This window comes from Rhizobium lentis (assembly GCF_014200175.1).
Lineage (GTDB): Bacteria > Pseudomonadota > Alphaproteobacteria > Rhizobiales > Rhizobiaceae > Rhizobium > Rhizobium mulingense.
Map to the genome: position 1 here is coordinate 224631 of NZ_JACHBD010000006.1, position 56511 is coordinate 281141.

Consider the following 56511-nt stretch of genomic DNA (forward strand, 5'->3'; position numbering starts at 1 on the left):
CATTGCCGGCACGATAATGACAGCGCCGCTCACCTCCTCTGCCTGCAGCGCGCGGGCGAGATCGAAGAGCGCGATCGGTCCCTCGTACTCGTCGCCGTGATTACCGCCGGTCAGGAGCGCCGTCGGTCCCTTGCCGTTCCTGACCACCGTTATCGGAACCATCACCGAGCCCCAGGCGGAATCGTCGCGGCTGTAAGGCAGCCTCAGGAAACCGTGCTGGACGCCTTCGGCGGCGAAATCCACCGTCGCGCTGATCGGCGACGGCCGCAAGCCAGTCTCTGTCATGACAGCCTCAATCCTTGACCATCAGTTTGCGCGGCACGTTGGCGAGGCATTCGACACCGCTCTCGGTGATGAGGATGCTCTCCGTCGTTTCGAACCCCATGTCCTCGAGCCAGAGGCCGGTCATGAAATGGAAGGTCATGCCGGGCTTCAACTCGGTCCGATCGCCCGGCCGCAGGCTCATGGTGCGCTCGCCCCAGTCCGGCGGATAGGAAAGCCCGATCGGGTAACCCGTGCGGTTGTCCTTGACGATCCCGTATCTCTTCAGCACCGCGAAGAAGGCATTGGCGATATCCTCGCAGCTATTGCCGGGTCTGGCGACCGCAAGACCGGCTTCCATGCCTTCCAATGTCGCCTTTTCGGCATCGAGAAAGGCCTGCGTCGGCTTGCCGAGGAAGACGGTCCGCGACAGCGGCAGATGATAGCGATTGTAGCAGCCGGCAATCTCGAAGAAGGTGCCCTCCCCCTTCTTCAGCGGCCGATCATCCCAGGTCAGATGCGGTGCGGATGCTTCGACGCCGGACGGGAGCAGCGGCACGATGGCCGGATAGTCGCCGCCGATGCCGTCGACGCCGCGGGTGCCTGCATCATAGATTTCCGCCACCAGATCGCACTTGCGCATGCCGACTTCGATCTTGTCGAAGATGCGGGCATGCATGGCTTCGACGATGCGGGCGGCATTGCGCATGTACTTGATCTCGGTCTCGCTCTTGACCGCGCGCTGCCAGTTGACCAGCGCGGTCGCATCGGTGAAACGCGCATTCGGCAGATGCTTCTGCAGCGCGGCGAAGGCTGCGGCGGAGAACCAGTAATTGTCCATTTCGACGCCGATCGTCAGCTTGCCGAAGCCGCGTTCCGTCAGGATGCCGGAGAGGTAATCCATCGGGTGGCGCTCGGTCGACTGCACGTAGTGATCGGGATAGCCGACGATGTGGTCGTGGCTGAGATAGGCAGTGAGCTTGGCGCCGTTGGCGTCCTGGCCGCGGCCGAACCAGATCGGCTCGCCCTGCGGCGGCACGATCACCGCCTGATGCACGTAGAAGGACCAGCCGTCATAGCCGGTCAGCCAGGCCATATTCGAGGGATCGCTGACAATAAGCAGGTCGACTCCCTTCGCCTCCATGGCACGCCGTGTCTTTTCCAGGCGCTCGGCATATTCGCCGAGCGAGAACTTCAGATGGGGCTGGGTCATATCTCTTCCCTTCTTGTCCGGCGCCGCGCCGGTCAGCTTTCGAATGTGGTGCCGGCATTCGCCGCGCCGGCGCGGGCAAAAGCGAGCGTGGCGATGGCGGTGTCCTGAATGCCGGTTCCCGTGAGGTCGGCGATGGTGATCTGCTCGTCGCCCGTCCTGCCCGGCATTCGCCCTGCGACGATCCGGCCGAGTTCGGCGAAATCGGCATCCCTTTCGACGAGGCCCGCTTCGATCGCATGGTGAAGCTCACCCAGCCGGCGCGTCTGCTTCAGGCTGTCGGCGACATAGAGGCCGGCGCCGGCGATGGCCGCGGGATCGATCTCGTTCTTGTGCTCGGCATCCGATCCCATGGCCGTCAGATGCTGCCCGGGTCCGAGCCAGCCGGCTCCAATAATCGGTTTTTCCGCGGGCGTGGTGGTCACCACGATATCGGCGCCGGACATTGCTTCCCGCGGGTCGGATATCGCGTTGACGGGAAAGCCGAGCCTTGCCGCCAGTTCTGCAGCCACGCCCTTAGCCTTGGCCGCATCCCGCGCCCATATCCTGGCGTCACGGATCGGCCGCACTAGCGTCAGCGCTTCCAGCTGCAGCCGCGCCTGCATGCCGGCGCCGAAGATTGCCGCCACGCTGGAATTTTGCCGCGACAGATGTTTTGCCGCGACGGCGCCGGCCGCGGCGGTGCGCACGTCGGTGAGATAGCCGTTGTCGAGAAGCAGCGCCTGCACCAGGCCGGTCCGGCTCGACAGCAGCACCATCATGCCGTTGGTGCTCGGCAGACCGATTTTTGGATTGTCGAAGAAGCCGGGGCTGATCTTGATCGCGAAACCCTCGATGCCGGGAATGTAGGCGGTCTTCACATCGACCTCGCCCCGATACTCCGGAATGTCGAGTCGCAGGATCGGCGGCATGGCGACCGCCTTCGTCGCAAGCGCGGCGAAGGCCTGCTCGACGCAAGCGACCGCGTCTGGATCGAGCCCGACGATCTCTCGCAATTCCGCTTCCGTCAGAATAATCATGCAGTATCCTCCGCGAACGCCACATCCTCGCCATTGATCACGCGGCGGTGCTGTTCCATGTCGACATTCCGACCCGAAAGGATCCCAACGACCGGGCCGCCGGTGCGGATCTTTCCGGCCAGCAGCGCTGCGATGCCGACTGCGCCCGCCCCCTCGACGACCTCGCCCTCGCAGGCATAGGCATGGCGCATGCCGGCGGCGATCTCCGTCTCTGTCAGCAGGACGACGCCGTCGAGAAGTTCGCGGCACATGGCGAAGGTCACGCGATTGTCGAGGCCGATCCCGCCGCCGAGCGAGTCGGCGAGGCTCCTCATCTCCTCGACCTGCACCGGCCCTCCGGCATCGAGGCTCGCCTTCATCGCCGCGCCCCGTTCCATCGACAGGCCGATCACCTTGGTTTTGGGATTGACGCCCTTGACCGCGGCGGCGACGCCCGCCGCAAGGCCGCCGCCCGAAAGCGGCACCAGCACCGTTGCCACCTCAGGCAAGGCGTCGGCGATTTCGAGCCCGAGCGTTCCCTGCCCGGCGACGACGTCAGGATGGTCGAAAGGCGGGATCATCATCAGCCCCTCCTCCCGCACCAGCCGGTCGACTTCCTGCTGCGCCTCGTCCTGTGATCGGCCGACGATGCGCACATCGGCGCCGAGACGGCGGATTTCCGCAACCTTGTTCTCCGGCACCAGCCGCGACATGCAGATCGTCGCGACTGCGCCTTGCGCCTTCGCGGCGTGGGCAAGCGCCCGGCCGTGATTTCCGGTGGAGGCGGCGACGACGCCGCGTGCGCGTTCTGCCGGTGACAATGACAGCACCGCATTGGTCGCCCCGCGTAGCTTGAAGCTGCCCGTCGTCTGATGATGTTCGAGCTTCAGCCAGACCGGAACGCCGGCAATCTCGGCAAGCGATGCCGACAGCACCATCGGTGTTTCGACGACCCGGCCGGCGATCCGCCGCGCCGCTGCGCGAATATCCTCCAGCGAAACCGGCAAGGTGCTCACCATGATCTCAGCCTTCCCCATAGGGCATGGTCATCAGCCGGCCGAACTCGGGCCGCACCCGATCTTCGCCGCAAAGCCTCAGGCAGGCCCAGGCGGTTGCGAGATTGCTGGTCACCACCGGCTTGCCGGTCTCGCCTTCGATGCGGGCGGCGACCTGTGCGGCGCGCAGAGCCGTGCAGGAGATGAATAGCGCGTCGGACCGCGGCGCCAGCGCCTCACGCGCGAAGACGGCGATCTCATCCGGCGCAATCCGAGCCATCTCGCGATCGTCGCTCAGGCCGAGGCAGGTGAAGCGGTCGATCGCAAAGCCGAGAGCTGCGAAATAATCCGCCATCGGCCGGCTGGTCTCGATCGTATAAGGCGTCAGCACCGAAATCCGGCGGGCGCCGAGCGCCTTCAGGCCCTTCATCGCCGCCGCCGTCGGCGTCACCACTGAAGCGCCCGGCTTAGCAGCGTGGATCGCCGCTTCGATATTGCGGTCGCCAATGACGACCGAGGCGGAGGTGCAGGAATACATGATCGCATCCAGCGCCTCATCCGGCAGGATCAGCCCGGCGCCTTCCGTCAAAGACGGCTGCATTTTCAGAAGGTTTTCCGGCGTGACCGGATTGGCATAATGGATGCGGCTGACATAGACGCCGATGCGGTCGCTGGCGACCATGCGCCGGAAGTCGACTTCGCTCGTGTGATCAGTCGCCAGAATGACGAGGCCGATGCGCTTTTCGAGCGGCCGGTCATCCAGCCGTGGCCGCCGGCCGGCGGGGATGATTTCGATTCCAGAGGTCATGTCAGTCATCCATCCTGGCGTAACGCTCCTCAAGCCAGCGCAAGCCTACGACCGAGATCAGGCTGATGACGAGGAAGAAGGCGCCAACGAGCGTCATCGGTTCGATGTAGCGATAGTTGCTGTTGGCGATGCTCTTGGCCTGGTTCATCAACTCGAGCACAGTGATCGCCGAAAGCAGCGGCGTTTCCTTGAACATGGCAATGAAATAATTGGCGAGCGCCGGGATCATCGGCGGAATGGCTTGCGGCAGGACCACGTGAATCCAGGTCTGGCGCGTCGTCAGATTGGTAGCCCTGGCCGCCTCCCATTGTCCGCGCGAGACGTTCTCGATGCCGGCGCGATAGACCTCGGCGGTATAGGTCGCGTAGTGAATCCCCATGCCTATGACGCCGGCGGTTAGCGGCGACAGCCGAATGCCGATATCCGGCAGCACATAGAAGATGAAATAGAGCTGCACCAGCAGCGGCGTACCGCGAATGAATTCGGAGACGAAACCGACCGTGCGTGAGACGGCGGCGACCGGGGATCGCCGCGCAATGGCAAGCGCCAGACCGACCACCATCGCGACAGCGGCGCCGAGGATGGTGGCTAGAATAGTGATCTTGAACCCCTCGAGAAGGGTCGGCATGATCTGCCAGACGAAGTCCCAATCCCATTCCATCCGGTCAGGCCCTTATGCCGTCGACGCCACGCGCCATCCGCCGCTCGAGCCAGCGCATTGCCGTCGAAATCGCGAGGGCCATGAAAAAATATAGAATGAGGATCGTCGCGAAGGGCACCAGCGTATTGCCGGTCTGCGCCCGCACCACCTGCGCCTGAAACGTCATGTCCGTCAGCGAGATCAGCGACACCACGGCCGTACCCTTCAAAAGCTCGATCGCATTGTTGCAGAAGGTCGGCAGCATCAGCGGCAACGCCTGCGGCAAGATGACATGGCGCATGCGCTGGTATCGCGAGAGGTTGAGCGCGATGCAGGCTTCCGACTGTTCGCGCCCGACCGCCTTGACGGCGCCACGCACCACCTCCGCGCCATAGGCGCCGACATTCAGGCCGAGCGCCAGCACGCCCGCCTGCAGCGGCGTCAAGGTCAATCCCGCGAAGGGCAGGACGAAATAGACCCAGAAGAGCTGGACGAAGATTGAGGTGCCGCGAAAGAATTCGATATAGGCGGTCGCCAGAGCCCGGACGGCAAAAAAACGCGACAGGCGGCCGAGGCCGGCCAGGAAAGCCATGACGAGCGCCAGCGCCGAGCCCATGATCGTCAGTTCGAGCGTCACCAAGGCGCCTTGAAGGATCAGTGTCAGATAGCCGGACCACACCGACATCGGTAGCTCACTTCTCTGGAGATGGTGCGAAGGGCAACCGGCCATGGCGGGAGCATGGCCGGTTGCTTACATCAGGTCACTTGGCTGCGGCGCAGAGCTTTTCGCGGCTCGTCGACATCGCCGCCTTGGCCGAGAAGCCGTAAGGTTCGATTATCTTGGCGAATTCGCCCGATTCCTTCAGCTTCTTCAGCTCGACGTCGAAGGCATCGCGAAGCGCAACGTCCTGCTTGCGGAAGGCGGCGCCGTCGCAATAGACCGGTGCATTGACGACGGGCGCGACGGTTTCGAGGTTTGGATCGTTCGCCTTGGTCAACAGGTCGTGGATCGACAGGACCGGCAGCGAATAGACGTCGATGCGGCCGTCCTGCAGCATCTTGATGCCGCTCTGCCCGTCCGGAACCACGATAACGCGGTCACGCGGCACGCCGGCTTCCAGCGCCAGCTTCTCTTCCGTGCCGCCGCCCGGCGCGCCGATCTTGGCGTTCGGGTTGTCGGCGATATCCTTGTAGCTGTTCAGCTTCAGCGGGTTGCCCTTCTTGAGGGCAAAGGCTTCAGCGTCGCACAGGATCGGTTCGGAATAGGCGACGGCATTGCAGCGTTCGGGCTTCATGAAGAGGCCCGCCGTAATCGCGTCATGGCGGCCGGCCTGCAGGCCGGGGATCATCGCGCCGTATTCCGAGATCGAGGCGACCACTTCCTTGACGCCGAGCTTTTCGAAGATCACGCGCGCCACATCGGGGGCGGCGCCCGAAACCTTGCCATCGGCGCCGACGGCGGTGAATGGCGGCTCGTTGGCGATGGCGATGCGGGCAAAACCCTGTTCCTTCAGCTGTTCGAGCTTGTCATCGGCGGCGGATACCGAAGCGGCCGCCGTAACCAGAAGCACCGACAGGCTGACGGCGCTCAAAACATATCCTGCTTTCATCGTTCCCAACTCCTCTGGCTTTTCTCTTTGCGTTTTGTTCTTTGCGGGCAATGTCTGAGGTCAGACGCGGTGCCCAGCCGCGATGATCTTGCGCAGGAAGGTCTGCGTCCTTTCCTGCGTCGGATTGCGGAAGATGTCGCCGGGCCTGCCTTCCTCGACGATCCTGCCGCGATCGAAGAACAGCACGCGGTCGGCAAAGTCGTGGGCAAAGCCCATTTCGTGGGTGACGAGAAGCATCGTCATATCGGTCTCGGAAGCGAGCTTCCGCATGACGTTCAGCACCTCCTCGACCAGCTCCGGGTCGAGTGCCGAGGTCACCTCGTCGAACAGCATGATCTTCGGCGACAGCGCCAGCGCCCTGGCAATGGCGACGCGCTGCTTCTGCCCGCCGGAAAGCTGCGCCGGCACACTTTTCGCCTTGTCGGCTAGGCCGACCATATCGAGAAGCTCCATCGCCCGCTTCTCGGCTTGCGGCCGCTTGATTCCCTTGGTCAGCATCGGCGCCAGCGTCACGTTATCGAGGACGCATTTATGCGGGAACAGGTTGAAGTGCTGGAAGACCATGCCGATCTTTTCCCGCATGCGATGCAGGTGCCGCTCATCGGCCGCCACCAGCCCGCTGCCACCAGGCATGTGGTAGAGCTGCTCGCCGTCGACCTCGATATGGCCGCCGCTGATCGTCTCCAGCGTCATCAGGATGCGCAGGATCGTCGTCTTGCCGGAGCCTGAAGGCCCGATCAGCGCCAGCTTCTCGCCCGGCATAACATTCATCGACAGACCGTCGAGCACGGTCAGCGGACCGTATCTCTTAACGATGTTGTCGATGCGGATGATGGGCGCAGGCATTCATGTCTCTCCTTGTTGAGACAAGCAATAACCTAACGATGACGGTCCACGAAAATCATGTCAATTCGTAAAATAATATCATGACAATTATTCTGCGCTGCCGACAAATGCAGCGCCGGCGTCAAATCGCGAGCAGCAGCTCTTCCGGATTTCCCTGCGCCAGCGAGGCGACAATCCCAAGTCCGGTTCGCAGCTCGCCTTCCGTCGTCGAGCCGAGCGATATGCGCACCGCTGGCGTCCAGCCATGATCGGTGGTGTGGAAGGATTTGCCCGGCGCAATCGCCACGCCGCGCAGCCTTGCCTGCGACACGAAACCATCCTCCGTATGGCTGCCGGACAGCGGCAGCCATACATGCAGGCTTTGCGGGTGCGTTCGATAGGACAGGCCGGCCAGCATCTCCGCCGCGATCGCATGGCGTCCGACAAGGGCGCGGCGCTGCCAGTTGACGAGTTCCATCGCCGTGCCATCGCTGACCCAGCGACTAGCGATCTCGGCCATGGCAGGCGTCGCCATCCAGCTGGAGACGAGATGCCGGTTGGCGACGGCGGCAACATAGCGGTCGGGCGCGACAAGGTAGCCGATCCTGAGGCCGGGAACGGTAATCTTCGTAAAGCTCGTGACGTAAAGCGTGCGCTCCGGCGCAACGGCCGCCATCGGCGGCGCCCGGTCCTCGATCATCGGCCCGAGAATATCGTTTTCGATGATCGCTATGTCATGCTTGGCGGCGACGGCGGCTAGCGCCCGCCGGCGCTCCGCGCTCATCAGCGCCGCCATCGGATTGATCACCGACGGCTGCAGGAAAATCGCCCGGATCGGCCCCGTTCGACAGGCCTCGTCCAGCGCTTCGGGAATCATCCCCTCCTCGTCGATTGCCAACCCTTCGAGGTGCAGGCCGAGATAGCCGCAGAGCGGCACTAGCGTATGATGGCTGATCGCCTCGGTGGCAATGGTCGAACCGGGCGGGGCGACACTCATCAGCGCCACCGTCATGCCCGAGGTCGCACCATTCGTCAGGCTGACGTTCAGCGGCGATACGTCGAGCCCGCAGCGCGCCAGCCATTCCCTGGCAACGACGCGATGGCGGGGAAAAACCATATTCGGCCGGAACGACAGGGCCGAGCTGGACGGCAGATTCTCGGAGAGCCAGCCAAAGGCTTGGCGCAGTCTTTCCAGATGGATCTGCTCGCACACCGGTTTCAGGATCGAAAGATCGATTACCTCCCCCAGTCGTTCCGGCAGATAAGGCGGCTCCGGCTCGCGCGGCCGCGTCTGCACGAAGCTGCCGCGTCCGATCTCACCCGATATCAGCCCCCGGCGGCTCAGCTCGTCATAGGCACGGCTCACCGTCTGCACGGAAAGATGCAAATCATCCGCCAGCTTGCGATGCGGCGGCAATTGCGTGCCGTCAGAGAGCTTGCCGTCGGTGATCGCATTGGCGATCTGCTCGGCGAGCGAGAGATAGGCAGGCCGACGGAGTTGCGAGGGATCAGGGCGCCAATTTGTCATGATTTCAACACTGCTGAAAATCAGTTCAATTGACAATGCCAAAATGCGCTTCCATTGTCTTTTCGCCGCGTTTGAAATGATTTCTTTCTGAAGAAAGCGCCATGAAGCTCGACGCCATCGACTTGCGCATCCTCGACGCCGTCCAGCACGACGGCCGCATCACCAAGCTGGCGCTGGCCGAAAAGGCCGGGCTGTCGCCGACGCCGTGCTGGATGCGGCTGCGCAAGCTCGAAAAGGCAGGGATCATTACCGGCTACCACGCCCGAATCGCCCCGCGGCGCATTGCGCCGGTGGCCAGCGTGATGATGGAAGTAACGCTCGCCAATCATCGCCAGGCCGATTTCGAGCGCTTCGAGCGCGCCGTTGCCGCAACCCCCGAGATCGTCGCCTGCTGGTCGGTCGGCGGCGGCGTCGACTATATCCTGAAAATCATGGCGGCCGATATCGACGCCTATCAGCGGCTGGTCGACGGTCTTCTCGACCGCGAACTCGGCATCGACCGCTACTTCACCTACATCGTCACCAAGACGGTGAAGGAGGACACAGTCCTTCCGGTCTCTTCCTTCTCCGCCTCCGGGGAAGAACAGACTGTCTCGTAGACACTCTGTCTAGCAGACGGCCGTCCTTTAGACCGTCTGTCTCTTTCCGCCTTCGGTAAAGGACAATCTCTCGTCGGCTCTTGTGGAAGACTTCACGTCACCGCAACGAGGAGATTGGACATGACCGCCGTTTTTGCCCGCCCCGACCATCATGATGCGCTGTCACGGCTTGCCGACCGTCATCTCCTACGCGATCTCGCCTATGTCGGCGGCCGGTGGATCGCGGGGGCGACAGGCAAAAGCTTCGCTGTTGCCGATCCGGCCTCGTCAGCAACGCTGGCCTGGGTTGCGAGCCTCGATGCGGAGGAGACGGCAATGGCCATCGATGCGGCGTCGCAGGCCTTTGCCGCTTGGCGCGCGATGCTGCCGCAGCACCGCGCGGCCATCCTGCGGGAATGGCACGCGTTGATGCTCGCCGCCAGGGAAGATCTGGCGCTGATCATGACGCTCGAACAGGGCAAGCCGCTTGCAGAAGCGCGTGGTGAGATCGACTACGCCGCCTCCTTCATCGAGTGGTATGCCGAAGAAGGCAAGCGGCTGAACGCCGAAAGCGTCACCAGCCATCTGGCCGGAGCGGAAATGATCGTGCGGCGCGAGGCGCTTGGGGTCGTCGGCGTCGTCACACCCTGGAATTTCCCTTCCGCCATGCTCACCCGCAAGGCGGGCGCAGCACTTGCCGCAGGCTGCACGGTCGTTGCCCACCCTTCTTCGGAGACGCCACTTTCGGCCCTCGCGCTTGCCGAACTCGGCGAACGGGCCGGCATTCCCGCTGGCGTCTTCAACGTGGTCACCGGCCATGCCGCAACGATCGTCGGACGGATGTGCAGCGATAGCCGCCTGCGCGCCATGAGCTTCACCGGTTCGACCGAGGTTGGCCGCCTGATCGCCGCCCAGTGCGCGCCGACCATGAAGCGGCTGGTAATGGAACTCGGCGGGCACGCGCCGCTGATTGTCTTCGACGATGCCGATGTCGCGAAAGCCGTCGAGATCGCCGTCGGCGCCAAGTTTGCGACATCGGGCCAGGATTGCCTTGCCGCCAACCGCATTTTCGTCCAGCGGCGCATTGCCGATGCCTTCACCACGGCTTTTGCCGCGCGCATCGGCGCGCTGAAGGTCGGCGCAGGCATCGAGGCTGACAGCGAAATCGGGCCACTGATGCATGAACGCGCCGTCGTCAAGATCGAGGACCAGGTCGCTGACGCGTTGGCGCGTGGCGCCCGGCTCGTTGCCGGCGGCAGCCGCCATAGGGCCGGCCCGCTCTTCTATCAGCCGACGCTTTTGACGGATGTTCCGGCGGATGCGCTGATCATGCGGGAGGAGACTTTCGGGCCTGTGGCCGCACTTGCCACTTTCGATACGGAGGAAGAGGTCGTCGCCCGTGCCAACGATACCGAATATGGCCTGGTTGCCTATGTCGTCACCGAGAATGGCGCCCGCCAGATGCGCCTCGGCCGCACGCTGGAATACGGCATGGTGGCGATCAATCGCGTGAAGATCACCGGCGGTCCCATCCCCTTCGGCGGCTGGAAGCAATCCGGCTTGGGCCGCGAGGGCTCACGCCACGGGCTCGAGGCCTTCACCGAGCTCAAATACCTCTGCATCGACACCGCCGCCTGAGCACCCAATTTCAAGAAGAGGACAGGACATGCTCGACAAAAGCAACGAACTCACCGCCTGGGACCGCGATCACTTCTTTCACCCCTCCACCCATATGGGCATGCACGCGCGCGGCGAGACGCCGACGCGTGTCGTCGCCGAAGGGGAAGGCGTCTACATCACCGATACGAGCGGCCGCAAAAGCCTCGATGCCTTTGCCGGGCTCTATTGCGTCAATGTCGGCTACGGCCGCCAGAAGATCACTGACGCGATCGCCGAACAGGCGAAGAACCTCGCCTATTATCACGCCTATGTCGGCCACGGTACGGAAGCCTCGATTACGCTGTCGAAGATGATCATCGACCGCGCGCCCGCCGGCATGAGCCGTGTCTATTTCGGCCTCTCGGGCTCGGACGCCAACGAGACCAACATCAAGCTCATCTGGTACTACAACAACATCCTCGGCCGCCCCGACAAGAAGAAGATCATCTCGCGCTGGCGTGGTTATCACGGCTCCGGCGTCATGACCGGCAGCCTCACCGGTCTTGCACTCTTCCACAATGCCTTCGACCTGCCGCGCGCGCCTATTCTTCATACCGAGGCGCCCTATTATTTCCGCCGCCCCGACCGGTCGATGGATGAGGAGCAGTTCTCGCAATATTGCGCCGACAGACTGGAGGAGATGATCCTCGCCGAAGGCCCCGAGACCATCGCTGCCTTCATCGGCGAACCGATCCTCGGCACCGGCGGCATCGTACCGCCGCCGCAAGGTTATTGGCAGAAGATCCAGGCCGTGCTCGACAAATACGACATCCTGCTCGTCGCCGACGAGGTCGTCACTGGCTTCGGTCGTCTCGGCACGATGTTCGGTTCGGATCACTACGGCATGAAGCCGGACCTGATCACCATCGCCAAGGGCCTGACCTCCGCCTATGCCCCGCTTTCCGGCAGCATCGTTTCGAGCAAGATGTGGCAGGTGCTGGTGCAGGGTTCCGATGAATTGGGAGCGATCGGCCACGGCTGGACCTATTCCGCCCATCCGATCTGCGCCGCCGCCGGCATCGCCAACCTCGAACTGATCGACGAAATGGAGATCGTCGAAAATGCCGGCACGACCGGCGCCTATTTCCGCTCGGAACTGGAGAAGGCGGTGGGCGGCCATCGCAACGTTGGCGACGTCCGGGGCGACGGCCTGATGGCTGCGGTCGAGTTCGTCGAGGACAGGGATGATCGGATATTTTTCGATCCCGGCCGCAAGATCGGCCCGCAGGTCGCCTCTGCCCTTCTCGAACGCGGCGTCATCGGCCGCGCCATGCCACAGGGCGACATCCTCGGCTTTGCGCCGCCGCTCTGCCTAACGCGTCAGGAGGCGGACATTGTCGTCAAGGCGACAGCGGACGCGATCGAAAGCGCCTTCAAGAACATCTGAGGAGAAGCCGCATGACGATCCCGGAAAAGATGGCAGCCGTTTTGCTCACCGGCCATGGCGGATTGGAGAAGCTCGTCTACGACCGAAACGTGCCCGTGCCGGCGCCGGCGGAGGGCGAGGTGCTGATCCGCGTCACCGCCTGCGGCATGAACAATACCGACGTTTGGGTCCGTGAGGGCGCCTATGGCACCGAGGACGACCCCTCCGCAATCTCGACCTGGCGCAGGCAGGGCAATACGCTGACATTTCCACGCATTCAGGGCACCGATACGGTCGGCCATATCGTCAGCGTCGGCGCTGGCGTCGATCCCGTCCGCATCGGCGAGCGCGTCATGGTCGACTTCTCGATCTATAATCGCGACGACGATAGCCTCGCCGACATCGATTACATGGGTCATGGCCGTGACGGCGGCTACGCCGAATATATGGTGCTGCCGGCCGAAAACGCCCATGTCGTTTCAACCGATCTGACCGATGTCGAGCTTGCCACCTTCTGCTGCGCCTATCTGACCGGCGAGCGCATGCTGGAGCGGGCGCGGCTTGCCGCCGGCGAACGCGTCCTCGTCACCGGCGCCTCGGGCGGCGTCGGCTCGGCGATCATCCAGCTTGCGCGCGCCCGCGGCGCCATCCCGATCGCCGTCGCCGGTCCCGGCAAGGAGGCGGCGATGCTCGAGATCGGCGCCGAAGCTGTGGTGACCCGCGGCAAGGGCGATCTGGTCGAAGCCGTCCATTCCGCCAGCTGCGGACAACCGATCGATGTCGTCGCCGACCTCGTCGGCGGGCCGCTGTTCAACGATCTCCTGAAGATCCTGCATCCCGAGGGCCGTTACACGACGGCCGGCGCGATCGCCGGGCCCGTCGTCCAGCTCGACCTGAGGACCATGTATCTGAAGCAGCTGGAACTGCATGGATCGAGCCAGGGAAGCCGCGCCGACTTCCGCCGGCTGGTCGGCTACATCGAAAGCCGGAAGATCCGGCCTCTCGTCGGCGGTGTCTATCCGCTGTCTGAATTCCATCGCGCCCAGACCGAGTTCATGGCGAAGAATTTCGTGGGCAAATTGGTCGTGGTGCCGGACCCAGGATAAGGCGAGATTTCGATCGTGCCGCTGGCGAACCTTATCGGCGCGTCGCCGTTATACGCCCATGAACAATCGTCGCGATCACATCGGCCATTCGTTGAACCAGGCGATCTGGCGCGTCTCCGCGGCCTTGAAGGAAGCGAAACCGCCGGTCACGCCAGAAGGTCTCTGATGCCGGCTGCCAAGGCGACATACCTCACCGCTGCTGAACTCGAAAAGATTCGTCGTGCTGTGGGCATTGCACGGCTGATGGACACCGCAGTCCGACTGCCTTTCATCGGCGTACGGATCGGCGCCGATTCGGTGCTCGGCCTCCTCCCCGGCATCGGCGACGTTGCCACGTCGCTCATCGGCCTTTACATCCTCAATGAGGCCCGGCGTCTCGGCGTTCCCAACCACAAGCTCGCACGCATGGCCGTCAATCTCGGCATCGATGCGGCCGGCGGGACGGTTCCGCTGGTCGGTGATCTCTTCGACGTCTATTTCAAATCGCATCGCCGCAACGTCGGTATCATCCTCGAACATTTCGGCATCAGCGAAGACGAGCTGAACCGGAAAATCTGAGAACCCTCGTCTTCACCGGCAGCTCGGATGAGAACATGCAGCCGGCGCCTCAAGCCGAAACTTCGGTCAGGGCGCCCGCCGTCTTCACGGCGTGATCGAGTACGAATTGCAGCTTGGCCGCGTGGGCAAAACCCGGCTCATCCGGCTGCCCTTTTTGCACCGCTTTTGCAAATCGCTGGAAATTGGTGATAACCGGTTCGACCTCGATCTTGCGCCAGATTGCCTTGTCGGCATCGGCGCCTTCGCAGACCCTGAGGGTCGAACCTTCAGGCGTATGCACCACCTCCAGCGCGCCCTTGTCTCCATGCAGGCGCAGGCGCAATTCGTTCAGATGGCCGGTTGCCCAGCGCGTCGCATGAATGACGCCGGCCGCACCGTTTTCGAGCTCTGCCATCATCAGAAAACTGTCATTGGCATCGAGCTCATACTCGCCGATCCGGTTCCCGGGACTCTTGTCGAACACCTTGAGATGCGATGCCGCCGCCTTGACGTCGCTTCCGGCGGCAAAGACCGCGAAGTCGAGAATGTGGATACCGACGTCGCCCAGCACGCCATTGGAGCCGTGCTTCGTCGACAGCCGCCAAAGCCATTGCGACTCCTTGGTCCAGTCGCCCCAGGCCTTCGAGACTAGCCAGCTCTGCAGATAGGATGCTTCGAAGTGACGGATGGCGCCGAGGCGGCCGTCCAGCACCATCTTGCGCGCTGCCTGCAACGGCGCCACGTTCCGATAGGTAAGGTTGACCATCGTGACCTTGCCGGATGCCGCGGCGGCATCGGCCATTTCCTTGGCTTCGCGGTAGTTGACCGCCAGCGGCTTCTCGCAGAGGACATGCTTGCCCGCGGCGAGTAACTTCATCGTCGTGGAATAGTGCGCGCGATCCGGCGTGACATTGGTGACGGCGTCAAATTCTCCCCAGGCAAGGGCGTCATCGAGCGACGTGAACGTCAGCGGGATAGTATGCCTGAGCGCGAAGGCCCGCAGCCGAACCTCATCCGTATCGACAGCGGCAACAATTTTGACGCCGGCGATTTCCGAAAAATGCATGGCATGGGTATTTGCCCATCCTCCGGTACCGAGAATGATCAAGCGCATTCTTTTGTCCTCATCGTTATCCATCAAAGCGTGAGCGGCCGCGCGATCATCACGGCGTCTTGCGGGGCCAAACGGCCCCTGCCCACGGCATCTCATCTGTTATCGGTAACCGGCTTCGCCGGCCTGGTGCAGTCTCGGGCCGCGTTCGACGATCGGCTCCAGCGCCTTTTCTACCGGCACATTTGGAGCATCAGTAATGCCGGTCAACGCCGCTTCAGGGTTATAGGCCCACTTGACGCCGTTGATCAGCACCGTCTGGACGGTGGCGTCGTGATAGGTCGGATAGGTCTCGTGGCCGGGGCGGAAATAGAAGATGTTGCCGGCGCCGCGGCGCCAGGTCAGGCCCGAGCGGAACACCTCGCCGCCCTGGAACCAGGAGATGAACACCGTTTCCAGCGGCTCCGGCACCGAGAACTGCTCGCCGTACATTTCCTCGTTCTCCAGCTCGAAATGCTCGCCGATGCCGGCGGCGATCGGATGGCGCGGATTGATCGTCCACAGCCGCTCGCGCTCGCCCGCCTCGCGCCATTTCAGTGCACAGGGCGTGCCCATCAGCCGCTTGAATATCTTCGAGAAATGGCCGGAATGCAGCACCAGCAGGCCCATGCCCTCCCAGACGCGCTTGGCGACGCGTTCGACGACGACGTCGGAGACCGCACCGTGATCCTTGTGGCCCCACCAGGTCAGCACATCGGTTTCGGCAAGCCGGGCTTCGCTGAGGCCATGTTCCGGTTCCTGCAGCGTCGCCGTCGTCGCCGAGATGGCGGGATCGGCATTCAGCGCATTGGCGATCGTCGTATGCATGCCCTCGGGATAGATGCCGCGAACGATCTCATTGGTGGTCTCGTGAATATTTTCACCCCACACAATGGTGCGAATGGTCATGTCATTCTCTCCTTGTCATAAAACGGATCGAGTCTTGGGAGGAACATCGATCCTGGGAAGGTCAGGCAGCCTGCATGGATTGACGCTCGAGCGCCCGGCCCGAACGATCGAAGCGGTGGACGTGGCCGCCAAGCGGGGCAAGGCCAAGCGTCTGGCCCGGCTCGTGGCGGGAAACCCCGGCCTCCCGCACGATGAGCGGCTCGTCCGTTCCGATGTCCACATAGACGAAGCTATCGGAGCCAAGGATTTCCGAGTGGACGACAGTGCCGCTCCAAACCGGCGACTCGGCCGTGATACGAATATGCTCGGCGCGCACTCCTATCGTATGGCTGCCATAGGGCTGGGCCAGTTCGCCCGACAGAAAGTTCATTTTCGGCGAGCCGATGAAGCCGGCCACGAAGAGCGAATTCGGGCTTTCGTAAAGCTCCAGCGGCGTGCCGATCTGCTCGATGACGCCGTCCCTCAACACGCAAATCCGATCGGCGAGCGTCATGGCCTCGACCTGATCATGCGTCACATAAATCATCGTCGTATTGTGCATGCTGCGATGAAGCTTGGCGATTTCCAGCCTCGTCGCGACTCGCAGCGCCGCATCGAGGTTGGACAGCGGCTCGTCAAAGAGAAAGACTTTCGGATTGCGGACGATCGCCCGGCCGATCGCGACGCGCTGACGCTGGCCACCGGAAAGCTGTCGCGGTAGGCGGTCCAAGTAGGCTGAGAGCTGCAGCATGCCGGCCGCCTGCTCCACGCGCTCGCGGCATTCATCTCTGTTGCTCCCGGAAAGCTTCATGCCGAAAGCCATATTGTCGAACACCGTCATATGCGGGTAGAGCGCGTATGACTGGAACACCATGGCGATCCCTCGCTTCGACGGCGCGTGGCGGTTCACCGTCTCGCTATCGAAGGAAAGCGTCCCTGAGGTGATGTCCTCGAGGCCGGAGATAAGCCGGAGCAGCGTGGACTTGCCGCATCCCGACGGCCCCACGAACACCATGAACTCGCCGCGGCGGATGTCCATCGTTACGCCCTTGATGACCTCGAAGGCGCCGAAGCTCTTGCGGATATTTTCCAGTTGGATCTCTGCCATGTCTTACTCCCTCAACCCTTGACGCCGCCGGCGGTCAGCCCGGAAATGATCCGGCGCTGGAATATCAAAACAAGCACCACAACCGGCACGGTGACGATCACCGACGCCGCCATGATGTTGCCCCAGGGGATCTCGAATTCGCTGTTGCCCGAAAGCAGGGCGATGGCGACCGGGACGGTACGCTGTGTATCCGACGACGTGAAGGTCAGCGCAAAAAGGAACTCGTTCCACGCGGTAATGAAGGCGAGCAGCCCTGTTGTCACCAGTGCCGGCCACATCAGCGGCATGAAAACCTGGGTGACGATGACCCATGGCGAGGCGCCATCGACGATCGCCGCCTCCTCGATCTCGATCGGTAATTCACGCATGAAGGTCGTCAGCACCCAGACGGTGAACGGAAGCGTGAAGATCATGTAGGAAAAAATCAGCGCGAAGGGCGTATTGAAGATGCCGATCCAGCGAATGAGCTCGAAGAGGCCGGCAAGGACGGCAATCTGGGGAAACATCGACACTGAGAGGATGGTCAGCATCAACAGCGCCCGCCCGCGGAAATGCACCCGAGCCAGAGCGAAGGACGCGGTGATCGAAAGCAACAGCGACGCTGAAACCACGACACAGGCGATCATTGCGGAATTCGCGAGGCTACGGACGAAACCGCCCTGACCCATCACGGAGGTATAGTTGCCGAACGAGATCGAGGTCGGCCAGTAATCGACCTGGAAAAGGGCCGTGCCAGTCTTCAGGCTCGTGAGGATCGCATAGTAAAACGGAAAGACCGCAATGACGACGATGATCGTGACGAGCAGGTAGAAGAGCGTATTCTTGGTGATCGACAGCAGCATCAGCGTTCCTCCCCGCCGAGCCTGACGCGGCCGAGCCAGATATAAAGGATGGTGACGGAGGCAATGATCAGGAAAAGCACCGTCGAGGCGGTCGCGCCGTAGGCGAACTTGTCGAAGTCGAACAGGTTCTCGCGCGCCATGACGGACATGGTCTTCGTCTGAGCATTGTTCGGCGTCAGCACATAGATCAGATCGAAGATGCGCATCGCGTCCAGCATCCGGAAGATCACGGCAACCATGATGGCGGGGCGGATCAGCGGCAGAGTCAGGCGCCAGAAAACCTTGATTGGATTGACGCCGTCGATCTTGGCGGCCTCGTAGATATCGCCCGGAACCATCTGCAGTCCGGCAAGGATCAGAAGCGCCATGAAGGGCGTCGTCTTCCAGACGTCGACGATCAGCACCGCGACCATCGCTGTCTCAGGATTGGCGGTCCAGGCGATCTTCTCGGTGATAAGGCCGAAGCCGAGCAGGATGTCGTTCAGAATGCCGAACTGGTCATTGAGCATCCAGGCCCACATTTTGGCCGAGACGATCGTTGGGATCGCCCAGGGAATGAGGATTGCGGCTCGAACAATGCCGCGCCCGACGAACCGTGCGTTTAGCACCAGCGCGACGATCAATCCGAGCACGGTCTCGATCGTAACCGAAAGCACGGTGAACTTGGCCGTGTTCCACACGGCTTTCCACCACACCGGATCGGCCAGCAGCCCGCGATAGACGGTCTTTCCGCTCTTCAGCGTCACCCACGATAGATAATTGTCAAAGCCGACGAAGCGAGCGTTGCCGAGATCGTTGAGCGATGCATTCGTGAAGCTGAAATAGATCGTTCTGAACAGCGGCCAGCCGGCGACGATCGCCAGGATCAGCAGCGTCGGCGCCAGAAACAGCCAAGCCGATCGAATGCGCTCGGATCGCAGCTCGGTAGAGGCTCTGAGAGTGGAAACCCTTGGTGCAACTGCTTGCGGAACTACGATTTCAGTCATGAAACGCCTCTCCCCCGTTGGCTCGTCCGAAACCGGGCCGGCGACTTCACAGCCGCCGGCCGGAATCTCACCAGGCGTCGCCCTTGAGGGTGGTCAGGTCGGCTTCGAGAAGCTCGAGGTTCTCGGCGGCCGAGCCGCTGCCGGACAGCGTGTTGTGCACGGCCGTCCAGAACTTCGAAGACACCTCGTTGTACTTCACCTTGGCCGTCGCCGAAGGACGCGGCACCGCGTCCTGGAAGATCGGTTTCCAGTTCGGCATGAAGGGCTGTGCGGCGGCAACATCCTTGTCATCATAAAGGTCGGTCAATGTCGGCAAATTGGACAGCTCGACGGCACGCGCCTTCTGAACCTCTTTCGATGCCATGAATTTTACGAGCGCGATGGCCGCGTCCTGCTTTTCGGAATATTTCGAAACCGCAAGGTTCCAGCCGCCAAGCGTCGAGGACGGCTTGTCGCCGGCGGCCGCGACCGGCAGTGTCATGACGTCGAACTTGCCCCTCACGGCGCTGTCGGCGCCATTGCCGAGGGAATAGGCATAGGGCCAATTGCGCATGAAGACGGCGTTGCCGGTCTGCCAGACGCCGCGCGATTCCTCTTCCTGATAGGCGAGCACGCCGGGCGGTGAGATCGTGCCGATCCAGCTCTTGGCGCGGTCAAGCGCTGCTGCCGCCTTCTCGTTGTTGATCGAGATCGTCCCGTCCGGCTCGACGATCTGGCCGCCGCCCGACGACTTCACCCATTCCAGCGCGTTGCAGGTCAGCCCTTCATAGGAATTGCCCTGGAAGACGTAGCCCCAGATGTCCTTCTGTCCGGCCTGGCGTTCCTTGTCCTGAACCTCTTTGGCGGTTGCGGCCATCTCGTCCCAGGTCTTCGGCGGCTGCTTCCCGTATTTCTCCAGCAGGTCCTTTCGGTAAAACAGCGCCGGCGCGTCGGTAAACAACGGCAGCGCCACCAGCCGGCCATTGACCGTCTGCGAGGCAATGATCGACGGGAAAAACTGGCCGGCCACATCCTTGGTGGCCTCCTTGAGATCGATGAACTGATCGGCAAGCTGCGGCGCCCAGATGACGTCGGTCTGATAGACGTCGATGTCCTTGTTTCCAGCGGCGAGCCACAGGCGATATTGAGAGAACTGCTCGCTGCTCGAGGACGGCATCGTTACGAGCTTGACCTGATTGCCGGTCTCCTTCTCGAAAATTGCGAGTTGCTTGTTGAGGAATTCGACGTTTTTCCCCGTCGTGTTGGCGGCAAACGAAATCTCGGCGGCACGGATCGGGCCGGCGACTGCGATGGCGACTGCGAGCGCGGAAACACCTAATGCAAACTGTTTCATGATCTCCTCCCAGAAATTGAAATCGATTTGGCTCGCAGAACATTGCAGAAGGCCTTGGCCGCGTCAATACGCCAATTGGACACTTTTCAGTTGCAGATTGCGCAACTTTTAACACCATATACACTTCAAAAGGAAACTTATGGCCTTTGCACGCGATGCCTTTAACTGCCAAATTTGAAATCGATTTCAATCATACGTGAATTGGGTATTTGCCCGTTGCGTACCGCCAACACATCGTCCATTGATTGCCCAGATAAAGAAGACACCGATGAAACTTCGTGAATTCGCAAAGCAGCTTGGGCTTTCTCCGACGACGGTCAGCCGTGCGCTCAGCGGCTACCCGGAGGTGAGCGAAGCCACGCGCGCCCGGGTTGCAAGCGAAGCAATGCGGCTCGGCTATCGTCCCGACATCAATGCCGTGCGCCTGAAGACCGGACGAGCCGGAGCGATAGGCGTGATGATGGGACGTTCGGGAGAAATTCATTTCGCTGAATTCGTGTCGGGAATGGCGCAGCGCCTGGAAACGGCCGATACGGATATTCTCATCACACCCATCACCGCACACAATGATGACGACGAGATCCAGGCCTATCGACGCCTGGTCGAAAGCCGCCGGGTGGATGCAGTGATCATTCATTCGCCACGCCCCCAGGATCCTCGAATCGAGATGCTGAACAGCCTCGGCGTGCCTTTCCTGGTTCACGGCCGCTCGGAGACCGAGCACGTTCATGCCTGGCTCGACATCGATAATGAAGGTGCCGTGCGCAGGTCCACCGAACACCTGCTCGATCTCGGGCACCGCCGCATCGCCATGATCAACGGCCTCAGGGGCAAAACCTATTCGATCCACCGCGAACAGGGTTTTCGGATTGCCCATCAGGAGCGCGGGCTCATCGCCGATCCCAACATGATGGTCTGCGATAAATTCTCCGACGAGAGCGGCTTTCGCCATGCCCGCTCCTTCCTTGAGAGAGCGAACGCGCCGACCGCCATCGTCGCCGGTTCCACGATGACGGCGCTCGGCGTTTACCGCGCCATCCGCTCGCTTGGGATGACGGTCGGGCGGGACGTCTCCGTCATCGCCCATGACGACGTCTTCCCTTATCTGACGGCCGAAAATATGGTGCCGTCACTCTCGACAACGCGATCTTCCATGCGTGCTGCGGGCACACGTTGCGCCGAGCTGACGCTGCAGCTTATTGCGGGGCGCGCCGCCGACGAGATCCACGAATTATGGCCGGTCGAGCTGATCCTGCGAGAAAGCACTGCGGCCCCGCGCTGACAGATGCGGAACCCGCTTCGGCGGGAGATGGCAACGCGCGCGGCACCTCTCGCACCAGATCCGCGAACAAGCCGGCAATTAGAGTAAGGGTTGCCGGACGGGCCAACCGACTGCGTTGTCGCCGAAGTCCATTAGCCGGCATTTCGCCTTACCCCGCCATTGGCCCTGAAGAGCGCCATCAGCATCGGGCCGATCGCAAATTCACCTCTCTCGGTCCTGCGGGTGAGATCGCGGAGATAACCGCCGGGCGAGTTGATGTGGCCTCCCCGTTCCAGGATGCAGGCGATCACCGTGGCGGCATTCTCCGGCCCCATGCCGGCGCAGGCTTCCTCATAAGCCGAGGGGCTGACGCCGAGCATTGAGCGCACGACGACGGCGGCCGACATCAGGTCGCGCCAATTTCCGATGGTTCCGCCGGGACCGTAGTCAAGAATGGCGGGGCAGGCCTGCAGGACAAGGCCGAGCGGGAAGGATTGCAGGCTGTGGCCGGCGACAGGATTGGCTGCACCCGGCATCCTGCCACCCGCTCGGGCGTAAGGCCTCGGCGGTTTCAGCCTTTGCTCATCTGACGGCTCGGCCATCCCGTCATTGGTTGTCACTGCCTTTTCGCCCTGCTTCGTGTCGAAGCTTGGTTCAAGTTCATAAACGGAGTCGGGGTTTGAATTCTGTTTGTGACGCTCAATTTGAGACTCATTGGCGTCTATTTTTTCTCTTTTAATGTGCCTTTCCAGAAGGTTGACGGCTTCGTCGCGCAGCAGCTCCATCTCGTCGAGCAATGCGGCCAGCTCTTCGATGCCGGCCACCCGCGGAATTCTGGCGACAAGATCGCGAAACATCATCGTCATCTGCTCCCAGTCGCCGGGTACCGCTTCGTCGATGGCCGCCGAAATCAGCTTGGAGATATCGCGCCGGCAGATCGTCAAGCGTTCTCTCGTCGCCCGGAGCAGCTCCCGGTCGGCGATCGCCTGGGCCGCGAGGCTTTCAATTTCGACTGCGCGGGCGAGAAGCGGCGCGACACTGAAACCGAAGGCCTCGCCGATCGCCCCTGCCCTGTCGCGGCGGGCGTAGCGCTTTCCATTCGGGCTGTCCTTACGCAGGATCAGGCCGGCCTCGACCAAGACGGCGAGGTGACGTCGCAGCGTCGCCGGCGTCATGCCGCGGGCGCGCAGCGAAAGCTGGGCATTCGAGGGAAAGACGATCAGGCCTTTCTCCTCGGAAATTTCATCGTCGGGATAGAAGGTCAGCAGCGCATCGAGCACCGTCAGCGCCCGATCGGTCACGCCGAGCGCCGGCCGCGCCTCGCAGATCGCCCGAAACAGCTTCCACTTGCTGCGCTTCATCCCCGGCTCGATCGTCTCGGCCAACTGCTGGCTTGCCAGCATGCCAAGCGACATCGGCCGCCGCCCAAAGGGCGTCGTCACATATCCACTCTCCATTTGCCTTCACCTTCGTTCAGGCAAAAGAAAACCATCCACCAATTTGGTGCCTAAGACGCTTGACTGTGATTCGTGGAAATGCGATTCTCGATGTGCTTAAGATCTGAGAAGGGCTTCCACGACGGCGTCGTTGGGGGCCTTTTTCTTTTGCGCGCTACGCTCCTCTGTGCTTTTTGAACTCCTGGAACAGGCCTTGCAGCCTTTCCTGGACGAATTGATCGAAACCGGGCGCGATCTTGCCGTCGAAGACGAAAGTAGCGCCGGATGCTGTCTTCTTGATCATCACAGGCACGCCGCTGACTTCGGATTTGACCGCCGCCGGCCTTGGCGCCGCGGTCTTCTTCGTCGCCAAAGCGAATGCCTGGTGAAACCGCTCGTCGCTCGAAATTTTGCGCGCGTCGTCCGCGGACAACTCGGCGATGATCTTGCCGATATCGGCGCCTTCGAGCCACTCTCCGAGCTCCAGCCACCGCCGGCGACCGATATCGGGTGCAGCGCCAATGGCGTTTATCAGCTCCAAGGGCACCTGCCGCATGACGATCAGCATTCTCGACAGCGCCGCCTTATCCACGCTGAGAGCGGCCATGATAGTGTCGCGTCCGAAGCCGCGTTCCTCGAGCCGCCACGCGAAGAGCGCGCGCTCGATATAGGAAAGATTGGTCCGGGCGCTGTTTTCCTGTCCCTGGCTGACGACCAGCTGGCCGTCGGTGAGATCGCGAACCACCGCACGCACGCGGATGCCGATCTCTTTGGCGGCTGCCAGGCGGCGATGGCCGTAGGCAACCTGATAGCGCCCCTTTGTCTCGGGATGCGGACGCACCAGGATCGGAACCTGCTGCCCATGTTCGCGGATCTGCTCGACAAGCTCGGCCAGCTCGGCCGCGTCGATCGCCAGGCGGTCGCTGACGAAGGAGGCCTCGATCAGGCCGGGATCAAGCTCGACGATCGTCTGGCCCGCCGCAAGCTGCCGTTCCAGCTCGCTCGCCCGTTCCATTTTCTCGGTGATGTTGCCGAGCGTCTTGGTAATGCCGCCGACCGGCGCGCCGACACGCTCCTGCGGCACGAAGCCAGCGATCGGACGATTGTCGCGTGGCGCAATCGATTCCACCCTTGCCGGGCTCGGAGCGGAGATTTCGATGAGATTCTTGCGCGCCATTTCTATCTCCTTCCCCAGGTGGAGCGAATATGCGCTTCGATCTCACCATTCACGAGGTTCAGCGACTCCAGCGCCCGGTCATAGGTTCCGCGCGTGAATTGCGACCGCTCGACCTCATAGAGGGTCTGCTTGGTGACGCCGGCGTCGGCGACGGCCGTCGACTTCACCATGGCGTTATGCAGCATGCGATTGCCGAAGATCGCCCGCATGAAGCCGGTCATCTGGCTCTGCGGTCCGTCATTCGGCTCGAACCGCGTCACCAGATAGCGCATCCAGTCGTAGCTGGTGCGCCCGCCGGCCTTTTCGACGACCGACATCAGCTCGCTCGTCATCGTCAGGAACTGCGACATCGACATGACGTCGAGCATCTGCGGGTGGACCGTGATCAAAACGGAAGTTGCGGCGCAGAGCGCCGACATCGTCAGGAATCCCAGCTGTGGCGGGCAGTCGATGACGACGACATCATAAAGGCTTTCTATTTCCGTCAACACCTCGCCGATACGGGCGAAGAACATCGTCTCCGCCGTCCCCGACGCCATTGCCTTCGGCGTCTCGTGCTCGAATTCCATCAATTCGAGGTTTCCCGGAATGAGATGCAGATTGGGCGTGTAGGTTGCGCGCACGATATCGGCGATCGGGCGTGGTGCCTCGTATCGGATCGCCCCGTAAATCGTCTCGCCTTCACCGACGTCGAACTCCGGCTGATGGCCGAACAAGGCGGACAAGGACGCCTGCGGATCAAGATCGACGGCAAGCACGCGATAGCCGCGGAGTGCCATGAACTGCGCCAGATGTGCCGCCGTGGTGGTCTTGCCAGAGCCGCCCTTGAAATTCATGACGGAGACGATCTGGAGCTTTTCGCCTGGCCTGCGGGCCGGCACATATTTCGGCGTTCCGTTTCGCTCGTCGAGAACTCGGCGGATCCGGTCCATGTCGATTGCGCTGTAAAGCCGACGTCCGTTTGCGAGCGGATCGGGCCCGTGGCCATCCGCAGCGACCTGCCTGAGATAACCTTCGCCAATGCCGATGAAGGCTGCGGCTTCCGCAGGCGAGAAGGTCCTGATCGTCTTCTGGGAAAGCGGCGGAAAGATTTTCGCCTGATGCTGCTGAAGTTGATAGGACAACTCCTTCGCATCTGTTGCCAGAAGCGACGGGAGATGCTCTTGATCGTCTTGAAGAGCAAGACTCGGCTGCATGATCGATTTCCCAAGTAACTGCGCAATTTTGAACGAAAGCGCTTCAGTTGCGCAGTTACTATATGCCGCGATTCGTGACCGAATTACAAACGCTTAACCAAACCACACGCCGAGGCATGCGAGACGGTGTCGGAAACCCGGCAGTTTCGCAGATCAAACTGCGGGTGATTCGCGCCCGCCCCAGGTTCGGACAAGCAAGGCCTTCACTTTCATTACGCACATGAAATTCATAATATTTTTGCGACCCTGCGGACGGAGACGGAAAGGGCCAACGTGACTATAGCCTATCGACTTTCAGGGTGTTGCTGCCGTTGATCACCAGGAGCCCGTCGGAACCATTGTCCGGTTCGAATATGCTCACCCTCTCCGCCTTTCCGTTTTCGGAAGCGGCATCGGGCAGCGTCACCGTCAGGCCGCCAATATCGGCGGGCGCGGCAAACCAGCGGCAGGAGAAGAGGTAAGGAAGCCAAGGAAAAGGCCCAGGGACAAGGTGACCTTCGGTACTTGCTGCCTCGAGCTGGGCTATCGACCAGTCTGCCCATTCCTGGTCGTCCGTCACGAGATCCAGAAGAACATTGGTATCGATAAGCGTCACGGTTCGCCGCGCGTCAAAGCCATGATGGCATCTGTATCGAGGCTTTTCCGACATGGCCGCGCAGCCTCTCGAAGCGGCTGGCCGCGCGTTTCTTGTCGGCGCGCACGAGAACCACGCTGACATCGGCAGCGCGATGAAAATCGACCTTGCTGCCGGGAACGATGCCGAGCATGTCCCGGACCGGCTTCGGAATGGTTACCTGCCCCTTCGCGGTAACGGTCGTGGCCATTCTGGTACCTTTGTAATACTCTCTTTTCGAAGGGTATTACCTCAAGCCAGCCGTTAGGCGGCCATCGATTGGAAGAGCCAGTCGGAGAGGGTCTGGCTCGCCGTGCGGGCACCAGCACCGGGAAGCAGTACATCGCCGGTCAATTCGACGTCGAAATAGCAAACAGCTGGATCGGTCGTCACCGGCCGTTGGTCTTCGTTCGCGGCGAGATATATCCGCGCGATTTCGTCGATGCCGAACTGTTCCGGGCCGCCGATCTCGACAATATCGCCGACGGGAGTTCCCGCTGCCAGTTCCATCAGAAACGCGGCTACGTCACCGGCCGCGACCGGCCTCATCGCCGCCGGCGGCAACCGAAGGACGTCGCCATCGGCACCGATATCGATCAATCCGTTGATGAATTCGTAAAACTGCGTCGAGCGGAGGATCGTATAGGGTCGGCCAGAAGCACGGATGAGATTTTCCTGCACCATTTTGGCGCGGAAATAATCGCTTTCGACGAGGTAGGGCGTGCCGACGACGGAGAGAGCGATATAATGCCTGACGTTGGCTCCGGCCGCAGCGGCGAGCAGGTTCTTCGTCGATGTCCTGAAGAAATCGAACGCCGAACTGTCGCCGAATGATGCGGCATTGGTGACGTCGATGACGATTTCGTTTCCCGCCATCGCCGCTTCGAGGCCCCTGCCCGTCACCGTATCGACGCCAAGCGATAAGGATGCGGCCGTGACATCGTGGTCCGCCCGGTGCAACTTCGCCGTGAGCTGCGTTCCGACAACGCCGCTTGCTCCCGCTACCATGATTTTCATATCGGCACCCTCTCTAATCTCTGCCCAATGCCGGCGGTTGGGCCGACAATGACCGTAAAGTTAGAGACCTTCCATCATGCCTGAGGTCCGGCGTCCTGGCCTTTGAGCATAGGGGAGCCAGCCTCCGGTATAGGGTGCGCCATCTGATAAAGCGGACTCCCGCATCCCTCTTCGCTCCCAAAGCCGGCTACATGCCCGCGCAATGCATGGGTTTCCATGAGTTGCGGTTGTGGTGGGGCAGGATTACGGTTCGAACATGAGCTCGCCGGCCCCAAAATCAAAAACAACCACCGCAAATGCTGACGGCCCCCCGTTATTTCCGTCCGGCAGGAGCAGCTAATGATGAGCGTCTGGTCGCACCGTCCCAAGCTTTTGCATCTGGGCTTTTTTGTTGCGGCTTATGTGCTTGCCTGCGGCTTTGCTCAATCTCTTGCGATCGTGCCTGGAACCGGCATTTCCATCTGGCCGGCGAGCGGACTTTTCATCGCGACGCTTATTCTTAGCTCCGGCTACAGCTGGCCGTGGTGGGTGCTGGGCGGCTGCCTGGCGGAGATGTTCAGCAATGTCCTTTGGTTTCACAGCCCACCAGTCGCCGCCTTCCTGATTTATGTCGGCAACGCGCTGGAAGCGCTGGTGGGAGCCTGGCTCGTGAACCGCGTCCTGACACGGCCGGTGCGCCTGGAAAGCCTGCAGGAAGTCCTTGCTTTCGTCGCGCTGGGCGCCGGGGTTGCCCCGATCGTCAGCGCGACTGTGGGAAGTGCTACACTTGCCTGGTTCAGCATCCTGTCGCAATCTTTCGTGACGGCATGGCCTCTGTGGTGGATCGGCGATGCTACCGGCGTCCTCATCGTGGCGCCGCTGGTGCTGGTCGTGCTCCACAACTGGCGGGGCAGACCACAACTTTCGACCACACAGTGGATGGAAGCCTGCGTTCTCGGGCTTATCTTCCTCGCCGTTGCCGCTCTTTCGCTGAGCGGCTACCTTCCCTTCGCTTATATTATCATGCCGCCGCTTCTATGGGCCGCGGTCCGCTTCGAGTTCAAGGGCGCGGCGGTGTCGCTGGTGCTGCTGGCGCTGATAACGGCAATCTTCACGATAACGGGCGCCAGCCAATTCGCCGGCGAGCCGGGGGCCCAGAAACACAAGCAGATCATGCTGCAGCTTTTTCTGGCCATCTCGGCGCTTTCAGCGCTCATTGTCGCCGCCATATCCCGCCAGCATCAGCTGGCAGCGCTTTCGCTGCGCCAAAGCGTGGAGGCATTGCGCGAACGGGAACGCGAGCTCTCACAGCTCGTCGACATGGTGCCGAGCCACGTCTGGCGACTGACGCCCGAGGGCGAGCCGACCTTCTTCAACAAGCGCATGGTCGATTTCCTCGGCCTTGACGTGACCGACTCCGATAGGCCGGATATGAGCCGACTGGAAGCAGTGCTTCTGGCCATCGTTCATCCCGACGATGCAGCCGAGTTCAGAGCAGCGCTCAGCCATTGCCTCGTCACCGGCGAGACCTTCGCCACGCGCTATCGGCTGCGCCGGGCCGACGGCGTTTATCGTTGGATGTCGAGCCGCGCCGAGCCGCTGCGAGATCAGATGGGCAATGTCCTCCAGTGGTATGGGCTTTGCCACGACATCGACGATCAGGTCCATGCCGAAGAGGCGCTCCGGCAAAGCGAACGGCAGCTTCAACAGATGATCGATGCCGTTCCGGTCCGCGTGTGGAGCGTCGAGCCCACCGGCGGCTCGATCTACTTCAACAAGCGCTACCAGGATCATTTTCGCACCGTCATTGCCGATTTCGACGCTGTCGGCGAGCCGAGCATCGAAGATCTGCTGCAGCGGTTGATCCATCCCGAGGATGCACCCGACGTTCAGCGCACGCTGCGGAACTGCTTCGAAACCGGCGGCGGCACCGCGATGCGGTTTCGCTGGCGCGAACAGGACGGCGTCTACCGCTGGGCCGAGTGCAGGGTGGAGCCGCGGCGTGACGACGATGGAAAGGTCGTGCAGTGGTACGGCGTTTCTCTCGATATCGACGAAGAGGTGCGGGCGCTGGAGGCCCTGCGCGAGCGCGAGCGCGAGCTGTCGCAGCTCGTGGACATGGTCCCGGCCCAGATCAGACGGCTGACACCGACAGGCGAGCCCGTCTTCTTCAACAAGCGCCTGATCGACTTCTTCGGCCTCGACGTCGGCGACATGGATCAGCCGGGCGTGAGCCGGCTGTCGGTCGTCATTCATACCCTGGTTCATCCCGATGATGCGCCGAGGCTGCTTCAGACGGTTCACCGCTCTCTCGTCAGCGGCGATCCCTTCTCGATCAAATACCGCATGCGCCGCTTCGACGGAGCCTATCGCTGGGTCGACGGGCGCGCCGAGCCGCTGCGGGACCAGAACGGCACGATCACGCAATGGTACGTCATTTCGGTCGATATCGACGATGAGATGCGTGCGCAGGAGGCGTTGCGCGAGCGCGAGCGCGAGCTCTCGCAACTGGTGGACATGGTTCCGAGCCTGCTCTGGCGCCTTGATCCGGACGGCACACCGACCTTCTTCAACCAGCGCCTGATCGATTTTCTCGGTCTCGACATTGTCGATATGGACACGCCCGGTGTCAGCCGGCTTGCAGCCCTCATCCAGGCCGCCGTCCATCCTGAGGATGCCGCCGGCCTTACCGAAGCACTCCACCATTCCATCGCCACCGGCGAACGCTTCTCCAAGCAGTATCGCCTGCGGCGCGTAGATGGCGTCTATCGCTGGGTCAGAGGCAGCGCCGAGCCGCTGAGGGACGAGAACGGGCGGATCATTCAATGGTACGGCCTGACGCATGACATCGACGATCAATTGCGCATCGAGGAGGAGCTGCGCGAGAGGGAGCGTTCGCTCTGGCAGATCGTCGAAACCCTGCCGGCAATGATCGATTGCGCGGCGCCCGACGGAGAACCGGTATACCGCAACCCTCAGCTGCGCGACTTCCTCGGTTATAAGCTGGAAGAACTGGACGGCACGGGAAAGACGAGGTTGGAAGGCACGCTCGACGCCGGCGTTCATCCCGACGACGTGGCGAGCGTCAAATTGGACTATGCCCATTCATTGCGCACCGGCGAGCCCTATGCGCGCCGGCATCGTTTGCGGCGGTTCGACGGTGAATATCGCTGGGTCGAGACACGCGCTGCGCCGATGCGCAATGCCGAGGGCGTCATCGTCCAGTGGAATGTCATCTGCCTCGATATCGACGGAGAAGTTCGGGCGGAGGAAGATCTGCGTCAAGCGCGAGAGGGCCTTGCGCGGGCGAGCCAAGTGGCGAGCCTTGCCGAGCTTTCGGCCTCCATCGCCCATGAGGTGAACCAGCCGCTCGCCGCGGTCGTCGCAAACTCGCATGCCTGCCAGCGCTGGCTGATGGCCGACCCTCCGAATATGGAGCGGGCGCAGAGGACGGTCGAACGCATCATCCGCGATGCCAACTCGGCGGCGGAGGTCGTTAGCCGTATACGCGCCCTGTTCAAACAATCGGCAGACAGAAGGGTTCATACGGCGATTTCGGGAGTCATCAGCGAGGCGCGCAACCTGATGTCGGACGAAGCGGTGCGCCGGCGCGCCCGGATAGAGGTCGCGGTCGATGGCAACCTTCCGCTCATCGCCGTCGATCGCATCCAGATCCAGCAGGTTCTGATCAATCTCATCCGCAACGGCATCGAGGCGATGGACGCCATTGCCGGCGACAAGGTGATCGAGATGCGCGTGCACCATGTGGGCAATGCCATCCAGACCGAAATCAGCGATCGCGGCCAGGGGGTCGAGTTTCCCGAGAAGATGTTCGAGCCGTTCTTCACGACTAAGGAACACGGCATGGGTATGGGTCTGGCGATCTGCCGCTCGATCGTCGAGCTGCATGGCGGACGATTGTGGGCAGAGAAGAACAACCCGCGCGGAGCAACGTTGATCTTCACCTTGCCGATAGAAACGAAGGCGGCGTCATGACGCCCGATGACCACATCGTCTTCATCGTCGACGACGATGAACGCATCCGCGAAGCGCTCGGCGAGCTGCTGGACTCGCACGGCATGCGCGCCGTTGCCTTTGAATCGGCCGGGGACTATGTGAGGGCAGACAAGCCCGATGTGCCCGCCTGCCTCATCCTCGATATCGAGCTCCCCGACATCAACGGCCTCGATCTGCAGAGGCAGATCGCCGACAGGGACCATCCGCCGATCGTCTTCATTACCGGGCATGGCGACATTCCCTCCTCGGTGCGCGCGATCAAGCATGGCGCAGTGGATTTTCTGACCAAACCGTTCAGTGACGCTGACCTCTTGAAGGCAATCCATGCGGCACTTGCCGAGGATCGGAAAAAGCGATCGGGACGCGCCGAGCTCGACATGCTGAAACGACACTATCTCGACCTGACGCCGCGCGAGCGCGAGGTGCTGCCGCTCGTGGTCAGCGGTCTTCTCAACAAGCAGGCGGCAGCCGAACTCGGGATCAGCGAAGTCACCCTGCAGATCCATCGAAGAAATGTGATGCAGAAAATGGCGGCGGCCTCGCTCGCCGATCTCGTGCGGATTGCAGAGAAACTGGAAATACCGATTACCCACTCGCGCCGGGTGGGGGGGAATTGAACATGAACGAGACAAGACATGTCGTCGCAATTGTCGATGACGATCCAAGACTGCTGGAATCGATGGGCGACCTTCTGGAATCGGCCGGTTACGTGGCCCGCGGTTTCCCGTCGGCGGGCTCGCTGCTCGTCAGCGGGCTGTCCGACCTCGACCTGCTCATCACCGATATTGGAATGCCTGGCATCGACGGATTCGAGCTTCGTGACCTGGTGAGAAAATCGCGTCCCGAGTTGCCGGTGTTCCTGATCACGGGCCGCCACGAGATCGCCGATCAAGGCCGCGCTCAGGGAGGCGGCGGATTCTTCCGCAAGCCCTTCGATGCGCAGGCCCTGCTGACGGCAATCGCCAATGCTTTACGTCAATCGAGAGATGGAGGGTGACATGAGAGTTGACCAGCCGTTGCTGCGGAGATCGGCGCCGTTATCATTGCAGTGCAGATATCAAGAGGACCAGCCGCTCGTCATTATCGTCGATGACGACGCATCGGTACGCGAGGCCTTGTCCGAGCTGATCTTGTCGGCGGGTTTTCAGCCGGTCTGTTTTGCCTCGACCCGAGAATTGCTTGACGCCGACATATTGGAAAACCCCGGCTGCCTGATCCTCGATGTGCGCATGCCGGGGGCAAGCGGCCTTCACCTGCAAAGCCATCTGGCCGAGAACGGCATTTCCAAGCCGATCATTTTTCTGACCGGCCACGGCGACATTCCGATGACCGTCCAGGCAATGAAGGCCGGTGCTGTGGATTTTCTCACAAAACCGGTGCGGGATCAAACGCTGCTCGACGCCGTCACTGCGGCCATTGCGATGGATGCCGAACGACGGGCCGAAACCGCAATCGCCAAGCGCAATGTCAAACGCCTGGAGACGTTGACACAGCGCGAGCGCGAAGTTCTGCACGAAGTGGCACGCGGACGCCTTAACAAGCAGATCGCCTTCGATCTCGGCATCAGCGAAGTGACGGTCAAGCTGCATCGAAGCAATGTGATGCACAAGATGGAGGCTGCCTCGATCGGTGAACTGATCCGGGCCTGGGAAACGCTGCCGGCACAAATGCGGCAGGCCGGCTCGCGTTAGCTTTTTTACCTGACGCTTTCCAATGACGAAGAATACCGGCCACGCACGCGAGCTTCCTGTCCATTTAATGCGCGCCGTATCCGATTCGCGTTGAAAAAGACGACGCGACGCCGACAATGGCTTTCGGCTTCGCACCCATGCGTTATCTCTAAATTAAGCTCAAGGATATGATCTCATATCCGGTTTGATTCCATAAGGAGATCCCGCCTGAACAATCGATCGTCAACCACGCCTTCCCCAGAAGCCAGCGCCTTCGACATCGAAGCAACCTTCTTGTCGGCCATGGGGAACGCCAAACGGCTCCACATTCTGCATCTGTTGACCGTGGGAGAAGTGTCGGTGACCGTCCTAGCCGATGAAGTGGGATTGAGCCAATCTTCGACTTCCCAGCATCTGGCAATTCTTCGAGAACACGGACTAGTGCAGACGCGAAGGGCTGCCCAGACGATCTATTATTCCCTTCAATCCGACACGGCGAGGACAATGCTCGACACGCTCGCCGATATCTTCGGATCGCGCCGTCACTCCCCGGGAGAACGCGTCCGAGCCGGGCAGCTGACGAAATGACCATGTTGTTCTTGCCGCTTAATCCCTGATGAACGTTTGATGTACGCCTCCTAGACCAGGGTGTGGTTATGCCTCCATTGCGAATGGAGATAATGGACTACATCAGCAACGGAAGGGTCAGGAGAAGGCGATCATGGACGTCTATGAGGCAGTCACAAGCCGACGGTCGGTGCGTGGTTTCAAAGACAAGCCTGTGGCGAAGGAGACACTCGAGCGCGTGCTGTCCGCCGCGGCTTGGTCGCCGTCAGGATCGAACATCCAGCCGTGGAACACTTACGTGATGACCGGCGCGTCGCTGGCCGAGCTCAAGACATCCGCCATCGAGCGCGTGGCTCACGGCGACCCCTGGGACAAGCGGCAGTACGAGATGTATCCGCCTATGCTCAAGTCCCCGTACGGAGAGCGCCGATCTGCCTTCGGCAGGGAGCGCTACAGTTCGCTCGGCATTAGCCGCGAGGACTGGGAGGCGCGCCAGCGGGCAGCAATCGCCAACTGGAACTGCTTCGGCGCGCCCGCCGCCCTGTTCTGCTACATCGACCGTGACCTGGGCCCACCCCAATGGGCCGACGTCGGCATGTATCTGCAGACCGTCATGCTGCTGCTGCGCGCCGAAGGACTGCACAGTTGCCCGCAAATGGCATGGTCACAGGTTCGCGAAACGGTTGCGGAAGCCTTGTCACCGCCGGACGGGCTCATCCTGTTCTGCGGCATGTCGATCGGATACGAGGATCCCGCAGTCGGTTTTGCCCGGACGGGCCGCGCGCCCCTCGCCGAGACGGTCACTTTCGTCGACGATTAATACCTGCGCTCAAGGAACAAGAGACCCCTTCCATGCTTCCTGCGTATGATGGTCCTTTATCATGCGCAATATTGGAGAACGCCATGACCACGCATAAAGTCGGTTATCTCATCGGCAGCCTCGCCAAGGGCTCGATTAACCGCAAGCTCGCCAAGGCGCTGGTGCGGCTCGCCCCGCCGGAACTTGAAATGTCGGAGATATCCTTCAGGGATCTGCCGCTCTACAGCTACGACTATGACGCCGACTATCCTCCGGCCGGCAAAGCATTCAAGGCGGCAATCGCGGCCGTCGACGCCGTGTTGTTCGTCACGCCCGAATACAATCGATCCATACCCGGCGGACTGAAAAACGCCATCGACTGGGCAAGTCGCCCCTACGGCACCAACTCGTTCAGGCGCAAGCCGTCAGCGGTCATCGGCACTTCGCCGGGCGCGATCGGCACCGCAGTCGCCCAGCAGAATTTGCGCAGCGTGCTCAGTTTCTGCAACTCGCCCCAGATGAATGCTCCGGAAGCCTACATCCAGTTCACACCGGGGCTGATCACCGATGACGGCGAGGTCACGAACGAGGCTACGGCGGATTTCCTTCGCAAGTTCATGCAGGACTTCCATATCTTCATCGCAAGGGTTCGCTCGGTGTTGCCGAAAGATGCTTAGAGCATAAAGAACCTGGCCGCTCCATGCGGCAGCGGCCAGTTTCGGATTTCTTGAGCGACCTCTTCAAGCGAAGGCGTAAGAGCCGTCAGGCCGCTTCGGCACCCGCCGTTGCCAGTGGATGTAGCCTTCTTCTTCCATCGCCTTCTCGTCCATTTCGACGCCCCAGCCGGGCCGGTCGGGACGTAGCTCGAGATAGCCGTCCTTCGGCAGATAGGGATCGACGACGTAGCGGGTCTCTCCCTGGCGTTTCTCGACATCGAGCCCGCCATAAACATAGGCCTGGCCCTTCGGCAGCCGGTATTCGAGGATGCGGAAATTCTGCGCGGCGGCCGAGAAATGCACATTGACCGCGGTTGCCAGCGGCCCCATCGGATTGTGTGGCGCGACGCCGACGAAGAAAGCTTCGGCGAGCGTGGCGATGCGGCGCATCTCGCTGATGCCGCCGACAACGCAGATATCCGGCTGGATGAGATCGGCGCCCTTGACCTGCAGCAGACGCAGGAATTCGTTTCTGTTGTAGAGCGACTCGCCGGTCGCAAGCGTGCAGTTGAGACCCTGTTTCAAGTCACCCCAGGCCTCGATATTCTCCGGGCGCAGCGGCTCCTCGAAAAACAGCGGGTCGTAGGGCGCCAGCGCATTGCCGAGCTGGCGGGCAGCGATCGGCTCGAAAATCTTGGCATGCGCATCGAAGGCGATCTCGTACTCGTCATTGACCGCCTCGCGAAGCGAGCGGAAATAATCCGCAGAGGCTTTCACGACATTGCCCCAGCGATGCGCGTGCATATCGATCCGCCAGGGGCTGAGCTTGAAGGCGGTGAAACCCCATTCTTCCTTCAGGCGGTCGAATTCCTCACGCGCGGCCGGCGCATCGGGCGCGGTATAGACCCCGGCATAGACCTTGATGCGGTCACGCACCTCGCCGCCGAGCAGCTTGTAAACCGGCACGTTCGCCGCCTTGGCCGCCAGATCCCACAGGCAGTGATCGAGCGCCGAGATCGCCGCAAGGCCGAGTGCGCCCGGCGGGAAGCGGCTCTGCTGGATCAGCAGGTTGACCAGATATTCGACGCGCGTCGGATCCTGGCCGGAGAGAAATCCATAGAGATAATCGAGCAGCGGCGGCAGCGCCTTGTCGGGGCCGTGATTGTAGCATTCGCCCCAGCCGGTCAGCCCGTCATCGGTATCGAGCGCGACGATCACGCGCGGACGGTCCTTATCGCGGGTCATGAAAACCCGCATGCGGTCGATCTTCATCATTCTGTCCTTCTAGCGATTGAAATAGCTGCGGCGCGCCACGCGCGTCTGCACGTAGACATGCTCGTTATCGGTTCCGGGATTGTAGGCACCGGCGGCCTGTGGCACCGAGACATTGCCGCCGCTGGGGAAGCGGGCGACGAATTCCTCATCGATATCGCAGCCCAGCCCCGGACCATCGGGAACGGCAATCAAGCCGTCAACCTGCTGCGGATGCGGCAAGATCGTCTGGCGGCGGCCGTCCCAATCGTCGTCGAGCCGCTCCAGGATGAGCGCGTTCGGAATGGCAGCCAGCAGATGCAGGGCGGCATATTCCGCCACCGGCCCAAGCGAGCCGGAATGCGGCGCCATTTGGATATGGTGGGCTTCGGCCATGGCCGCGATCTTCTTCATCTGCGTGATACCGCCTGCCCGGCCGGTATCCGGCTGGATCACGTCGACCAGCTCTTTCTCGATCAGCTCGCGTTCGCCGAAGATGGTTGCCGAGCGCTCGCCGGTCGCAAGCGGCACGTGAGCGGCGTCGCGGATGCGGCGGTAGCCGTCGAAATTCTCCGGCGCGATCGGATCTTCCACCCACATCAGCTCATAGGGTTCGAGCGCCCGCACCAGCCGGCAGGCATCGCCGGGCGTCAGCCAAGGCGGTCCATGCAGATCGATGGCAATGTCCATATCGTCGCCGACCGCATCGCGGAGTGCGGCGACCTTGCGTACGGGGTCGGCCACCCCGCCGCACTTGATTGCCTTGATGCCGCGCTCTTTGAGCGCAAGCGCGCGCTCGGGCGTATTGGCATGGGAATAGATCGGAATCCGATCCCGCACCTTGCCGCCGAGCAGCATCCAGACAGGCACGCCGAGCGCCTTACCCTTGATGTCCCAGAGGGCCATGTCGATGCCGGTCATAGCGCCGCCTCCGACCGTTCCCAGCATACCATGGCCCATCATCGTGATATGCATCTTCTGCCACAGCCGTTCGATATGGGCCGGATCTTCGCCGATGAGCAACGGCGCAAGGTCATGGATCGCCGTCTCGACGACGCGCGGCCAACCTGAGCACTCGCCGATGCCGGTGATGCCGTCATCGGTATCGATCTTCAGAAAGAGCCAGTTCCGGGTGCCGCCGAACTGCTTGGAGGTGCGATCGCCGGAACGCTGGTCGGACGCCCAGTTCGAGGGATCGGGCTGGCCGACATGCATGAGAAACGTGCGGATTCCGGTGATTTTCATCTCTGAGAACTTCCATTCTTCAGACTGTCGGGCTTCAGATGATCTGGCGCGACGTAGCGGAAACGTCTCGAATGATCGCGATCGCGCGGGTCAGGGCGCGGGATCGCCGAGATGAGCGCCTGTGTGTAGGCATGCTCGGGTGTGCGGCAGACCTTCTCCGCATCCCCGACTTCCACGAGCTGGCCTTTGTACATGACGCCCACCCGGTCGCACATGTAGCGGATGACGCCGATGTCATGGCTGATGAAGATATAGGCGAGGCCAAGTTCGTCCTGCAGGCGCATCAGGAGATCGAGAACCTGCGAGCGCACGGAGACGTCGAGCGCCGAGGTCGCCTCATCGGCAACGATGACACGCGGATTGAGCGTGATGGCGCGGGCAATGCCGATGCGCTGGCGCTGGCCGCCGGAGAAGGCATGCGGATAGCGTTCGCGCGCCCTCGGATCGAGGCCGACTTGCTCCATGAGATGGCAAACGCGCTCCTCCAGCGCCCGCCCCTTTGCAACGCCGTTGACCAGCAACGGCTCGCCAATGATCTGGGAAACGGTCATGCGCGGGTTGAGGGAGCCGAACGGATCCTGAAACACCATGCGCAATTCGCGCCGTGCGGCGGCGAGCGTCTGGCCCTTTGCCGTTGCCAGATCGATGACCTCGCCGCCGGTGCGGCGGTAGAGGATTTCGCCGGCCGTCGGATCGAGCAGCCGCATGATCGAGCGGCCCATCGTCGTCTTGCCGGATCCGCTTTCGCCGACAATGCCGAGCGTCTCGCCCGGCAGAAGCGAAATGGAAACATCGTCCAGCGCTTTCAAATCACCGAAATTCATCGACAGATTTCGCAGCTCGAGAATTGGCGCCGCCGTCCTGTCGAGCGGCGCGCGCGCCAGCCGGATTTCGGCCTTCTGCTCAAGCTTCAGCACCGAACCGATCAGCATGCGGGTATAGTCGTCTTTCGGCGCATGGAAGATCTGCTCGACCGGCGCATATTCCTTGGCGACGCCGTTGTGCATCACGAGCACATCGTCGGCGATCTGCGCCACGACGCCCATGTCATGCGTGATGAAGAGAACGGCCATGCCGTTGGCCTTCTGCAGCCGGGCGATCAAGTCGAGGATTTCGGCCTGGGTCGTCACGTCGAGGGCCGTGGTCGGCTCGTCGGCGATCAGCAGCTGCGGTTTGCAGGCAAGCGCCATGGCAATCATCGCACGCTGACGCATGCCGCCGGAATATTGGAAAGCGTAGCGATCCAGCGCTTTTTCCGGAAAGGGAATCTCGACCTGCTTCAGCAGCGATATGGCCTCCGCCCGCGCCTCCGCCTTGGTCATCCGGGTGTGCAGACGAAGCGCCTCGACAATCTGGTTGCCGACTGTGTGGATCGGCGACAATGACGACATCGGCTCCTGGAAGATCATGGCGATGTCACGGCCGCGGATCGCCCGGATCTGGCGTCCCCGCGGATTGAGACTGGTCAGATCGGTCGAGCCGCCGTGGCGATCGTTCAGGACGATCGATCCGGCAGCAATACGACCGGGCGCATCGACGATCTGCAGGATCGAACGGGCCGTCACCGACTTGCCGGATCCGCTCTCGCCGACCACACAGAGCGTCTTGCCCGGTTCGATCGAGAAAGACAGATCGTTGACGGCGCGAAAGACGCCGGTACGCAACGGGAACTCGACCGTAAGATTTTTCACCTGGAGCAGCGGCTTGCTGGCAAGGGATACGATATCGGTCATGCCGGCCTCATTTGTTGTAGGGATCGGCCGCATCGCGCAGACCGTCGCCGAGAAGGTTGAGCGCCATCACGGCGACCACGACGGCACAGCCCGGCATGAAGAGCCAGGGTGCGGTGGCGATCGAGCGAATGTTCTGGGCCTCGCGCAGCAGCACGCCCCAGGAGATGGTCGGGGGCTGCAGCCCGAGCCCCAGGAAAGACAGCGAGGTTTCGGCAAGGATCATCGCCGGCACCGCGAGCGTGATCGACGCGATGATATGGCTGGCAAAGCTCGGCAGCATGTGACGAAAAATAATGCGTCTTTCGCGCACGCCGTCGAGCCTGGCGGCGGCGACGAATTCTTCCGTGCGCAAAGACAGGAAGCGGCCGCGAACCACACGGGCGAGCTGTGCCCAGCCGGTCAGCGACAGGATGACCGTGATCATCATATATTGCAGCGTCGCCGGCCAGTCCTGCGGCAAGGCCGCGGCCATGGCGAGCCAGATCGGGATCGTCGGCAGGGACAGCACGAAATCGATCACGCGCTGCATGAAGAAATCGATGCGGCCGCCGTAATATCCCGAGATGCCGCCGATCACGATGCCGAGCATCAACGACAGGAAGACGCCGACGAGACCGATCGACAGCGAAACCTGCGAACCCTGCACCGTTCGGCTGAAGACATCGCGCCCAAGCCGGTCGGCGCCGAAGAGAAGCAGCGGCGTGGCCTTGTCGGGCGAAGCGATCAGATGGATGTTTGACTTGAAGAGCCCGAATACGGAATATTCGTAGCCGCGCCCGAAGAACTGGACGTCGACACGCTTCGTCGTGTCTTCCTTGAAGACGGCCGCTAAGGTTTCCGGATCACGGGTCAGCTTCATTGGATAATAATGCGGGCCGAAGGAGAACCCGTTCTGAGTATCAATCAGATGCAATCTCTGCGGCGGGTGAAAGGTCGCCCGCGCATTTTGCAGGTTCGGATCGTTGATGGCAAAGAAGCCGGGCACCAAGGCAACGATATACATCAGCACGGTGACGACAAGCGCCACCATCGCCAGCCGATGCCGGCGGAATGCCCACCAGATCAGCTGCCATTGCGAAGCGACAGCGGCGCGATCCGGCTGAATAGTTGTGACGGTGATGTCAGCCATATCGGGTTCCTATTCCAACCGGATGCGGGGATCGACCAGCGCAAGGAGTATGTCGCTGATCAGGGAGCCTATCAGCGTCAGCGCGCAGATCAGCAGAACGAAGGCGCCGGCGAGATACATGTCCTGAGCCATCAGCGCCTGCAGGAGCAGAGGCGCTGCCGTTGGCAGGTTGAGTACGATGGCCACGACGACCGAGCCGGAAATGAGATTGGGCAGCAGCCAGGCGATCGTCGAGATGAACGGATTGAGTGCGATCATCAGAGGATATTTCATCAACAGCCGGAACTCCGAAAGCCCCTTTGCCCGCGCCGTCGTCACGTAGGGCTTAGGCAATTCGTCGAGCATGTTCGCGCGCATGACGCGGATGAGGCTGGCGGTCGAGGAGACGGCAAGGATAATGACGGGAAGCCAGAGATGCGAGAAGAGGTCGCCCATCTTGGCGAAGCTCCAGGCCGCATTCTCATATTCAGGCGAAAACAGCCCGCCGACATCCTGGCCGAATTCGACCGCTGCGATATACATCAGCACCAGCGCCAGCAGGAAGGACGGAACGGCCAGGCCGAAGAAGGTGAAGGCGGTGAAGAAATAGTCGCCGATCGAATATTTGCGCACGGCCGAAAAGACGCCGATCGGCAGCGCGATCGCCCAGGTGGCGATCAATGTCGCCAGAGCCAGAACAAGGGTCAGCGCCATGCGCTCCCAGATCAGGTCGGAGACCGGCTGCTGCCATTCGAAGGAGATGCCGAAATCACCGCGGGAGAGGATGCCCCACATCCATTTGAAATATTGGATGAGCATCGGATCATCGAGGCCGAAGCGCTCACGCAATTGCGCCGCCGTGTTCTGGTCGACGATCTCGTTGGAGGCTGCCAGCGTCGCGATATAGGTGGTGACATAGTCGCCCGGCGGCAGCTGGATCAGCACGAAAGCGAGGAAACTGACGGCAAAAAGCGATGGAATCATCCACAGCAAGCGTTTGGCGATAAAGACCAGCATGAGGCGCCTCTTGCATTGAACGCCGCCCTCAGGCCCTGTCGGCTCTCAGCGCCGGCGAGGCATCTTTGAAGGCGAACCGAAGAAAAAGCGCCGTACCGACGATACGGCGCTCGATCAAGATCAGCTCGTGAAGGTGAATTGCTGCGGCATCGCAGGCCCCGGATTGGGCCAGGACCAGCTGTCCGGCTCCTTCTCGGGAACATTGCGCAGATTGTTGCGGATGATGCCGAAGCCGCCGACGGCAAGGCAGAGGCCGACGGTCTCGAATTCCTCCGCCGCGATATCGAAGATCTGCTTCATGATCGCGCCGCGCTTGTCAAGATCGGCCGTCGAACGCGCCTCGTCGAACAGCTTCATGCGCTTCTTCTGGCTTTCCGGCGGTTCCTCGCCGCGCGCACCGTTGGACGTGTACCAGAGCGTCCAAGGAATGGCGTAGCGCGAGCCCTGCGGATGGAAGGCGAAAAAGTCACGCGGGTCGAGCATCGGATCGAGACCGCCAGGACCCGGCCACACCGCCGCATCATGGGCATTGTCGTCGCCGCGGGTGTAATAGAGCGCCCGCTCGATCGTGTTGACCTTCATGTCGATACCGATCTGAGCCCAATGCGTCTTGACCAGTTCCAGCGCATCGACGAGGTCGGGATAGAGCGTCGGAATGACGTCGATCGAGAAGAATACCTTCTGGCCGTCGGGCCGGAGGCGGAAACCGTCGCCGCCCTTCTTGTAGCCGGCCTCATCGAGCATCGCGCCGGCCTTGTCGGCGTCATATTCGGTGAACTGGCGCGCATATTTCTCGTTGAACCAGGGATGGGTCGGACGCGGCCCGGCCTGGTAGGGTTCGCTCTGTCCGAAATAGACGATGTCGATCAGTTCCGGCCGATTGATGCCGATCGACAGCGCTTGCCGGAACGACTTGTCGGCAAACATCTTGCGCATGGCAGGATCTTTGTGGGTGATGTTGAAGTAGATCTGGCACTGTTGCGCGGCTGACGGCACGAGCGTCAGGAGGCGGTAGTCGCCCTTCTCCATATTCTGCGACAGCGTCGGCTTGTTGGCGAGCACGCTGATGTGGCGCTCCTGGATGTCGATCTTGCCGGAGATGACGTTCAGCATCAGCGATTCGACGTCCTGCGAAATGCCGAAGTTGACCTCGTCGATATAGGGAAGCTGGTTGCCTGCGGTATCGACCTGCCAGAAATAGGGGTTGCGGGTCATGACGACGCGGGTCGCCCCCCCGACATAGGGCTCCTTGACGACCCAGGGATCAAGCGTCGGCTTGTCGACATTGCCCCAGCGCGTCGGAATTTCGATGTCGCCGCAGCGGCTGCGGAACAGTTCCGTCCAGCTGGTGACACCCGCCTTCTTCACATCGGCCTCGATGTTGGGATTATATTTCGGCAGGAACTGGCTGCAGTAATGCTTCGGAAATAGCGTCGGGTGCTGGCCGAGCGGCGTGGCAAGATTTTCCAGATAAAGCGCGTTGGCCGCTGCAAAGGTGAACTTCACCGTGTAATCGTCGATCTTCTCGACGGTGACCGGCTTGCCGGCGACGGCAAGCTGCGCCGGCGTGGCGCTGTAGAGCTCGGTATTCTTGACGCAGTCTTCGATCGCGAAAACGATGTCATCGGCGGTGAAGGGATGACCGTCGGACCAGCGCACGCCTTCGATGAGATGGAAGGTGAATTGCGTCGCGTCGTCGCTGACCTCCCAGCGTTCGGCCAGGTTCGGCTGGACGGCGGTGAATTCCAGGTTCCAGCGCACGAGGCTCTGGTTGCCGACCATGCGCAGGATGCCGTTATGGTCCGATGAACCGCGCAGGCCGCGCCGCAGCGAACCGCCATAGGTGCCGACCTTTTCGAACGGCGTCACCACCATCGGCTTTTTCGGCAATCGCTCGGGGAGCGGCGGCAGTTTTCCGTCCTTGACGAGCTGCGCCAATGCCGGCGCTTCACCTCCCGGGGCAGCCAAAGCGCGACCGGTGACAGACAACGCTGCGACGCCGGCCATACCGCCAAGCACGGCGCGGCGGGTGACACCGCGCGACAGAATTTCATTGGGCATCCACTTCCTCCCTGTTTAGACCGGCGCAGCTCTTGTACCGGCTGGTGCGGCGGTCTCCCAACCTGCCGCTTCACGCCCTCCTCGGCGCTACGGACGAAACCATAGACACGTTCCCAGATGATTACAAGAGTTGACAGATAATTACAGATTCGATAGCGATGCAGCATCAAGCACCCCGCTCAGGCCCGTTCCCGAGGCGGATTATGGAATGAAAAGGTGACTGATCTGTCAGATGCTGTACGCCCGCCACTTTGCGGCCTCGGCGCATGGGCGACAGAAATATTCGGAGCCAGCCTGCCGGCTCGAAAGAGCAACGACTGAAATGCCGCGTAGCAGGGGAGAAAAGGACGATAATGACCGTCGCCGTCGATGCCGTTTCCAACAGAGGCGCAACGCGCTTCAGCGACATCATCTACGAAAAGATCGTAGGGATGATCGCGGACGGCACGTTTCCCATAAACGAGCGGCTGCCTTCGGAGACGAAGCTCGCCGGCGATTTCGGCGCGTCGAGACCGGTCGTGCGCGAAGCGCTGGAGCGGCTCAGAACCGACGGCCTCGTCGTCTCCCGTAAGGGTTCGGGCTCTTACGTTCGGCAGCGGCCGGATTCATCGATGCTGACAATGGTTCCGGTCGGTTCGCTCGCCGACGTCCAGCGGTTCTTCGAATTTCGCGCCGGCCTCGAAGCCGAGGCGGCCGAGCTTGCGGCACGCAACTGGCAGCCGGCCGACAAGGAGCGGATAACGGCCGCACTTCTCTCGCTCGAGCAATGTCTGCGCAACGGCGAGCTCGGCGCCGAGCAGGACCAGGCCCTCCACGACGCAATTGCGGCGGCGACAGGCAACCAGTTTCACATCACCGTACGCGAATGGTTCAAGCCGCATTTCGCCATAGGCCATTCCGTGACGCGAAGCCTGAGCCTGAAACGGACGCCGGAACAGATCCGCAGTGTCCAGGACGAGCATGCGGTGATCGTGGAGGCGATCTTCGCGCGGCGGGAGTCCGAAGCGCATGACGCGATGAAGAAACACATACTGAATGCGCGCGCCCGCATGTTTCAGGGGGTTTGAGCGACAATGGGAGGAAGACGATGAGACGGATCGCCATGACGGGTGCTGCCGGACGCGTCGGGACGCTGCTGCGCCCGCTCCTTCGCCAACACGCAGAGCACTTGCGTTTGATCGATATTCATGAGCCTGCCGAGCTGGCTGAAAACGAGGAGTTCGTGAGCGCCGATCTCTCGAGGCTCGACGAGGCGACGGCCGCCCTCAGAGAGGTCGACGGCGTCGTTCATCTTGCCGGCATCGCGAGCGGCGTCGACATGAACGCCATTCTGCAGGCTAATGTGCTCGGGACCTACAATCTCTACGAGGCCGCTCGGATCAACAAGGTCGGGCGGATGGTCTACGCCTCGAGCAACCACGCGACGGGCTTTTATCCGCGTGGCGAAGTCATATCGCCGCTTGATCCGATGCGACCGGACAGTCCCTACGGATTATCCAAATGCTGGGGCGAGCTGGTGGCGGGACTCTACTACGACACATCGGGCATCCGTTCGCTTTCCATTCGCATCGGCAATGCCGGCACCTATCCGAACAGCGAACGCTCGATCGCGATCTGGATAAGCGCCCGGGATCTCGCGCAGCTGGTGCAGATCGGGCTCACCCATCCGTTGATCGCCGCGACTGTGGTCTACGGCGTATCCGATACGGACGAAAAATGGTGGAACAATGATCTGGCAAGGCGGCTCGGCTACCAGCCTCAGGACCGGCCGCGCGATCACGCCCATATCGAGGACGGAGCCGAGGGACGGGTCGCCCGCGCGTTCCAGGGCGGCGGTTTCTGCGAGTTCAACCATGACGGCAACATCCGCATGCGCGATGCCGAGGGGCTCGTCAAAGACCCGGAGACGGCGTCGTGACGGCGCCGCGCATCATTGAACCGAAGATCCGTTCGGTGCTGCAGCAGCCGCTGACGGTCGGTGAATCGCCCGTGTGGGACGAAGAGACCGGTGCTCTCTGGCTTGTCGACATCCTGGCGCCGGCAGTCCTGCGGCTTTCCCCGGAAGGCACGGTCGACCGCTTCGCAATGCCGGCCGCGGTCGGCTGCCTCGGGCTTTGCCGTGACAACAGGATCGTCGTCGGTCTTCAGACGGGCGTCCATCTTTTCGATCCCGTCTCCGGTGATATCGAGTTTCTTTGCGATCCGACCGGGCGCCACGTCAACGGCCGCCTCAACGACGGCAAGGTCGGACCCGACGGACACTTCTGGGTCGGCTCGATCAGCGAAGCCAAGCCGCAGGTGAATGACGCCGCACTTTTTCGCGTGGGAGCCGACGGCAGCGCGCGCGCCGTCACGACTGGTCTAACGAGTTCCAACGGCCTCGCCTGGTCTCCGGACGGCCGGCGGATGTACCATTCCGACAGCCGGCAATGCTTCCTGCAGTCCTTCGACTTCGATCCGGCGACGGGCGAGCTCGGCGAAGCACGCCGGCTTCGCAGCTTCACCGAGGAAGAGGGGCGGCCGGACGGCGCGGCCACAGATCGCGACGGTTTTTACTGGAGCGCCGGCGTCTCTGCCGGCCGGCTCAACCGGATATCGAGCGACGGCGAGATCGTCGAAATCTATCAGCTGCCGGTGGCCGCGCCGACCATGCCATGTTTCGGAGGGCCCGATTTCAGGACGCTCTTCGTCACCAGCCTGTCGACGGACCGTACCGCACGTTTCGAGGCCGGCACGGTCATCGCCTTCGACGTGGATGCGGAGGGCTTAGCGCCCTTCCGCTTCGGTAATCACGCATTTTGATGGAAAGCGAACGGGGAGAAGAATGAGCATCGCAATCATGCGCAAGGCGCTGACAGGTGTGTCGGGCGTTCCCGTCACGGCCTATGACGGAAAAGGCGAAGTCGAACCGCGTATCACCGCGCAGGTCTATGGGCGGGTGGCGGCGGCCGGCATTCACAACATCGTCGCCGCCGGCAATACCGGGGAATTCTATGCGCTGACGCCGCAGGAAATCCGGATCGTCCACGAGGCGGCGGTATCGGGCGTCGACGGCAGGGCGCCGGTGACGGCGGCGATCGGCCGGTCGCTGCACGAGGCGATCGGCATGGCGAGGGATGCGGCGGCGATCGGGGCATCCGCTGTCATGTCGCACCAGCCCGTCGATCCCTTCGCCGCACCTTCGGCTCAGATCGATTATTTCTGCAATCTCGCCGATGCCTGCGCCCTGCCGCTCATCGCCTATGTCAGGGCCGACGGCTTTGCGGTCGCCGATATCGTCCGCCTCGCAAACCACGGCAACATTGCCGGCATCAAATTTGCCACAACCGACCTGATGCTGCTGTCGCGCGCGATCCCGGCAGCCGATCCGAACGGTGCGCTCTTCGTCTGCGGGCTGGCGGAGAGCTGGGCGCCGACCTTCACCGCTGCCGGCGCGCGCGGCTTCACTTCCGGCCTCGTCAACGTCGCACCGAAGCTCTCGCTTGCGGTCCATGATGCGCTTGAAAACGGCGATTTCGGCCGTGCAAGGGCGATCGTCAACAAGCTCGAACCCTTCGAGCGGATGCGGACCAAATTCCGCAACGGCGCGAATGTCACCGTTGTGAAGGAGGCCGTCACCTATGCCGGCCTCGACGTCGGGCCGGTGCGCGTGCCGGGGCTGCCGCGGCTCGACCAACATGACCGCGAGGAGCTTCATCGATTGCTGGAAGGCTGGGAGGCCGACGGCGACATTCGATCCGACCCGGGCCGGCAGGACGCGAAGGCGGCCGGCTAGAATAAGGCGATTTAGGCCGATCGGTCTAAATGCCGTTCCAGATTAAAGAGTTAGGCATGGCGCCGGACCCACGCGCTCACGCTTTCCGGCACCATGCTTTGAGTTCGACACGATTTTGACAAGCGACAGGATTGGGAGGTCTTGAAATGCTGAGACAAGTACTGACGACGATCGCAATCACCGGTGCCCTGATGGCAGCGCAACCCGTTTCGGCGGCGTCGCCGCCCAACATGCTGGTCATCGGCACCAACCTCACCGGCATCCGCACACTCGATCCGGCTCAGAACAACGCCCGCACGGTGTCCGAGCTGCTCTCGAATCTTTACGACAACCTCGTGCAGCTCTCGCCCGACGACCTCAAGACGCTGAAACCGATGCTTGCAACGAAATGGGAGGTCTCGGCCGACGGTAAGCTCATCACGCTGACCTTGCGCGACGATGCGGTCTTCCAGAGCGGCAACAAGGTGACCGCCGAGGATGCGGCCTGGTCGATCCAGCGCGTCATCAAGATGGGCCAGGTCGGCTCCACCGACGTCGCGCTCTGGGGCTTCACGGCCGATAACGTCGAAAAGCTCGTTCGGGCGAAGGACGAGCATACGCTGGAGATCGAGTTGCCGCAGGCGGTGAATACGGATCTCGTGCTCTATTCGCTGGCCAGCTCGTCGATCGGCATCGTCGACAAGAAAACGGTCCTGTCGCACGAGGCGAACGGCGATTTCGGCGGCGCCTGGCTTTCGGCCAATTCCGCCGGCAGCGGCCCGTTCAGCCTGGCGCAATGGCGTCCGAACGATGTGGCGATTTTCAATGCGCAGCCGAAATATTGGGGCGGCAAGCCGGCCATGGCGCGCGTCGTCGCCCGCCACATCCCGGAGTCCGGCAATCTCCGGCTCCAGCTCGAAGCCGGCGACGTCGATGTCGGCCAGTATGTGGCGAGCGGCGATCTCGATGCGCTCGCCACCAACAAGGACATGGTGATCGACAATGTCCCGGGCCTCGGCTTCTACTACATCGCCCTCAACCAGAAAGACCCCGATCTGCAGAAGCCGAAGGTTCGCGAGGCCTTCCAGCATGCCTTCGACTGGAAGGCGATCTCCGGCAACATCATGCGTTATACCGGCTTTCCCTGGCAGTCGATGATTCCGCGCGGCATGATTGGCGCGCCCGAGGAGGCCGCCGTTCGCTATGACTACGACCCCGCCAGGGCCAAGCAGCTGCTGGTGGAGGCTGGATATCCCAACGGCTTGAAGAAGGTGCTCAATCCGTCGGGGGCCCCGACACTGCCCTTCGCGGAGGCGCTGCAGGCGAGTGCGCGCGCCGCCGGTTTCGATCTCGATCTCGTGCCGGGTGAGTTCACGCCCGCCTTCCGCGAGCGTAAATTCGAGGTGCTGCTCGGCAATTCCGGCGCCCGCCTCCCGGACCCCTTCGCCGTCGCCACGCAATACGCCTTCAACCCCGACAATAGCGACGAGGCACGCCTTGGCAGCTATTATCTCTGGCGTACGGGCATGAAGGTGGACGAGCTCAACACGCTCATCGACCAATCGATGCGGGAGCGCGACACCGAAAAGCGCACCGACATCTTCAAGAAGATGGACGGCATCTATGCCGGCATGGCTTCGCCGCTCGTCATCTTCTTCCAGCGAACCGACCCCTACGTCATGCGTGCCAACGTGAAGGGTTATCACGGGCACACGACGTGGTCGACGCGCTGGCATGATGTGACCAAGGAGTAGAGCACGTGGCGAGTGCCGATCTGACATCGAAGCGGGATGGGAGCGGGTTCGCCGAGGCGGCCCCGCACCCTCTGCTGAGCCTGCTGCGACGGCTGGCGGGACGCGTGGTGGCCGTCGTGACGACGCTGCTCGGCCTGCTCTTCCTGACCTTTTCGATGGGCCGCCTGCTGCCTGCCGACCCGGTCTTAGCAATCACCGGGGCGGAAGTCAGCAAGCAGGTTTACGACCGCGTCTATAACGAGCTCGGCCTCGGGCAGCCGATCTGGATGCAGTTCCTCTCCTATGTCGGGAAGATCGCCACCGGCGATCTCGGCATGGCGGCGACGACCGGCCAGCCGATCCTGACCGATTTGATGACGATTTTTCCGGCGACCATCGAGCTTGCCATCATTGCCATGATCATCGGAGCGATCATCGGCATCCCATTGGGCGTCACCGCGGCCGTTAGGCGCGGGACGATCATCGACCATATCGCCCGCATCGTTGCCCTTGCCGGCCATTCCATCCCGATCTTCTGGACCGGCCTGATGGCGCTCTTCATCTTCTACGCCAAGCTGAAGCTCGTCGGCGCGTCGGGCCGGGTCGACGTCTTCTACGAAGGCCTCGTCACGCCCATGACCGGCTTTCTCTTGATCGATGCGGCGATCCAGGGCCAATGGGACGTGTTTCACAATGCGCTCGGCCACATCATCCTGCCGGCGGCAATCCTCGGCTATTACTCCGTCGCCTATATCAGCCGCATGTCGCGAAGCTTCATGCTGGAGCAGCTGAGCCAGGAATATATCGTCACCGCCCGGGCAAAGGGGCTCGGCACCCGCAAGGTTGTCTGGCGCCATGCTTTCCGCAATATCCGCGTGCAGCTCCTGACGATCCTGGCGCTGACCTTCGGCGGCCTGCTCGAAGGCGCGGTGCTGATCGAGACGGTTTTCGGCTGGCCCGGGCTTGGCCAATACCTCACCCGCGGGCTGCAGATGAACGACATGAACGTCGTGATGGGCTCGGTGCTGACGATCGGCGCCGTCTTCCTGACGATCAATATCCTGTCCGACGTCCTCTATCGCATCCTGGATCCGAGAACACGGTGACGCCATGACGATCTCCACCGAAGACGCAGACACCACCCATGCCGGCGGCTTCCGCAATTGGCTGCACGCGCCCGAGCCTCAGGGCTGGTTCCAGTCGTCGGCGCAGCAGGTCCATCAGGGCTGGCAGAAATTCAGCCTTCACCCGCTCGGCCTTGCCGGCCTCTTCATCATCGTGCTGCTGATCGTCGTGGCGACGGCTGCTCCCCTGCTGACGAGCTACGACCCGATCGTTCAGGACATGGCAGGGCGGCTTGCGCCGCCTTCCGCGGAACATTGGCTCGGCACCGACAATTTCGGCCGTGACGTCTTTGCGCGGGTGATCTACGGCGCCCGCACGACGCTCTACATCATCATGCTGGTCACCATCATCGTCGCCCCCCTCGGCCTGCTGATCGGCACTTTCTCCGGCTATTTCGGCGGCATCGTCGACGAGATCCTGATGCGCATCACCGATATCTTCCTCTCCTTCCCTGGGCTGGTGCTGGCGCTCGGCTTTGCCGCCGCTCTAGGCCCCGGCATCACCAATGCGATCATCGCCATCTCGCTGACGGCCTGGCCGCCGATCGCGCGGCTGGCGCGCGCCGAAACGCTCAGCCTGCGCAAGGCGGATTATATCGCCGCCGTGCGCCTGCAGGGCGCGACGTCGATCGCGATCATAACCCGCCACATCCTGCCCATGTGCATTCCCTCGGTGATCGTACGCGTCACGCTCAACATGGCCGGCATCATCATCACCGCCGCGGGTCTCGGCTTCCTTGGCCTCGGCGCACAGCCGCCATGGCCGGAATGGGGTTCGATGGCCGCCAGCGGCCGCGAATTCATGCTCGACAGCCCCTGGGTAATCGCCGCGCCCGGCATCGCCATCGCGCTCGTCAGCCTCGCCTTCAACCTCGTCGGCGATGCGCTGCGCGACGTGCTCGACCCGAGAGGTTCGGAATGACGCAGCCCCTGATCGATATCCGCACCCTCGAAATCGCCTATGGCAGCGGCCACATGCGCGCAGTGCGCGGCGTGAGCTTTACGCTCGGCCAGGAAAAGCTCGGCATCGTCGGCGAATCCGGGTCAGGCAAATCCACCGTCGGCCGGGCGATCATGAAACTGCTGCCGCCGACCGCCATGATCACCGCCGAGCGAATGCGCTTTCACGATCTGGATCTCCTCAAGGCGAACGAGCGGACGATGATGACGATCCGCGGGCGGCGGATCGGCCTCATCCTGCAGGACCCGAAATATTCGCTCAATCCTGTCATGCGGATCGGCGAACAGATCGCCGAGACCTACCGCTTCCATCATCCCAAGGTGAGCGCGAAAAAAACCTACGCCCAGGCGCTCGACATGCTTGAAGCCGTCCAGATCCGCGATCCCGAACGCGTCGCCCGCCTTTATCCGCACGAGATCTCCGGCGGGATGGGCCAGCGCGTGATGATCGCCATGATGCTGATCGCCGAACCGGAGGTGCTGATCGCCGACGAGCCGACCTCGGCGCTCGACGTGACGGTCAGGCTCGAGATCCTCGCGCTGCTCGACGAACTCGTTTCACGTCGCAATCTAGGCCTGATCTTCATCAGCCACGATCTCAACCTCATCCGCAATTTCTGCGACCGCGTCCTGATCATGTATGCCGGCCGCGTCGTGGAAGTGCTGGAGGCGCGCGATCTCGACAAGGCCAAACACCCCTATACACAGGGGCTGCTGGCATCGCTGCCGACGATCGAGGATCCGCCCGCCCGGCTGCCGATCCTGAAGCGCGATCCCGCCTGGCTGAATGACGTGACAGCGGAGGCGCCGCGATGATCAGTATCGACAATCTCACCATCCGCTTCGGTCACGGCCAGCGGCCTGTCGTCAGGGATGTGAACCTCGCCATCGAAAGTGGCACGGCCTTTGGTCTCGTCGGCGAATCCGGCTGCGGCAAGTCCACGGTTCTCCGGGCGCTTTCCGGCCTCAACGCCAACTATGACGGTCGCATCGCCCTCAACGGCGAGGCGCTTGAGCGCCAGCGCAGCAGGCCGTTCTATCGGCGGGTGCAGATGGTGTTCCAGGACCCCTACGGCTCGCTCCATCCGCGCAAGACCATCCGCTCGCAGCTGCAGGAGCCGCTGCGCAACCAAGGCTTGGACCGAAATTCCGTCGACGTGAACGCGGTGCTGCGATCGGTCGGCCTCGATCCAGCGCTGAGCTACCGCTTTCCGCATCAGCTCTCGGGCGGGCAGCGGCAGCGCGTGGCGATCGCCCGCGCCCTGATGCTGAACCCTTATGTCCTGCTTCTCGACGAGCCGACATCCGCACTCGACGTTTCCGTCCAGGCCGAAATCCTCAATCTGCTGCAGGACCTGCGCAAGGAGCGCGGGCTGACCTATCTCCTCGTCAGCCACGATCTCGCCGTCGTCTCCCACATGTGCAGCCGCGTCGCGATCATGGAAGCCGGCGAGATCGTTGAACAGGTCGATATCGAGGCCTTGCGAAGAGGCGCGGTCGAACATCCCTATTCGCAACGCCTGCTGCGGGCGAGCCGGATGTATGGTAGGGCGTAGCCCCGCGCCTCATCGGAACGACGGACATGACCGCCTCGCCTCTCTTCCTCGGCCTTCCCAATCGTTTCGACGACGGCCGCACGCCCCGTGCGGTGATCTTCGGAGCCGGTCACGGCAGCACCTATCCCGGCAAGGACAGCTGCGGCTATGCCCTGGCCGCCAACGCCATCCGCGCGCAGCCAGGACGATGCACCGCTTATCGAGCATTGGGACTTCGATCTCGGCGGCCCCTTGTTCGACGGCAAGCCCGTCTCATGCATCGATGCCGGCGATATCGAGACCATCATGCATGACAATGCCCGCAACCGGGCGCGGATCGAGGCGAAAACGCGCGAGGTCCTGTCGCTGCCATCGGTGCCGATCCTGATCGGCGGCGATTGTTCCGTGACCATTCCCTTCCTCGCCGGCTTTGCGGATCGCGGGCCGGTCTGGGTCCTGCAGATCGATGCCCATATCGATTGGCGCGACGAACTGCATGGGGAACGCTTGGGCTATTCGAGCCCGATGCGGCGGGCAAGCGAGATGCCGCATGTCGCCGGCATGGTGCAGGTCGGGCTCCGCAGCGTCGGCAGCGCTCGGCCGGCGGACGTCGAAGCCGCGCGGGTCTATGGCAGCCGCTTCGTCACCGCCCGCGAAATTCACGCTGAGGGCGCCGAAGCCGCCCTGCGCCATATTCCCGAGGGAGTGCCGGTCGTCGTCACCCTCGACTGCGACAGTTTCGATCCCGCCATCATGCCCGGTGTCGCGGCGCGCATGCCCGGCGGCCTGGCCTATACTCAAGCGATCGACCTAATAGCTAGGCTCGGCAGGCGCGCCCGGATCGCAGGTTTCGACCTCGTGGAGTTTTATCCTCCCGCCGACAGAGATGGCCTGTCGGCCCTGACGGCGGCGCGCCTTCTCGTCAATGTGATCGGCGCCACCGCCCGGCAGGAATGATGCGGCCGCTCGTGGTACGACTTGGCTGATACCGGCTGTTGATGTCGTCTCCGAAGGCTTGACATCGAGCGTGTTAAGGCAGAATTCGCAGTCGGCGGCCGTGCATGCGCGGTCGCCGACTTACAAGCCCACCAACTACTCCCGTCATGCTTAGGCTTCCGCACCGATCGATGCGCAGCGGATTCTCGGCACAAAGCCGAGGACGACGGCGAGTAAAAACGAAGCTTGTCAACAAAGTGCGGGGCCGCGGACGCGAGACCGTTTCTGCAAGGATGCGAGAGATGAAGACCAAGACGGCCGTCGCCAATGCCGGGAACCTGATCATGACAGGTGTCCTCCTTATGCTGCTCGGCGATCTTCTGTTCGCGCTGAACGATGCAATGGGCAAGTGGCTGATGGCAAGCTTCGCCGTCGGCCAGGTGCTGGTGATCCGCTCGGTCGGCGCCTTCATCGTGCTCGGGCCGATGATCCTGCGGCAGGGACCTGTGGCCCTGTTTCGCATCGAGCAGAAGGGCCTGCAATTTATTCGGGTCATCATGGCCACCGGCGACGTCGCCCTGTTCTACGCAGCCGTCGCCTATCTGCCGCTCGCCGACGTGATGACCTTCTATATGGCCGGGCCGATCTATATCGCCGCGCTCTCGCATTTCTTTCTCGGAGAAAAGATCGGCTGGCGGCGCTGGCTTGCCGTGCTGGTCGGCTTCACCGGCGTCGTCATCGCGCTTCGGCCTTCCACGGCGATGCTGTCGCTTCCATCCTTCTTCGGCCTCGCCGGCAGCTTCGCCTTTGCGCTCTCGCTTGTCATGAGCCGATATCTGCGCTCGACGAGCGACACGACGCTCGTCACGTGGCAGACGGTCGCCGCCCTCGTCACCGGCATCGGCTTGAGCATCGGCAATTGGCAGCCGGCCACACTCGTCGATTGGTCCGGCATGCTGCTGCTTGGCGTTGTCGCCACCTGCGCGCATCTGCTCATCACGCGCTCGCTGAAGCTCGCACCGGCATCGCTGCTGGCGCCCCTGCAATATACGCTACTGCTCTGGGCGATCGTGCTCGGCTACATCTTCTTCAACGACATTCCCGACACGCAGATCGTCATCGGCGCCGCCATCATCGTCTTTGCCGGGCTGTTCATCTTCCACCGGAAGAATTTGAAGGAAACCGTTCCGGCCGAAGCCGTCCCGCCTGATGGTCACTGAGATCAATCGTCAGCGACCGGCGGCGGCTCCCAGCCGAAGACGCTGCGGCCGCCGAAATCGGCGGATTGGCGGAATTCGCCGGCGATGATTTCCTTGAGGTCGGGGCCGGTCACATAGCGTTCCATTTGGCGGGATTGCTCGTCCAGGCGCTTCAGCGCCTGCAGCTCCTCCTCGCGCCCGAGTCTGCCCTTCAGCACAGCCGACTTCATTACGCCGATCGTCTCGTCATAGACCTTGAGCGGCACCGGAAAGGGATGTCGGTCCTTGCCGCCATGGGCGATCGAGAAGCGCGCAGGGTCGGAAAAGCGGCAGGGTGCGCCGTGTACGACTTCCGCCACCATCGCCAGCGCCTTCACCGTGCGCGCACCGACGCCGGGAACAAGCAGCAACTCCTGGAAATCCGTAGGCCCGCGATCGGCCGCGGCGGCCAGATTTCCGTGCAGGCGGCGCATGTTGACGTCGCTCTCGCGGACATCGTGATGGGCAGGCATGATGAGATGCGGCAGCATTGGCTGCTCGGCGGGCTCGGGCTCCGGCTCTTCGGCGCGCAGGAGTGCTGCAGCTTCGCGAACGATCCGGTCGGGGCCGAGCGTCGCCAGAAGGTCGAGCTGCCCGCGCCGCGAGCGCTCCGCGCGTTTATCTGCGAGATTGACGATCTCGCCCTGGCTGCGTCCCTCGATTGCCGCATGCGGTGAGTCGACGAAGCTCTCCAACCCCTCCGATAGCCAATGATAGCGCCGGGCCTGCCGCCGATCGCCATTCATGCCCTGCTGCACGACCACCCAATGACCGTCATCGGCGACTATGAAACCGTGGAGATAAAGGTCGAACCCATCCTGAAGGGCGGCACTGTCGACTTTGGCGATCAGACGGCTGGTCGTCGCCAGCCCCTCACCATCCAGGCCGACGCGGCCGCCGATCGAGACGAGCTCCTGCGGCGTCTTGCGCGAGTGTTGGCCGCGGCCGCCGCAGACATGCAGTCCGAGTTCGCCCGCACGGGGCTTCAGCCCGCGCTTCAGCGCGCCGAGAACACTGGTCGTGATGCCGGAGGAATGCCAGTCCATGCCCATGACGGCACCGAAGGACTGAAACCAGAAAGGGTGAGCGAGCCGGCGCAGAAACTCATCGCGGCCGTAATGATGAACGATCGCCTCGGTGATCAACGTGCCGAGTCGCGTCATCCGCTCGCCAAGCCAATGCGGCACACGTCCCCCGTGGAGGGGAAGATCGGCGCTGCCTGCTCGCTGTGACATTTCTTTTCCTTATATTTCATCGCCGTCGGCGATCGGGAACTCGGGAAAGTCCCGGGCGTTTGCTTTCAGTCGAAAAGCCGAGGCAACCATGACCGCGTTAGAAACCATGCTCAATCAACCCTACCTGCTTAGAACAAAAGCGCAACAGCCAGGCGGCGGTGAAAAACAGGAACTGGAAGGCTACGCCGAAAAAGCCGCCTTCCTGATCAATGGCAACCGGTATTTCGCCGAGCTGGCGCGCGCGCTGCGGCAGGCGCGGCGCAGGGTCTGGATCGTCGGATGGGATTTTAATCCTGATATTCCGATGGAGCCGGAGAAATCTGGCGAAACCTTGGCCGAGCTGCTGCACGCCGTGGCAGAGGCAAACCCGGCGATCGAGATACGCATTCTCATCTGGACGCTCGGACCGATCTATTCGGGAAAATCCCTGCAGGTGCTTCGGAAGAAAAACTTTCCGAGGAATGCCAGGATCGATCTGCGCTTCGATCTTCAAAACACCGTGCGCGGCTGCCATCATGAGAAACTCGTCTGTATCGACGATGCTGTTGCCTTCATCGGTGGCCTGGACCTGACGTCGCGGCGATGGGATACGAGACGCCATCGCGCCAAGGAGGTATTGCGACGTGACCCCGAAGGCGTCTCCTACGATCCGCTGCATGACGTTCAGGCGATGGTCACCGGTGACGCCGCCAGGCTGATCGGCGATATCTCGCGGCGGCGCTGGGAAAAGGCCACCGGCGAAAGCCATGGACCGCTTGCCGAGAGCTACCCTTTCACATGGCCGGACGATCTTGCCGTTTCGCTGAAGCAGATCCCCGTCAGCCT

The 56511-nt window shown here is 62.1% G+C and carries 52 protein-coding genes and 2 pseudogenes (2 of these 54 running past the window's edge); 25 read left to right on the top strand and 29 right to left on the bottom strand.

The genetic code is table 11. The features are described 5' to 3' along the window. The 10 genes from doeB to GGI60_RS16255 all read right to left on the bottom strand — a co-directional run. Positions 1–285, bottom strand: partial view of a N(2)-acetyl-L-2,4-diaminobutanoate deacetylase DoeB gene (gene doeB / locus GGI60_RS16210; protein WP_183934644.1) — the 5' end (the start) only. It extends 723 nt beyond the left edge of the window; 285 of the gene's 1008 nt are visible here — the first part of the coding sequence; its start codon is at positions 283–285; its stop codon lies off the left edge, out of view. A gap of 7 nt (positions 286–292) precedes the next feature. Then, positions 293–1474, bottom strand: a complete 1182-nt coding sequence (gene doeA / locus GGI60_RS16215) for an ectoine hydrolase DoeA (RefSeq protein WP_183934645.1) — start codon at positions 1472–1474, stop codon at positions 293–295. Positions 1475–1506: 32 nt separating this feature from the next. Then, positions 1507–2490 (bottom strand): ectoine utilization protein EutC, encoded by a 984-nt coding sequence (gene eutC / locus GGI60_RS16220; RefSeq protein ID WP_183934646.1) that lies wholly within the window; start codon positions 2488–2490, stop codon positions 1507–1509. Next, on the bottom strand, positions 2487–3488 hold the full coding sequence (gene eutB / locus GGI60_RS16225) for a hydroxyectoine utilization dehydratase EutB (RefSeq protein ID WP_183934647.1): 1002 nt from the start codon (positions 3486–3488) through the stop codon (positions 2487–2489). Before eutB ends, eutC begins: the two co-directional genes overlap by 4 nt. Positions 3489–3492: 4 nt before the next feature. Then, positions 3493–4272, bottom strand: a complete 780-nt coding sequence (gene eutA / locus GGI60_RS16230; protein WP_183934648.1) for an ectoine utilization protein EutA — start codon at positions 4270–4272, stop codon at positions 3493–3495. Position 4273: 1 nt separating this feature from the next. Further along, positions 4274–4933: an ectoine/hydroxyectoine ABC transporter permease subunit EhuD gene (gene ehuD / locus GGI60_RS16235; protein ID WP_183934649.1), complete on the bottom strand. Its 660-nt coding sequence runs from the start codon at positions 4931–4933 to the stop codon at positions 4274–4276. Between the two features lie 4 nt (positions 4934–4937). After that, positions 4938–5597, bottom strand: a complete 660-nt coding sequence (gene ehuC / locus GGI60_RS16240) for an ectoine/hydroxyectoine ABC transporter permease subunit EhuC (RefSeq protein WP_183934650.1) — start codon at positions 5595–5597, stop codon at positions 4938–4940. A 76-nt stretch (positions 5598–5673) separates the two neighbouring features. After that, positions 5674–6522 carry an ectoine/hydroxyectoine ABC transporter substrate-binding protein EhuB gene (ehuB, locus tag GGI60_RS16245; RefSeq protein ID WP_183934651.1) on the bottom strand — a complete coding sequence of 283 codons (849 nt, stop codon included), beginning with the start codon at positions 6520–6522 and terminating at the stop codon, positions 5674–5676. A gap of 60 nt (positions 6523–6582) precedes the next feature. Continuing rightward, the gene (ehuA, locus tag GGI60_RS16250; protein ID WP_020919732.1) at positions 6583–7368 is read right to left on the bottom strand and encodes an ectoine/hydroxyectoine ABC transporter ATP-binding protein EhuA; all 786 of its coding nucleotides are present in this window, start codon (positions 7366–7368) and stop codon (positions 6583–6585) included. A gap of 121 nt (positions 7369–7489) precedes the next feature. Next, on the bottom strand, positions 7490–8875 hold the full coding sequence (locus tag GGI60_RS16255) for a PLP-dependent aminotransferase family protein (protein ID WP_183934652.1): 1386 nt from the start codon (positions 8873–8875) through the stop codon (positions 7490–7492). A 101-nt stretch (positions 8876–8976) separates the two neighbouring features. Here GGI60_RS16255 and GGI60_RS16260 point away from each other — a divergent pair, with 101 nt between their 5' ends. The 5 genes from GGI60_RS16260 (at position 8977) to GGI60_RS16280 (ending at position 14142) form a co-directional block, all read left to right on the top strand. Further along, positions 8977–9474, top strand: a complete 498-nt coding sequence (locus GGI60_RS16260; protein WP_183934653.1) for an Lrp/AsnC family transcriptional regulator — start codon at positions 8977–8979, stop codon at positions 9472–9474. Between the two features lie 120 nt (positions 9475–9594). Next, the gene (locus GGI60_RS16265) at positions 9595–11091 is read left to right on the top strand and encodes an NAD-dependent succinate-semialdehyde dehydrogenase (protein ID WP_183934654.1); all 1497 of its coding nucleotides are present in this window, start codon (positions 9595–9597) and stop codon (positions 11089–11091) included. 28 nt (positions 11092–11119) lie between these two features. Beyond that, complete coding sequence (locus tag GGI60_RS16270; RefSeq protein WP_183934655.1) at positions 11120–12499, top strand: aspartate aminotransferase family protein; 1380 nt, start codon at positions 11120–11122, stop codon at positions 12497–12499. 11 nt (positions 12500–12510) lie between these two features. Then, positions 12511–13584 carry an alcohol dehydrogenase family protein gene (locus GGI60_RS16275; protein WP_183934656.1) on the top strand — a complete coding sequence of 358 codons (1074 nt, stop codon included), beginning with the start codon at positions 12511–12513 and terminating at the stop codon, positions 13582–13584. 165 nt (positions 13585–13749) lie between these two features. Further along, positions 13750–14142, top strand: a complete 393-nt coding sequence (locus GGI60_RS16280) for a DUF4112 domain-containing protein (protein ID WP_183934657.1) — start codon at positions 13750–13752, stop codon at positions 14140–14142. Between the two features lie 49 nt (positions 14143–14191). On the opposite strand, the gene GGI60_RS16285 is transcribed toward GGI60_RS16280, so the two are convergent. From GGI60_RS16285 to GGI60_RS16310, 6 genes are all read right to left on the bottom strand, one after another. Then, on the bottom strand, positions 14192–15235 hold the full coding sequence (locus tag GGI60_RS16285; protein ID WP_183934658.1) for a Gfo/Idh/MocA family protein: 1044 nt from the start codon (positions 15233–15235) through the stop codon (positions 14192–14194). Positions 15236–15334: 99 nt separating this feature from the next. Beyond that, the gene (locus GGI60_RS16290; protein ID WP_183934659.1) at positions 15335–16120 is read right to left on the bottom strand and encodes a ThuA domain-containing protein; all 786 of its coding nucleotides are present in this window, start codon (positions 16118–16120) and stop codon (positions 15335–15337) included. Between the two features lie 61 nt (positions 16121–16181). After that, complete coding sequence (locus tag GGI60_RS16295; protein ID WP_183934660.1) at positions 16182–17207, bottom strand: ABC transporter ATP-binding protein; 1026 nt, start codon at positions 17205–17207, stop codon at positions 16182–16184. A gap of 11 nt (positions 17208–17218) precedes the next feature. Then, a complete protein-coding gene (locus tag GGI60_RS16300; RefSeq protein WP_088935944.1) occupies positions 17219–18049 on the bottom strand; it encodes a carbohydrate ABC transporter permease in 831 nt (276 codons plus the stop codon). After that, positions 18049–19035, bottom strand: coding sequence for a carbohydrate ABC transporter permease (locus GGI60_RS16305; protein ID WP_183934661.1), 987 nt, complete (start codon positions 19033–19035; stop codon positions 18049–18051). The genes GGI60_RS16300 and GGI60_RS16305 overlap by 1 nt, the downstream gene beginning before the upstream one ends. 67 nt (positions 19036–19102) lie before the next feature. Further along, complete coding sequence (locus tag GGI60_RS16310; protein ID WP_183934662.1) at positions 19103–20368, bottom strand: ABC transporter substrate-binding protein; 1266 nt, start codon at positions 20366–20368, stop codon at positions 19103–19105. Positions 20369–20636: 268 nt separating this feature from the next. Here GGI60_RS16310 and GGI60_RS16315 point away from each other — a divergent pair, with 268 nt between their 5' ends. Then, entirely contained in the window at positions 20637–21650 is a 1014-nt protein-coding gene (locus GGI60_RS16315; protein ID WP_183934663.1) for a substrate-binding domain-containing protein, read from the top strand. Between the two features lie 131 nt (positions 21651–21781). On the opposite strand, the gene repC is transcribed toward GGI60_RS16315, so the two are convergent. The 6 genes and pseudogenes from repC to GGI60_RS16345 form a co-directional block, all read right to left on the bottom strand. Then, positions 21782–23086, bottom strand: coding sequence for a plasmid replication protein RepC (gene repC / locus GGI60_RS16320; RefSeq protein WP_183934664.1), 1305 nt, complete (start codon positions 23084–23086; stop codon positions 21782–21784). Positions 23087–23240: 154 nt separating this feature from the next. Further along, positions 23241–24242, bottom strand: coding sequence for a plasmid partitioning protein RepB (gene repB, locus GGI60_RS16325; protein WP_183934665.1), 1002 nt, complete (start codon positions 24240–24242; stop codon positions 23241–23243). A 2-nt stretch (positions 24243–24244) separates the two neighbouring features. Beyond that, positions 24245–25438: a plasmid partitioning protein RepA gene (repA, locus tag GGI60_RS16330; protein WP_183934666.1), complete on the bottom strand. Its 1194-nt coding sequence runs from the start codon at positions 25436–25438 to the stop codon at positions 24245–24247. A 277-nt stretch (positions 25439–25715) separates the two neighbouring features. Continuing rightward, the gene (locus GGI60_RS32090; RefSeq protein ID WP_312863468.1) at positions 25716–26033 is read right to left on the bottom strand and encodes a hypothetical protein; all 318 of its coding nucleotides are present in this window, start codon (positions 26031–26033) and stop codon (positions 25716–25718) included. Beyond that, a pseudogene (locus GGI60_RS16340) lies at positions 26030–26262 on the bottom strand (AbrB/MazE/SpoVT family DNA-binding domain-containing protein). The gene GGI60_RS32090 and the pseudogene GGI60_RS16340 overlap by 4 nt, the downstream one beginning before the upstream one ends. 53 nt (positions 26263–26315) lie before the next feature. Further along, positions 26316–27068 carry an SDR family oxidoreductase gene (locus tag GGI60_RS16345; RefSeq protein ID WP_183934667.1) on the bottom strand — a complete coding sequence of 251 codons (753 nt, stop codon included), beginning with the start codon at positions 27066–27068 and terminating at the stop codon, positions 26316–26318. Positions 27069–27407: 339 nt separating this feature from the next. Between GGI60_RS16345 and GGI60_RS16350 the strand changes: the two genes are divergently transcribed. The 7 genes from GGI60_RS16350 (at position 27408) to GGI60_RS16380 (ending at position 34777) form a co-directional block, all read left to right on the top strand. Next, positions 27408–31043: a PAS domain-containing protein gene (locus GGI60_RS16350; RefSeq protein ID WP_183934668.1), complete on the top strand. Its 3636-nt coding sequence runs from the start codon at positions 27408–27410 to the stop codon at positions 31041–31043. Further along, positions 31040–31681, top strand: coding sequence for a response regulator transcription factor (locus GGI60_RS16355; RefSeq protein ID WP_183934669.1), 642 nt, complete (start codon positions 31040–31042; stop codon positions 31679–31681). The genes GGI60_RS16350 and GGI60_RS16355 overlap by 4 nt, the downstream gene beginning before the upstream one ends. A gap of 2 nt (positions 31682–31683) precedes the next feature. Then, entirely contained in the window at positions 31684–32061 is a 378-nt protein-coding gene (locus GGI60_RS16360; protein WP_010027584.1) for a response regulator transcription factor, read from the top strand. Position 32062: 1 nt separating this feature from the next. Further along, positions 32063–32755, top strand: a complete 693-nt coding sequence (locus GGI60_RS16365) for a response regulator transcription factor (protein ID WP_183934670.1) — start codon at positions 32063–32065, stop codon at positions 32753–32755. A gap of 207 nt (positions 32756–32962) precedes the next feature. Then, positions 32963–33322: a helix-turn-helix transcriptional regulator gene (locus tag GGI60_RS16370; protein ID WP_183934832.1), complete on the top strand. Its 360-nt coding sequence runs from the start codon at positions 32963–32965 to the stop codon at positions 33320–33322. Between the two features lie 133 nt (positions 33323–33455). Continuing rightward, positions 33456–34121, top strand: coding sequence for a nitroreductase (locus GGI60_RS16375; protein ID WP_183934671.1), 666 nt, complete (start codon positions 33456–33458; stop codon positions 34119–34121). An 83-nt stretch (positions 34122–34204) separates the two neighbouring features. Then, complete coding sequence (locus GGI60_RS16380) at positions 34205–34777, top strand: NADPH-dependent FMN reductase (protein WP_183934672.1); 573 nt, start codon at positions 34205–34207, stop codon at positions 34775–34777. Positions 34778–34840: 63 nt separating this feature from the next. On the opposite strand, the gene GGI60_RS16385 is transcribed toward GGI60_RS16380, so the two are convergent. From GGI60_RS16385 to GGI60_RS16410, 6 genes are all read right to left on the bottom strand, one after another. Continuing rightward, positions 34841–36028, bottom strand: a complete 1188-nt coding sequence (locus tag GGI60_RS16385; RefSeq protein ID WP_183934833.1) for a galactarate dehydratase — start codon at positions 36026–36028, stop codon at positions 34841–34843. A 12-nt stretch (positions 36029–36040) separates the two neighbouring features. Then, complete coding sequence (locus GGI60_RS16390) at positions 36041–37252, bottom strand: mandelate racemase/muconate lactonizing enzyme family protein (protein WP_183934673.1); 1212 nt, start codon at positions 37250–37252, stop codon at positions 36041–36043. Continuing rightward, positions 37249–38985, bottom strand: coding sequence for an ABC transporter ATP-binding protein (locus GGI60_RS16395; RefSeq protein ID WP_183934674.1), 1737 nt, complete (start codon positions 38983–38985; stop codon positions 37249–37251). Before GGI60_RS16395 ends, GGI60_RS16390 begins: the two co-directional genes overlap by 4 nt. A 7-nt stretch (positions 38986–38992) precedes the next feature. Further along, entirely contained in the window at positions 38993–40114 is a 1122-nt protein-coding gene (locus GGI60_RS16400) for an ABC transporter permease (protein ID WP_183934675.1), read from the bottom strand. A 9-nt stretch (positions 40115–40123) separates the two neighbouring features. Further along, positions 40124–41110, bottom strand: coding sequence for an ABC transporter permease (locus GGI60_RS16405; protein ID WP_183934676.1), 987 nt, complete (start codon positions 41108–41110; stop codon positions 40124–40126). Positions 41111–41230: 120 nt separating this feature from the next. Then, a complete protein-coding gene (locus tag GGI60_RS16410; RefSeq protein ID WP_183934677.1) occupies positions 41231–43171 on the bottom strand; it encodes an ABC transporter substrate-binding protein in 1941 nt (646 codons plus the stop codon). A gap of 353 nt (positions 43172–43524) precedes the next feature. Here GGI60_RS16410 and GGI60_RS16415 point away from each other — a divergent pair, with 353 nt between their 5' ends. From GGI60_RS16415 to GGI60_RS16465, 11 genes and pseudogenes are all read left to right on the top strand, one after another. After that, positions 43525–44238 (top strand): FadR/GntR family transcriptional regulator, encoded by a 714-nt coding sequence (locus GGI60_RS16415; RefSeq protein ID WP_183934678.1) that lies wholly within the window; start codon positions 43525–43527, stop codon positions 44236–44238. 20 nt (positions 44239–44258) lie between these two features. Further along, positions 44259–45089 carry an NAD-dependent epimerase/dehydratase family protein gene (locus GGI60_RS16420; protein ID WP_183934679.1) on the top strand — a complete coding sequence of 277 codons (831 nt, stop codon included), beginning with the start codon at positions 44259–44261 and terminating at the stop codon, positions 45087–45089. Then, a complete protein-coding gene (locus tag GGI60_RS16425) occupies positions 45086–45973 on the top strand; it encodes an SMP-30/gluconolactonase/LRE family protein (RefSeq protein ID WP_183934680.1) in 888 nt (295 codons plus the stop codon). Before GGI60_RS16420 ends, GGI60_RS16425 begins: the two co-directional genes overlap by 4 nt. 22 nt (positions 45974–45995) lie before the next feature. After that, positions 45996–46946: a dihydrodipicolinate synthase family protein gene (locus GGI60_RS16430; protein WP_183934681.1), complete on the top strand. Its 951-nt coding sequence runs from the start codon at positions 45996–45998 to the stop codon at positions 46944–46946. A gap of 146 nt (positions 46947–47092) precedes the next feature. Beyond that, complete coding sequence (locus GGI60_RS16435) at positions 47093–48679, top strand: ABC transporter substrate-binding protein (RefSeq protein ID WP_183934682.1); 1587 nt, start codon at positions 47093–47095, stop codon at positions 48677–48679. 5 nt (positions 48680–48684) lie between these two features. Then, a complete protein-coding gene (locus tag GGI60_RS16440; RefSeq protein ID WP_183934683.1) occupies positions 48685–49764 on the top strand; it encodes an ABC transporter permease in 1080 nt (359 codons plus the stop codon). A 4-nt stretch (positions 49765–49768) separates the two neighbouring features. Further along, positions 49769–50704: an ABC transporter permease gene (locus tag GGI60_RS16445; protein ID WP_183934684.1), complete on the top strand. Its 936-nt coding sequence runs from the start codon at positions 49769–49771 to the stop codon at positions 50702–50704. After that, a complete protein-coding gene (locus GGI60_RS16450) occupies positions 50701–51558 on the top strand; it encodes an ABC transporter ATP-binding protein (RefSeq protein ID WP_183934685.1) in 858 nt (285 codons plus the stop codon). Before GGI60_RS16445 ends, GGI60_RS16450 begins: the two co-directional genes overlap by 4 nt. Continuing rightward, on the top strand, positions 51555–52298 hold the full coding sequence (locus GGI60_RS16455; protein ID WP_183934686.1) for an ABC transporter ATP-binding protein: 744 nt from the start codon (positions 51555–51557) through the stop codon (positions 52296–52298). Before GGI60_RS16450 ends, GGI60_RS16455 begins: the two co-directional genes overlap by 4 nt. A 26-nt stretch (positions 52299–52324) precedes the next feature. Then, positions 52325–53234, top strand: a pseudogene (locus tag GGI60_RS16460) (agmatinase). Between the two features lie 281 nt (positions 53235–53515). Beyond that, positions 53516–54433, top strand: a complete 918-nt coding sequence (locus GGI60_RS16465; RefSeq protein WP_183934687.1) for a DMT family transporter — start codon at positions 53516–53518, stop codon at positions 54431–54433. Positions 54434–54435: 2 nt separating this feature from the next. On the opposite strand, the gene GGI60_RS16470 is transcribed toward GGI60_RS16465, so the two are convergent. Then, positions 54436–55686: a DUF763 domain-containing protein gene (locus tag GGI60_RS16470; protein ID WP_183934688.1), complete on the bottom strand. Its 1251-nt coding sequence runs from the start codon at positions 55684–55686 to the stop codon at positions 54436–54438. Between the two features lie 88 nt (positions 55687–55774). Here GGI60_RS16470 and GGI60_RS16475 point away from each other — a divergent pair, with 88 nt between their 5' ends. After that, positions 55775–56511 carry the beginning of a phospholipase gene (locus GGI60_RS16475; RefSeq protein WP_183934689.1) on the top strand. It continues 796 nt past the right edge of the window, so the window shows 737 of its 1533 coding nt (coding positions 1–737); the start codon lies at positions 55775–55777; the stop codon falls past the right edge of the window.

What these genes read in the sequence shown, in the direction of transcription:
- doeA (WP_183934645.1), bottom strand. Translation starts at nt 1,474, where the DNA reads ATGACCCAGCCCCATCTGAAGTTCTCGCTCGGCGAATATGCCGAGCGC.
- eutC (WP_183934646.1), bottom strand. Translation starts at nt 2,490, where the DNA reads ATGATTATTCTGACGGAAGCGGAATTGCGAGAGATCGTCGGGCTCGAT.
- eutB (WP_183934647.1), bottom strand. Translation starts at nt 3,488, where the DNA reads ATGGTGAGCACCTTGCCGGTTTCGCTGGAGGATATTCGCGCAGCGGCG.
- eutA (WP_183934648.1), bottom strand. Translation starts at nt 4,272, where the DNA reads ATGACCTCTGGAATCGAAATCATCCCCGCCGGCCGGCGGCCACGGCTG.
- ehuD (WP_183934649.1), bottom strand. Translation starts at nt 4,933, where the DNA reads ATGGAATGGGATTGGGACTTCGTCTGGCAGATCATGCCGACCCTTCTC.
- ehuC (WP_183934650.1), bottom strand. Translation starts at nt 5,597, where the DNA reads ATGTCGGTGTGGTCCGGCTATCTGACACTGATCCTTCAAGGCGCCTTG.
- ehuB (WP_183934651.1), bottom strand. Translation starts at nt 6,522, where the DNA reads ATGAAAGCAGGATATGTTTTGAGCGCCGTCAGCCTGTCGGTGCTTCTG.
- ehuA (WP_020919732.1), bottom strand. Translation starts at nt 7,368, where the DNA reads ATGCCTGCGCCCATCATCCGCATCGACAACATCGTTAAGAGATACGGT.
- GGI60_RS16255 (WP_183934652.1), bottom strand. Translation starts at nt 8,875, where the DNA reads ATGACAAATTGGCGCCCTGATCCCTCGCAACTCCGTCGGCCTGCCTAT.
- GGI60_RS16260 (WP_183934653.1), top strand. Translation starts at nt 8,977, where the DNA reads ATGAAGCTCGACGCCATCGACTTGCGCATCCTCGACGCCGTCCAGCAC.
- GGI60_RS16265 (WP_183934654.1), top strand. Translation starts at nt 9,595, where the DNA reads ATGACCGCCGTTTTTGCCCGCCCCGACCATCATGATGCGCTGTCACGG.
- GGI60_RS16270 (WP_183934655.1), top strand. Translation starts at nt 11,120, where the DNA reads ATGCTCGACAAAAGCAACGAACTCACCGCCTGGGACCGCGATCACTTC.
- GGI60_RS16275 (WP_183934656.1), top strand. Translation starts at nt 12,511, where the DNA reads ATGACGATCCCGGAAAAGATGGCAGCCGTTTTGCTCACCGGCCATGGC.
- GGI60_RS16280 (WP_183934657.1), top strand. Translation starts at nt 13,750, where the DNA reads ATGCCGGCTGCCAAGGCGACATACCTCACCGCTGCTGAACTCGAAAAG.
- GGI60_RS16285 (WP_183934658.1), bottom strand. Translation starts at nt 15,235, where the DNA reads ATGCGCTTGATCATTCTCGGTACCGGAGGATGGGCAAATACCCATGCC.
- GGI60_RS16290 (WP_183934659.1), bottom strand. Translation starts at nt 16,120, where the DNA reads ATGACCATTCGCACCATTGTGTGGGGTGAAAATATTCACGAGACCACC.
- GGI60_RS16295 (WP_183934660.1), bottom strand. Translation starts at nt 17,207, where the DNA reads ATGGCAGAGATCCAACTGGAAAATATCCGCAAGAGCTTCGGCGCCTTC.
- GGI60_RS16300 (WP_088935944.1), bottom strand. Translation starts at nt 18,049, where the DNA reads ATGCTGCTGTCGATCACCAAGAATACGCTCTTCTACCTGCTCGTCACG.
- GGI60_RS16305 (WP_183934661.1), bottom strand. Translation starts at nt 19,035, where the DNA reads ATGACTGAAATCGTAGTTCCGCAAGCAGTTGCACCAAGGGTTTCCACT.
- GGI60_RS16310 (WP_183934662.1), bottom strand. Translation starts at nt 20,368, where the DNA reads ATGAAACAGTTTGCATTAGGTGTTTCCGCGCTCGCAGTCGCCATCGCA.
- GGI60_RS16315 (WP_183934663.1), top strand. Translation starts at nt 20,637, where the DNA reads ATGAAACTTCGTGAATTCGCAAAGCAGCTTGGGCTTTCTCCGACGACG.
- repC (WP_183934664.1), bottom strand. Translation starts at nt 23,086, where the DNA reads ATGGAGAGTGGATATGTGACGACGCCCTTTGGGCGGCGGCCGATGTCG.
- repB (WP_183934665.1), bottom strand. Translation starts at nt 24,242, where the DNA reads ATGGCGCGCAAGAATCTCATCGAAATCTCCGCTCCGAGCCCGGCAAGG.
- repA (WP_183934666.1), bottom strand. Translation starts at nt 25,438, where the DNA reads ATGCAGCCGAGTCTTGCTCTTCAAGACGATCAAGAGCATCTCCCGTCG.
- GGI60_RS16345 (WP_183934667.1), bottom strand. Translation starts at nt 27,068, where the DNA reads ATGAAAATCATGGTAGCGGGAGCAAGCGGCGTTGTCGGAACGCAGCTC.
- GGI60_RS16350 (WP_183934668.1), top strand. Translation starts at nt 27,408, where the DNA reads ATGATGAGCGTCTGGTCGCACCGTCCCAAGCTTTTGCATCTGGGCTTT.
- GGI60_RS16355 (WP_183934669.1), top strand. Translation starts at nt 31,040, where the DNA reads ATGACGCCCGATGACCACATCGTCTTCATCGTCGACGACGATGAACGC.
- GGI60_RS16360 (WP_010027584.1), top strand. Translation starts at nt 31,684, where the DNA reads ATGAACGAGACAAGACATGTCGTCGCAATTGTCGATGACGATCCAAGA.
- GGI60_RS16365 (WP_183934670.1), top strand. Translation starts at nt 32,063, where the DNA reads ATGAGAGTTGACCAGCCGTTGCTGCGGAGATCGGCGCCGTTATCATTG.
- GGI60_RS16375 (WP_183934671.1), top strand. Translation starts at nt 33,456, where the DNA reads ATGGACGTCTATGAGGCAGTCACAAGCCGACGGTCGGTGCGTGGTTTC.
- GGI60_RS16380 (WP_183934672.1), top strand. Translation starts at nt 34,205, where the DNA reads ATGACCACGCATAAAGTCGGTTATCTCATCGGCAGCCTCGCCAAGGGC.
- GGI60_RS16385 (WP_183934833.1), bottom strand. Translation starts at nt 36,028, where the DNA reads ATGAAGATCGACCGCATGCGGGTTTTCATGACCCGCGATAAGGACCGT.
- GGI60_RS16390 (WP_183934673.1), bottom strand. Translation starts at nt 37,252, where the DNA reads ATGAAAATCACCGGAATCCGCACGTTTCTCATGCATGTCGGCCAGCCC.
- GGI60_RS16395 (WP_183934674.1), bottom strand. Translation starts at nt 38,985, where the DNA reads ATGACCGATATCGTATCCCTTGCCAGCAAGCCGCTGCTCCAGGTGAAA.
- GGI60_RS16400 (WP_183934675.1), bottom strand. Translation starts at nt 40,114, where the DNA reads ATGGCTGACATCACCGTCACAACTATTCAGCCGGATCGCGCCGCTGTC.
- GGI60_RS16405 (WP_183934676.1), bottom strand. Translation starts at nt 41,110, where the DNA reads ATGCTGGTCTTTATCGCCAAACGCTTGCTGTGGATGATTCCATCGCTT.
- GGI60_RS16410 (WP_183934677.1), bottom strand. Translation starts at nt 43,171, where the DNA reads ATGCCCAATGAAATTCTGTCGCGCGGTGTCACCCGCCGCGCCGTGCTT.
- GGI60_RS16415 (WP_183934678.1), top strand. Translation starts at nt 43,525, where the DNA reads ATGACCGTCGCCGTCGATGCCGTTTCCAACAGAGGCGCAACGCGCTTC.
- GGI60_RS16420 (WP_183934679.1), top strand. Translation starts at nt 44,259, where the DNA reads ATGAGACGGATCGCCATGACGGGTGCTGCCGGACGCGTCGGGACGCTG.
- GGI60_RS16430 (WP_183934681.1), top strand. Translation starts at nt 45,996, where the DNA reads ATGAGCATCGCAATCATGCGCAAGGCGCTGACAGGTGTGTCGGGCGTT.
- GGI60_RS16435 (WP_183934682.1), top strand. Translation starts at nt 47,093, where the DNA reads ATGCTGAGACAAGTACTGACGACGATCGCAATCACCGGTGCCCTGATG.
- GGI60_RS16445 (WP_183934684.1), top strand. Translation starts at nt 49,769, where the DNA reads ATGACGATCTCCACCGAAGACGCAGACACCACCCATGCCGGCGGCTTC.
- GGI60_RS16450 (WP_183934685.1), top strand. Translation starts at nt 50,701, where the DNA reads ATGACGCAGCCCCTGATCGATATCCGCACCCTCGAAATCGCCTATGGC.
- GGI60_RS16455 (WP_183934686.1), top strand. Translation starts at nt 51,555, where the DNA reads ATGATCAGTATCGACAATCTCACCATCCGCTTCGGTCACGGCCAGCGG.
- GGI60_RS16465 (WP_183934687.1), top strand. Translation starts at nt 53,516, where the DNA reads ATGAAGACCAAGACGGCCGTCGCCAATGCCGGGAACCTGATCATGACA.
- GGI60_RS16470 (WP_183934688.1), bottom strand. Translation starts at nt 55,686, where the DNA reads ATGTCACAGCGAGCAGGCAGCGCCGATCTTCCCCTCCACGGGGGACGT.